Genomic DNA, 54,270 nt, shown 5'->3' with positions numbered 1-54,270 from the left:
TGGCCGCCCAGCGCGACGCCGCGCGCCGCGACCCGGTGGCGCTGCGCCCCTGGCTGGCCGCACTGGCCCGCGAGGCGGAGTTCGTCCGGGAGATGCAGGCCACCGCCGCGGCCCGCGCCCTCAGCGACGGGTGACCCGCACCGCCACCGGCAGCACCAGCACGAGCAGCCCGGCCAGCACGGCGTAGGACAGCTCCAGCCCCACCGCGGCCGCGACCACCCCGACCGCGAGCGCCCCGAGCCCGGTGCCGGCGTCGAAGGCGGCGTTCCAGACCGCGCTGGCCGTCGTCGTGCCCCGCTCCCCCGCCCGGGCCATCGCCACCACCAGCGTGGTGTTCTGCGACCCGCCGTAGGCGACCCCGAAGACCGCGGCCCCGGCGTACACCGCGGCGTCGGCGTCCAGCCCGACCGCGAGCAGCACCAGCCCCAGCACGCCGAGCAGCAGGGCGGCCGGCAGCAGCACCCGGGTGCCGTACCGGTCGGTGAGCACGCCGCCGGCCCAGCGGCACAGCGCCCCGGTGGCACCGAACACCAGCAGCGCGACGGTGGCCACGACGCCGTCCGGCCGGGCGATCGGCAGGAAGGTGACCACCCCGGCGCCGGCGAGGGTGACCACGAGCAGCACCGCCGACGGCGGGGCCGCCGCGCGCACCGCCGGCCCCGCCGGGTCCCCGGACGGGGCGGTCACGGCGCGGGGCACCGCCCGCACCAGCCGGGGCACCGCCAGCAGGCCCAGCAGCGGCAGCGTGGCCACGGCCACCACCAGCGGGAACCGGTCGGAGAGCACCAGCGCCACCCCGCCCGGCGTCGCGGCCAGCGTGGGCAGCCCCAGCGCCAGGCCGTAGAGGCCCAGGGACTCCCCGCGGCGGGACGGCGGCACCACCCGGGCGGCGATGGTGGCGCCCAGCACGGTCAGCACGCCGAAGCCGGTGCCGCGCACCGCCGACACCGCGCACAGCCACCCGACGCCGTCCCCGAGCAGGTACAGCGGCGCGGGCCCGCCGATGGCCAGCAGCCCGCCGGCCAGCACCGGACCCAGCCCGACCCGGCCGACCAGCCGGGGCACCGCGAGCTGGGTGAGCACCGTGGCGGCGAGGAAGACGGTGGTCACCAGGCCGGCGGCCGCCACGCCTGCTCCCCCGCGGACGGCGTAGGAGGGCAGCGCGGCCAGCGTCACCGCGTAGCTGGTGAACCCCAGCAGGGACGCCGCCAGCAGCGCCCGGACGGCGGGGACCCGCCACACCGGCCCCGTCCCCCGACCCGTCTGCTGCCCCGTCTCCTGCTCCGCCACCCCGTCCATCGCCCCCGCGATCCTGCCCTGCCGCCGATACGGTCGGGCCATGGCCGATCCCGATGCCCCGCCGACCACCGTCTCCGTCGTCGTGATGGGCGTGTCGGGCACCGGCAAGTCCACGGTGGGGGTGGGCATCGCGCGGGCGCTGGGCTGCGACTTCGTCGAGGGCGACGACCTGCACCCGCCGGCCAACGTCGAGAAGATGCGCTCGGGCACCCCGCTGGACGACGACGACCGCTGGCCCTGGCTGCGCGCGGTCGCCGCCCGGGTCGGCGAGCACGAGGCCGCCGGCACCGACCTGGTGATCACCTGCTCGGCGCTGAAGCGGTCCTACCGGGACCTGCTGGTCGAGGGCCACCCGTCGGTCTGGTTCGCCCACGTCGACACCCCGCACGAGGTGCTGGTCGAGCGGCTGCGCAGGCGGCGGGGCCACTACATGCCGGGCTCGCTGCTGGACAGCCAGCTCGCCACCCTCGAGCCGCTGGGCGACGACGAGCCCGGCCACGCGTACTCCGGCCAGGGCTCGGCGCAGCAGACGGTGGACGCCCTGCTGGCCGAGCTCCGGGCGGAGCGTCAGCCCATGTAGGGGTACTCGTGCGACCGAGGCGGGGCGAAGGTCTCCTTGATCACCCGCGTCGAGGTCCAGCGCTGCAGGTTCTGCGCGGCGCCGGCCTTGTCGTTGGTGCCCGAGGCCCGGGCCCCGCCGAAGGGCTGCTGGCCGACGACGGCGCCGGTGGGCTTGTCGTTGACGTAGAAGTTGCCCGCCGCGTTGCGCAGCGCCCGGGTGGCGTGCGCGATCGCCGTCCGGTCCTGGGCGATGACCGCACCGGTGAGGGCGTAGGGCGACACCGACTCCATCTGGGCCAGGACGGCGTCGTGGTCGGCGTCCTCGTAGACGTGCACCGCCAGCACCGGGCCGAAGAACTCGGTGCGGAACACGTCGTGCTCGGGGTCGGTGCCCTCGATGACCGTGGGCCGGACGAAGTAGCCCTCCGAGTCGTCGGCGGTGCCGCCGGCGACCACGGTGAGCGCGTCGTCGGTGCGGGCGCGGTCCAGGACGCCGGAGAGCTTGGAGAAGGACTTCGCGTCGATGACCGCGCCCATGAAGTTGGCGAAGTCGGTGACCGGTCCCACCGGTAGCGAGTCCACCAGCCCGGCGAGGTCGTCGCGCAGCGTGGTCCACAGCGAGCGGGGCACGTAGGCGCGCGAGGCCGCCGAGCACTTCTGGCCCTGGTACTCGAAGGCGCCGCGGACCAGCGCGGTGCGCAGCACCTCGAGGTCGGCCGACGGGTGGGCGAACACGAAGTCCTTGCCGCCGGTCTCGCCCACGATGCGCGGGTAGGTGCGGTAGTCGGCGATGTTCTGCCCGACCGTGCGCCACAGGTGCTGGAAGACCGCGGTCGAGCCGGTGAAGTGGATGCCGGCCAGGTCGCGGTCGGCGAGCACGACGTCGGAGACCGCGACGCCGTCACCGGGCAGCATGTTGATGACGCCCTCGGGCAGCCCGGCGGCCTCCAGCAGCCGCATCAGCTGGTGGGCGGCGAACTGCTGGGTGGGCGAGGGCTTCCAGACCACCGTGTTGCCCATCAGCGCGGGCGCGGTGGGCAGGTTGCCGGCGATGGCGGTGAAGTTGAACGGGGTGATCGCGTAGACCACGCCCTCCAGCGGGCGGTGGTCCACCCGGTTCCAGACACCGGGCGAGCTGACCGGCTGCTCGGTGTGGATCGCCTGCGCGAAGTGCACGTTGTAGCGCCAGAAGTCGGCCAGCTCGCAGGCGCTGTCGATCTCGGCCTGCTGCGCGGTCTTGGACTGGCCGAGCATCGTGGCGGCGTTGAGGGTCTGGCGCCACGGGCCGGCCAGCAGGTCGGCGGCCTTGAGGAACACCGCGGCGCGGTCGTCCTGGGACAGCTCGGCCCAGCCCGGGGCGGCGGCCTTCGCGGCGGCCAGCGCGTCCCGGGCGTCGTCGCCGGTCGAGTGCGCCGACGTCCCCAGCACCTGGGCGTGCGCGTGCGGGGCGACGACGTCGAAGCGCGCCCCGCCGGCCATCCGCTGCCGGCCGCCGATCGTGGCGGTGAGCTCCTCGGTGGAGCCGGCCAGGCGGGTGAGCTCGGCCTGCAGCTGCGCCCGCTCGGGCGAGCCGGGGGCGTAGTCGAGCACCGGCTCGTTGCGCGGGGCGGGGACCTGGGTGATGCCGTCCACGGGAGAGTCAGCCCTTTCAGGAGGTGGTGACGAGGGAGCGGAGGAAGAACTGCAGGTTGGCCGGGCGCTCGGCCAGGCGGCGCATGAAGTAGCCGTACCAGTCGGCGCCGTAGGGCACGTAGGCCCGCACGGTGTGCCCCTCGCGGGCCAGCCGCTGCTGCTCGCCGGTGCGGATGCCGTAGAGCAGCTGGAACTCGTAGCTGTCGGCCGACCGGCCGGTCTCGGCGACGAGCTCCAGCACCCGGGCGATCATCGCGGGGTCGTGCGTGCCGGCCATCGGGTAGCCGTCGCCCCGGAAGAGCACGTCCAGGCAGCGGCGGTAGGCGGCGTCCACCTCGGCCTTGTCGGTGAAGGCCACGGTGCGCGGCTCGGCGTAGGCGCCCTTGACCAGCCGCACCCGGGACCCGGCGACGGCCAGGGCAGCGGCGTCGGCCTCGGTGCGGTGCAGCGCCGACTGCAGCACGGCACCGGTGCCCGGGTGGTCGCGGCGCAGCTCGGCCAGCACCGCGAGGGTGGAGTCGACCGTGGTGTGGTCCTCCATGTCCAGGGTCACCGTGGTGCCCTGCGCGGTGGCGGCCTCGGCGACCGGGCGGACCAGTTCCAGGGCGGTGTCGTGCCCGCCGGGCAGGGCCTGCCCGAACGCCGACAGCTTGACCGACACCTCGGCGGCCGGGCCCAGCTGCAGCGGGGCCAGCCCCTCGAGCAGGGCCAGGTAGGCGTCGCGGGAGGCGACCGCCTCGGCCCGGGTGGTGATGTCCTCGCCCAAATGGTCCAGGGTGACGGCGATGCCGTCGGACTGCAGCGCCCGGACGGCGGCCAGCGCGTCGGGCAGCTGCTCGCCGGCGACGAACCGGTCGACCACCCGGCGGGTGACCGGGGTGCCGACGACGGCGCGGCGGAGGCCGGGACGGCGGGACGCGACGAGCAGGGCCTGACCGAGCACGGTGACCTCCAGGAGCAGTGGGTGCACCGACCGTAGGAGTGAGGCGGGAGCGGTCACCAGCGACAGCTGTCCGGAGTCGTTCGTACGATCGTCTGATGCGTGACGACCTGCAGGACATCGTGGACGAGGTGTCCCGGCTGCTCGGCGCGCCCGCGACCCTGGAGGACCCCGACTTCACCCTGCTGGCCTTCTGCGCCCAGGGCGAGGACGCGCTCACCGGCCTGGACGCCGTGCGCACCCGCTCGATCCTGACGCGGGGCTCGCCGGCGGCCACCCGGCGCTGGTTCACCGACTTCGGCATCGACCGCGCGACCGGGCCGCTGCGCACCCCGGCCGACCCGGCGGCCGGGATCCTGACCCGGCTGTGCCTGCCGGTGCGCCACCGCGGCCGGCTGCACGGCTGGCTCTGGCTGCTCGACGAGGGCCGCACCGACCTCGACGCCGCCGACGCCCCGGGCCTGGCCGAGGCCGTGGCGCTCGCCGACCGGGCGGGCGCGGTGCTGGCCACCCGGCCCGCCGCCGGCGACCCCGCGGGCGACCTGCGCGCCGCGCTCACCGGCGACGCCGCGGCGACCGACCGGCTGGCCGCGGCACTGGGCCCGGGCACCCCGGTGGCCGTCGTCGCGCTGCACCCCGCCGACCCCGGGCTGCCCGCCGGCTGGACCGCACCCGGCGCCGGTGCGGTGTCCGCCGTCCTGGGCACCGCGGTGGCCGTCCTCATCCCGCTGCCGCACCGCGGCGACGCCCGGCCGGCGGTCGCGCTGTCCGCGGCGGCCCTGCAGCGGCTGCCCGCCGGCAGCACCGCCGGGGTGGCCGCCGCGCGCACCGGCTGCGGGGAGCTGCGCCGCCAGTGGGCCGAGGCGACCGACGCCGCCCGGGTGGCCGCGGTCGACCCGGCGCTGGCCCCGGTGGCGTCCTGGGCCGAGCTCGGTGCCTGGCGCCAGGTGGTCCGGCTCGACGGCCCGGACCCGGCGTTCGCCCCGCTGCTGGCCGACCCGGTGCTCACCCGCACCGCCGAGGTGTGGCTGGACCGGGCGGCCTCTCCGCAGCGGGCCGCCGCCGAGCTCGTCGTGCACCGGCAGACGCTGTACTACCGGCTGGGCCGCATCGCCGAGCTCACCGGCCTGGACCTCGCCGACGGGGGCGACCGGCTGGCCCTGCACCTGGCCGTCCGCTCGGCCCGGCTGGCTGCCGCCCCCACCGGGGCTGCTCTAGGGTCGAGGGCCTCATGACGAGGGACGCGAGCACCGACGGGGAGTCCCCCACCGACGACGTGATGCGGCGCCTGCGCACCGCCACCGCGACCGAGCACCAGCAGCTCGAGGACACCCTCGACCTGATGGACGACGGGCTCACCGTGGCCCGCCTGACGACGGTGCTGCAGCGGATGCACGCCTTCTGGGTGGCCGCCGAGGCGGGCCTGGACAGCTGGGCCGCCGCCCACCCGGCCATCGCCGCGGGCCTGGACTGGGCCGACCGGCGGCGGGCGGGCCTGTTCGCCGCCGACCTGGCCGCCCTGGGCGCCGTCCCCGCGGCCGACCCGCTGCCCGAGGTGCCGGCACCGGCGTCCACCGACGAGGCGCTGGGCGCGATGTACGTGCTCGAGGGCTCCACCCTGGGCGGGGTGTTCATCGACCGGCACCTGGCGGCGCTGCCCGGGTTGGCCGGTGCCGGCCCGGTCCGCGCGTTCAGCCCGTACGGCGAGGCCACCGGCGCGCGGTGGGCGGCGTTCCGCCGGGCCACCCGCGAGCACGTGACCCGCGGGGGTGACGCCGACGTGGTCGTCGGCGCGGCACGCCGTACCTTCGTCCTGATGGCCCAGTGGTGCGCCGACGTCCAGCAGCGGGCGTCCCACCCGACCGACCCGCCGACTCGACGTCGAGGTGCTGCCGCGTGACCGACACCCAGCCCGTGCAGTGGCTGGCTCCCGGTACGCCGGTGGACCTGACCAACTGCGAGCGCGAGCCCATCCACATCCCGGGCAGCATCCAGCCCCGCGGCGTGCTCATCGCCGTCAGCGAGCCCGACCTGGTCGTCGAGCAGGTCTCGGAGAACCTCGCCGACGTCGTCGGCACGCCCTGGGAGCGGGCGCTGGGCCGGCCGCTGGCCGAGGTCATCGGCACCGTGCCCGCGCAGGCCGTGGCCCGCAGCGCGGCCGCCTTCGGTGACCTGCGCGAGCGCAACCCGGTCGAGCTCACCCTGGACCTGGACGGCACCCCGGTGCCGGTCGACGCGATCCTGCACCGCATCGTGCACGGCGGCGGCCGGCTGGACGACGCCCACCAGCGGGTCGACGAGCAGGGCCGCACGGTGGCCAGCACGCTCGTGGTCGAGCTGGAGCCCGCCTTCGGGCCCCGCCCGTTCAGCTTCCCGAACACCTACCAGGCCGTGCGCAGCAGCATCGCCGAGCTCAACCGGGCCTCGGACCTGCAGGAGCTCTACGACGTCACGGTCACCGCGGTGCGCAACCTGACCGGGTTCGACCGCGTGATGCTCTACCGCTACGACGACGAGTACAACGGCGAGGTCGTCGCCGAGGCCCAGCACGGCGGGCTGCCCAGCTTCCTGGGCCTGCACTACCCCGCCTCGGACATCCCCGCGCAGGCGCGGGCGCTGTACGAGAAGAACTGGATCCGGCTGATCTCCGAGGCGCCCTACACCCCCGCCCTGCTGCAGCCGGTCGACCACCCGGCCACCGGCCGGCCGCTGGACCTGACCTACTCCACGCTGCGCAGCGTCTCGCCCATCCACGTCGAGTACCTGGGCAACATGGGCGTGGCCGCCTCCATGTCGATCTCGCTGCTGCGCGAGGACAAGCTGTGGGGCCTCATCGCCTGCCACCACTACGCCGGGCCGCACGCCCCGCCCTACGCCACCCGCGCCGCGGCGGAGTTCCTGGGCTCCACGCTGTCGCTGCGGCTGGTCGACCGGGCCGCCGAGGAGGAGGTCCGCCGCGCGCTGCGGGCCCGCTCCACCCTGGCCTGGCTGACCGCGGCCACCCTCGACCAGGACCGGCCGCTGGCCGAGTCGCTGCTGGGCACGCCCGACCTGCTGGACCTGGTGCCCGCCGACAGCGTGGTGGTGCACCTGGAGGGCCACGCCGCCGTCCGCGGGGTCCCGGTGCCCGAGGCCGTGGCGGCCCAGGTCGCCGAGTGGGCGGCCGGCCGGCGCGTCGACGTGGTGTCCAGCGAGTCGCTGCCGACCGACGCCCCCGAGCTCGACGTGCCGGTGGAGCTGGCCTGCGGCGCCCTCGTCGTCCCGCTGCCCGAGGGCCAGTCGGTGGTCTGGCTGCGGCAGGAGAAGGTGCGCTCGATCGACTGGGGCGGCGACCCGCACCACAAGGCCACCGTCGTCCCCGAGGGCGACGACGTGCGGATCTCGCCGCGGCAGTCCTTCGAGCGCTGGTCGGAGACGGTGCACGGCCGGTCCGAGCCCTGGACCGCCGCGGAGGTCGCCGAGGCCACCGAGCTGCGCACCAACCTGCTCGAGGCCCTCTACGCCCGCACCCGCCGGGTGGCCCGGGCCGCGGAGACGCTGCAGCGCAGCATGCTGTCCGACCCGCCGCAGCCCGACCACGTGCAGATGGCGGTGCGCTACGTGCCCGCCGCCCGCGAGGCGCAGGTCGGCGGCGACTGGTACGACGCGTTCGTGCAGCCCGACGGCGCCACGGTGCTGGTCATCGGCGACGTGGTCGGCCACGACACCGAGGCCGCCGCGGTCATGGGCCAGCTGCGCGGCCTGCTGCGCGGCATCGCCTACGACAGCGGCCTCGGCCCGGCCGAGGTGCTGCGCCGGCTGGACGCCGCCGTGGCGGGGCTCCGCATGGAGGCCATCGCCTCGGTGCTGGTCGCCCGGCTGGAGCAGACGCCGACGGAGTTCGACGAGGGCGTCACCCGGCTGGTGTGGTCCAACGCCGGTCACCTGCCGCCGGTGCTGCTGACCGAGGACGGCGGCACCCGGCTGCTCGGCGACGGCGGCCGCGCCGACCTGCTGCTGGGCGTCGACCCGGGCGCGCCGCGGCGGGAGCACGAGGCCGTGCTGGACCGCGGCTCCACCGTGCTGCTCTACACCGACGGCCTCGTCGAGCGCCGCGACCAGGTGTTCGACGAGGGCATCGAGGCGCTGCAGCGGCTGCTGGGCGGGCTGGCCGGCCGGCCGGTCGAGCAGCTGGCCGACACGCTGCTGGCCGACCTGCTCCCCGAGCGGGCCGAGGACGACGTCGCGCTGGTCGCCGTCCGGCTGCACGAGCAGGACCGCCCCCGCCCGGACCGGTAGGTCACCCGCGCAGGGTGGTCAGCAGCTCGCGGACCGCCGACCGGCCGGCCCGGTTGGCGCCGATCGTGCTGGCCGAGGGCCCGTAGCCGACCAGGTGCAGCCGGGGCTCGGCGACGACCCGGGTGCCCTCGACGACGACCCCGCCGCCGGGGGCGCGCAGGTGCAGCGGGGCCAGGTGGTCCAGCGCCGCCCGGAACCCGGTGGCCCAGAGCACGACGTCCACGGCCAGCTCCTCGGCCGGGTCGTCCCAGGCCACCCCGGTCGGTGTCATCCGGTCGAAGGCCGGCCGGCGCTCCAGCACGCCGCGCGCACGGGCCCGGCGGACCTCCTCGGTGACCGGCAGCCCGGTCACGCTGACCACGCTGGCCGGCGGCAGGCCCGCCCGGACCCGCTGCTCGACCAGCGCGACGGCGGCCCGGCCGGCGTCGGCGTCGAAGTCGTCGGTCCGCCACACCGGGGGCCGGCGGGTGACCCAGGTGGTCCGGGTGACCTCGGCGAGCTCCACGAGCAGCTGCAGCGCGGAGATGCCGCCGCCGACGACCAGCACGTGCTGGCCGGCGAAGTCGGCGGCCTGGGTGAACTGCGCGGCGTGCAGCTGCCGGCCGAGGAAGGTGTCCCGGCCCGGGTAGGCCGGCCAGAACGGCCGCGACCAGGTACCGGTGGCGTTGACCAGGCCCCGGGCGGTCCAGGTGCCGCCGGTCGTCGCGAGGGCGAACCCGTCGTCGGTCCGGGTCACCCGGCGGACGGCGACCGGGCGGCGGACCGGGAGGTCGAAGGTGCGCTCGTAGTCGGCGAAGTACCGGGCCATCGCCACCGAGGCCCGCTCGGCCGGGTCCCCGGTCAGCGGCATCCCCGGCAGGTCGGCGATGCCGTTGGCGCGGTCCAGCCGCAGCGAGGCCCACCGGTGCTGCCACGCCCCGCCGGGGGCGGCGTCGGCGTCCAGCACGACGAAGTCGGTCCCCTCGCGGCGCAGCTGGTACGCCGCGGACAGCCCGGCCTGCCCGGCCCCGACGACGACCACCTCCGCGTGCACGCCCGCCCCAACGCGGGCGGCCCGGCGCTCATGCCCGGCGCACCGCCACGACCAGCTCCGGGCGCAGCGCCCCGGCCGACAGCAGTGCACCCATCCGCTGCGCCTGCTGCAACGAGTGCCGGTACCGCGGGTCCTCGCCGTGCCGGCGGGCCACCTCGGCGTCCACCGCGTCCGCGGCGTCCTCCCACCCGGGCGGGTTGTCGTGCAGGTCCGCCGTCGCGCGGTCGACGACGTCGAAGCCGGCGCCCCCGAGCAGGGCGTCGAGCTCGGCCGGCGTCGGGAAGGAGTTGCCGTCCGGCGGCGGTGCGGGCAGCTCGTCGACGACCTGGGCGAACACCAGCAGGCCGAGCCGGCCCCCGGGCCGCAGCACCCGGTGCAGCTCGGCCAGCGCCCCGGCCTTGTCCGCCGTCGTGCACAGCACCCCGAGGCTCCACGCGGCGCCGGCCACCCCGTCGCGCAGCGGCAGCGCCTGGGCGAGGGCGACGGCCGAGGGCAGGCCGAACATCCGCCGGGAGGCGTGCACCGCGCCGACCATCGGCTCCAGGCACACCGGGGCGACCAGGCGGTCACCGGCCACCCACCGGGCCGGGCCGCCCACCCCGGCCCCGCTGTCCACCAGCAGGTCGCCGGGCGCCAGGTCCAGCCGGTCGGCCAGCCAGCGCAGCGACCCCACGCTGCCCGATCCGCGGCACCCGGCCGGGACCGCGTGCCCCGGGCCGAGCGCGCGGGCGGCCTCCTCGGTCCACGCCGCGGCGACGCCGAACTCGTCCTCCATCGCCTCGCTGTCCAGCCCGCTCACCGCTCCCCCTCCACGACCCGCCGGGCCACCTCGGCCTTGACCCGGGCCCCGGCCAGCACGCCGCGGTCGGACGCCAGGCCGGACAGGTCCACCCCCACCACGCCGGGCACCGCCAGCAGTGCCCGCGCCTCGGCCACCGCGGCCGCGGTGCCCGCCTCCACCGGGTCGGGGGCGGCCAGCACCCGGGTCACCGCCGCGTCGTCCAGGTGCAGCCCCGGGAAGGCCTGCAGCACCCGGGCCGACCGCTCGTCGGTGTAGACCGCGACCCCGGCGACGAACGGCAGCGTCGCGCCGGCCGCGCGGGCGGCCGCCACGAACGCCGCCACGCCCGCCGGCGTCGAGACGTGGTTGAGCACGCACACCGCCGCCCCGGCCCGCTGCTTGAGCGCGACCCGGCCGGGGCGGTCGGCCACCGGGACCGCCTCCGGCGACTCCGGCACGGCCACCGACAGCCCGGTGCCGGCCGCCAGCGCGGTCAGCCGCACGCCGTCGAGGTCGAACACCTGGGTGACGCCCGGACGCACCCCCGGGCCGCGGCCGTCGCCGGTCACGCACAGCACGCCGTCCACCCCGACCCGGGCCAGCCCGACCAGCTCCTGCTCCAGCACCAGCCGGTTGCGGTCCCGGCAGGCCAGCGTCGTCCAGGGCAGCCCCCCGGCGGCGAGCACCTCCTGCGCGAGCAGCACCGGGGGCAGGTCGGGCCGGTTCTGGTGCTCCCCCACCAGCACCGCGTCCACGGCGCCCGCCAGCGCGCCGACGACCGCCCGCACCGATGCGGCGTCGAAGGGGGTGACGGTGAGGTCGGCCAGCACGACGGGTCCGCTCGCCGCGCGGTCCAGCAACCCACCGGGCCGGGGCGCCGGGGCCGGCACCGGGTCGGCCCACCGCGGCGCCGGTGCGGCCACGAACGGGCAGGGGTGGTCGGCGAGCTCGCAGCGGGCGTCGTCGCGCACCCCGCCGCAGGGGCCGAACACCATCCGCTTCGGGCACCCGGTGCGCTCCCCCGCGACGGCCGTCGTCATCCCCGACCGCTGCCCGGCGCCGGGGAGGCTGAACCGCGCACCGCCCCGCCGGTGTGCAATCGGACGCAGCATGTGTGCGACCAGGGATCCCGGGCACCCAGGGTGCCGTGTCGGAGCCAACGGACGTCGTCGGGTCGACGGCTGCCGTCCCTCCGGGCTACGTGCACGTCGCCCAGTTGGGCACCCCGGGCCCGGGCTCGGCCGAGCTGCTGGCGCCCCGGCTGCAGCAGGGTCTGGCCGACGGCGGCACCGTCGTGCTGGCCTGCGCCCCCGGCCTGCGCGGTCCGCTGCTGGACCGGCTCGGCGCCGACGGCGTGCACGTGGTGGACCCCGACGAACTCGGCGGCAGGGCCCCCGACGCGATCGCCGGGCACACGGCGCTGGTCGACCGGCTGACGGTCGGCGGCACCCGGCTGCACCTGGTCACCGACAGCGGCCGCACCTCCCTCGGCGTCCCGGCGTGGTTGCAGACCGAGGCGCTGCTCAACCACGTGCTGGACGGCCGGGCCGTGGCGCACTACTGCGTGATCGACCCCGGCGACCTCGGCCCCGAGACCGACCGCGCGCTGTCCTGCCACCCGTGGTCGCTGACCGCCGACGGCGTGGTGCCCAACCCCGGCCAGAAGGACCCCGCCGAGGTGCTGCGGTCGCTGTGGTCGGCGCCCGGGCCCGACCCGCTGGAGGCCACCCCGCCGACCCTGGAGGTCGAGGACGTGGGCAGCGTGCGCCAGCTGCGGCGCGAGCTGACCACGAGCCTGGCCGACGGTCCGCTGGACCCCGACGAGGCCGAGGACCTGGTGCTGGCCATCGACGAGGTGGTGGCCAACGCCGCCGAGCACGGCGTCCCCCCGGTCGACGTCCGGCTGTGGGTCACCGAGCAGCGGGTGCTGTGCGCGGTGGCCGACCGCGGCCACGGCTTCGACGAGCCGCTGGCCGGCTACGGCCCGGCGCACGGCGAGGACCTGTCGGTCGGCGGGATGGGCCTGTGGCTGGCCCGCCGGGCGGTGGACCGGATGACCACCGCGCCGCTGGCCGACGGCGACGGCTGCGTCGTCCGGTTGGTCATCGACCCCCGCCGCGAGGACTGAGCGACCTCAGGCGGCGGGCAGCAGGCCCGTCGCCTCGATGAGCCGCGCCTGCTCACGGCACCAGGGCGACCAGGCGTCGCCCTCGGTGTCCTGGCGGGTCCGGAAGGCGCCCCAGTCCAGCAGCGCCCACTCCTCGACCTCGGCCGCCGCCGGGGCGGGGTCGCCGCGGAAGACGCCGGTGTAGACCGGGCAGATCTCGTTCTCCACCACGCCCTGGAACTCCGCGCGGTACCGGTAGTCGGGCAGCACCGGGGCCAGCCGGTCGACCCGCAGGCCCAGCTCGTCCGACGCGCGGCGGGCGATCGCGCTGGCGTCGTCCTCGCCGGGGCCGGGGTGCCCGCACACGGTGTTGGTCCACATGCCGGGGAAGGTCTGCTTGGACAGCGCGCGCCGGGTGACCAGCAGCCGGCCGTCGTCGGCGAACAGGTAGGCCGAGAACGCGCGGTGCAGCGGGGTGTCCCCGTGGTGCACCAGCGGCTTGGGCATCGTCCCGATCTCGGTGCCGTCGTCGTCCAGCAGCACGATCAGCTCTTCGGGCACGGCTCCCAGGTTAGGCGGTCGTCACGCGTCGAAGTCGACGGTGACCTCCGCGGAGACCGGGACGGTCTGGCAGGTGAGCACGTAGCCCCTGGCCACTTCGTCGGGGTCCAGGGCGTAGTTGCGCCGCATCTCGACCTCGCCGGCGGTCACCCTGGCCCGGCAGGTGCCGCAGACCCCGCCCTTGCACGCGAAGGGCAGGTCCGAGCGCACCCGCTGCGCGCTGTCGAGCACCGGCACGCCCTGCTCCAGCGCCAGCGTGGTGGACCGGCCGTCGAGCACGACCGTCACCTGGCTGGACGGGCCGTCGACGGTCTGCTCGTCCCCGCGCACCGGCTCCGGCGGCGCGTCGTCGACGAAGAAGAGCTCCTGGTGCACCCGCTCGCGCGGCACGCCCAGCTCGGCGAGCAGGTCCCGGGCCTCGGTGACCATGCCGTGCGGCCCGCACAGCCACCAGTGGTCGACCTCGGGGACGTCGACCAGTGCGCCGACCAGGGTGCGCAGCCGGTCGCCGTCCAGCCGGCCGCTGGTGACCTCGGCGTCGCGCGGCTCCCGGGAGAGCACGTGCACCAGCTGCAGCCGCTGCCCGTAGCGGTCCTTGAGGTCGGCCAGCTCGTCGGCGAACATCACCGTGCTGGTCCGCCGGTTGCCGTAGAGCACCGTCACCGTGGACTCGCCGTCGCGCAGCACGGTGCCGGCCAGGCTGAGCGCCGGGGTCACCCCGGAGCCGGCGACGACGAACACGTGGTCGGCCGGGGTGGAGACGTCGGCGGTGAAGGTGCCCGAGGGCGGCAGGACGTCGATGACCTGGCCCGGGCGCACCTCGTTGACCAGCCACGAGGAGAAGTAGCCGCCGGGCACCTCGCGGACCCCGACCCGCGGGGCGTCGCCGACCGGTGCGCAGATGGAGTAGGAGCGGCGCTCGTCGCGGTCGCCGTCCACCCGGCGCAGGGTCAGCGCCTGGCCGGGGGCGAAGGCGTAGTCCTCGGCGAGGGCCTCGGGCACGTCGAAGGTGACCGCGACGGCGTCGTCGGTGAGCTGCTCGACCCGGGCCACCGTGAGCGGGTGGAAGGTCGGCCGGGTGCGCGCCACTAGATCTCCTTGACGTGCTCGAAGGGTTCGCGGCAGCTGCGGCAGCGGCGCAGCGCCTTGCAGGCGGTGCCGCTGAACTCGCTGAGCTCCTCGGTGTCGGCCGACCCGCACACCGGGCAGGTCGCCGTCCGGCGGGTCGGGCCCAGGGACAGCGGGATCGGGCCGGTGTGCCGCGGGGCGGGCCCGGGCGGGGCGATGCCGCCCGCGGCGAGCTTGCGGCGGCCCTCGTCGCTGATCCAGTCGGTGGACCACGGCGGGGACAGCACGGTGCGGACGTCGACGTCGGCGAATCCGGCGCGGTGCAGGGCGTGCACCAGGTCGGCGCGCATGGTGCCCATCGCCGGGCAGCCGGAGTAGGTGGGCGTGATCTCCACGACCACCTGGCCGTGCTCGGTGCGCACGTCGCGCAGCACCCCCAGGTCGGCCAGCGTGAGCATGGGCAGCTCGGGGTCGGTGACGGTCTGCGCCACCTCGAGCGCGGTGCTCACCAGGTGGCCGCCGGGTGCTCGCGGGCCAGCCCCTGCAGGGTGGCCAGCAGCGGGGCGAGCTCCTCGGTGTGCTCCCCCGCCCGGCCCGGCGACGGCCGGTCGGCCGGCCACTCCGGGACGGCGAGGGTGGCCCGCTCGAGCACCATGGTGAGGACGTCGCGCACCTCGTCGCGGGTGTCCGCCGGGTCGACGGCCACGCCCTGCTCGACCAGCCGGCGCTCCACGTCGGTGGCGGTGAACAGGTCGGCGGTCAGCGGCCACACCGCGTCGACGCCGGCCTGCGCGCGGCGGTGGGACTCCTCGGTGCCGTCGCCCAGCCGGAGCACCCAGCGGGCGGCGTGGTCGCGGTGGTAGGTCAGCTCGGGCACGCCCTTGGCCGCGATCGCGCCGACCACCGGGTCGCGCGACCCCCGCAGCCGGGCGAACAGCGCCAGCCGGGCGGTGCTGGCGACCAGCAGCCGCACCATGGTCCGCGCGAAGTCGCCGCCGTCGACCTCGACGAGGTGGTGGCAGCCGAACTCGCCCGCGTCGCGGAAGTAGGCCAGCGCGTCCTCGTCGGGGACGGAGTCGGTGGCGAGCTCCCGGCTGCGGCCGAGCACCCCGCAGCTGCCCGCGCGGGCCAGCAGCAGCCGGGCCTGGCCGAGCAGGTCCAGCCCGCAGTTGGCGAGGGCGACCTCCTCCTCCAGCTCGGGCGCCCGGGTGGCCCACTCGGTGAGCCGCTGGCACAGCACCAGGGCGTCGTCGCCCAGCACCAGGCAGTAGGCCCCCAGGTCGGCGGGGTCCACGCCGTCGGGGACGGTGGTGTCGACCCCGGCCAGCGGGTCGTCGAAGCCGGTGCCGAACGCCCACTGGCCCTCGCCGCCGTGGGCGTGGTCCAGCGCGTCGTAGACGGTCTCCTCGTGCGCCATCAGGGGGTCCTCACATGTGGGGGACGTTCTCGGGGATCTCGTAGAACGTGGGGTGGCGGTAGACCTTGTCGCCTGACGGCGCGAACATCGGGTCCTTCTCGTCCGGGCTGGACGCGGTGATGTGCGCCGCCCGCACCACCCAGATGCTCACGCCCTCGTTGCGGCGGGTGAACAGGTCGCGGGCGGCGTGCACCGCCATCTCGTCGTCGGGGGCGTGCAGCGAGCCGACGTGCACGTGGTTGAGCCCGCGCTTGCCGCGCACGAAGCACTCGTAGAGCGGCCAATCCTTCCGGGCGGCACCCGACGGCGAGGGGTGCGCACCGCTGGGGACGTCGGGGCTGGTCGGGACCGCGCCGTGGCCGCCCTCGGCGGTGGTCTCGCTCATGCCGAGTGCTTGGCCGCGTAGGCGGTGGCGGCCTCGGTCACCCAGGCGTTGTCGTCGCGCGCGGCGCGGCGGCGGGTGATCCGCTCCTCGTTGCACGGCCCGTTGCCGGAGATGACCTGCTTGAACTCGGTCCAGTCGATCTGGCCGAAGCGGTACCGGCCGGTGGTCTCGTCCAGCGCCAGCTCGGGGTCGGGCAGCGTGACGCCGAGCGCGGCCGCCTGCGGGACCGACATGTCGACGAAGCGCTGGCGCAGCTCGTCGTTGCTGTGCCGCTTGACGCCCCAGGCCATCGACTGCGCCGAGTTGGGGCTGTCGTCGTCCGGCGGGCCGAACATCATCAGCGAGGGCCACCACCAGCGGTCGACGGCGTCCTGCACCATCGCCCGCTGCTCGGGGGTGCCGCGCATCATCGTCATGAGCAGCTCGTAGCCCTGCCGCTGGTGGAAGGACTCCTCCTTGCAGACCCGGATCATCGCGCGGGCGTAGGGCCCGTAGCTGGACCGGCACAGCGGCACCTGGTTGCAGATGGCCGCGCCGTCGACCAGCCAGCCGATGACGCCGCAGTCGGCGTAGGTCAGCGTGGGGTAGTTGAAGATCGAGGAGTACTTCTGCTTGCCGGTGACCAGCTTGTCGGTCAGGTCGGCCCGGTCGGCGCCGAGGGTCTCGGCCGCGGAGTACAGGTACATGCCGTGCCCGGCCTCGTCCTGCACCTTGGCCAGCAGCACGGCCTTGCGGCGCAGCGACGGCGCCCGGAGCAGCCAGTCGCCCTCGGGCTGCATGCCGATGATCTCCGAGTGCGCGTGCTGGGCGATCTGGCGCACCAGGCCGGCGCGGTACTTCTCGGGCATCCAGTCGCGCGGCTCGATCCGGCGGTCGGCGGCGATGGTGGCGTCGAACTGCGCCTGCAGCTCGTCCTCGGTCGGGCGGACAGCGGTGGGAGCGGACATCCGGCGAACCTCCAGCGGCAATTACTGACCATCCGGTCGGTAATGAGTGTGCCCCGGAAGCCGGCCCGGCACAACCCCGATGAGTTCCGGCGCGGCGGCCGGTCCCCACCCCGACACCGCCGACACCCGGGAGCACGCCATGGGCCAGATCCACCTCGAGCTGTTCGCCACCCTCGACCTCGTGGGCCAGGCGCCCGGCGGTCCCGACGAGGACCCCGGCGGCGGCTTCGCCTTCGGCGGCTGGCAGGCCCCGCTGATGAGCGCGGAGGGCGGCGCGCAGGTGCAGGCCTCCTACGCGGGCACCGACGCGCTGCTGCTGGGCCGGCGGACCTACGACATCTTCGCCGCGCACTGGCCGCTGCAGTCCGGCCCGTTCGCCGAGCTGTTCAACGCCGTCCCCAAGTACGTGGCCTCGCGGCGGTCCCCGGAGCTGACCTGGGCCGGGTCGACCCTGCTCGGCCCGGACCTGCCCGCCGCCGTCCGGGAGGTCCGCGAGCGGCACGAGGTCGTCAAGGTGGTGGGCAGCCTGGACCTGGTGCAGACCCTGCTGCGGGAGAAGCTGTTCGACGAGCTGCACCTGTGGCTGCACCCCATCACGCTGGGGACCGGCAAGAAGGTGTTCGCCGACGGCACCGTGCCCTCGGTCCTGCGCCTGCTCGACCCGCCGGCCGCCACCCCCACCGGGAGCGTGCTGCTGCGGTACGGGCTGGCCGAGGGCACCCCCGGCACGGGCGACATGACCGCGGGTTGACAGCCGCCGTCCCCGGGGTCTTGCATGACTGACCGAACGGTCAGTAATCCGCGAGCCCGGGAGTCCACGTGCCGACGACGTCCGCAGCGCAGCGCCTCGGCGACGCCCCCGACCCGGCCCTGCTCGACGCGGCCGAGCGGATGGGCACCGACGAGCTGCGGGCCCTGCAGCTGGACCGGCTGCAGTGGACGCTGCGGCACGCCTACGAGAACGTGCCGCACTACCGGCGGGCCTTCGACGCCCACGGCGTGCACCCCGACGACTGCCGCGAGCTGGCCGACATCGCCAGGTTCCCCACCACGTCCAAGGCCGACCTGCGCGAGAACTACCCGTTCGGCATGTTCGCCGTCCCGCAGGACCAGGTCGCCCGGGTGCACGCCAGCTCCGGCACCACCGGCAAGCCCACCGTCGTCGGCTACACCCGGCACGACATCGACACCTGGGCCACCGTGATGGCCCGCTCCATCCGGGCCGCCGGCGGGCGCCGGGGCGACGTGCTGCACAACGCCTACGGCTACGGGCTGTTCACCGGTGGTCTCGGTGCGCACTACGGCGCCGAGGCGCTGGGCTGCACCGTCGTCCCCGTCTCGGGCGGCATGACGCCCCGTCAGGTGCAGCTGATCGGCGACTTCGGCCCGCGGATCATCATGGTGACGCCGTCCTACATGCTCGCCCTGGTCGACGAGTTCGAGCGGCAGGGACTGGACCCCCGCGCCTCGTCGCTGCGGATCGGCATCTTCGGTGCCGAGCCCTGGACCGAGCAGATGCGCCGGGAGATGGAGGACCGCCTCGACATCCACGCGGTCGACATCTACGGCCTCTCGGAGGTCATGGGCCCCGGCGTCAGCCAGGAGTGCGTGGAGACCAAGGACGGCCTGCACATCTGGGAGGACCACTTCCTGCCCGAGGTCGTCGACCCGACCACCGCCGAGCCGCTGCCCGACGGCGAGGAGGGCGAGCTGCTGTTCACCTCGCTGACCAAGGAGGCGCTGCCGATCATCCGGTACCGCACCCGCGACCTCACCCGGCTGCTGCCGGGCACCGCGCGGCCGGGGATGCGGCGGATGCAGAAGGTCACCGGCCGCACCGACGACATGATCATCCTGCGCGGGGTGAACCTGTTCCCGACCCAGATCGAGGAGGTCGTGCTGCGCACCCCGGGGCTGTCGCCGCACTTCGCGCTCGAGCTGTCGACCCGCGGCCGGCTGGACCACCTCGTGGTCTCGGTCGAGGCCCGCCCCGACTGCCCGCCCGACCGGCGCGCCCCGGCGGCGGCCGAGGTGCAGGTCGGGCTGAAGGAGACCGTCGGCACCAGCGTCGAGGTGGTCGTCGTCGACCCCGAGACACTGCCCCGCTCGATGGGCAAGCTGCAGCGGCTGACCGACGTGCGCAACCGGTGACCGCACCCGCCCGGCGCGGGCGCCCCGGCCACTCGCTGGACTCCCTGCTCGACACCGCCGTCGCGGTCTTCATCGAGCGCGGCTACGAGGCGACGTCGATGGACACCCTGGCCGAGCGGCTCGGGGTCACCAAGTCCGCGATCTACCACCACGTGCGCTCCAAGACCGAGCTGCTCGAGCTCGCCCTGGACCGCGCGCTGGACGGGCTGTTCGCGGTGCTCGACGACGCCGGCAGCGGCCCGGCGGTCGACCGCCTGGAGACCGTCGTCCGCGGGTCGGTGCGGGTGCTGACCAGCGAGCTGCCCTTCGTGACCCTGCTGCTGCGGGTGCGCGGCAACTCCGAGGTGGAGTCCCGCGCCCTGCAGCGGCGCCGCGAGTTCGACCGGGTGGTCACCGAGCTGGTCCGCGCCTGCGTCGCCGAGGGCTCGGTGCGCCCGGACGTCGACCCGGCACTGACCAGCCGGCTGCTGTTCGGCACCGTCAACTCCCTCACCGAGTGGTACCGCCCCGACGGCGGGCTGTCCGCCGACGACCTGGCCGACGGCCTGGTCACCACGCTGTTCTCCGGACTGAGAGGCACCCCGTGACCGCACCGCTGCTCGAGAGCTACGTCGCCGGCCGCTGGTGGGCCTCGGCCGAGGAGGGCACGCCGCTGCCCGACGCCGTCACCGGTGAGACCGTCGCCCGGATCGGCAGCCGCGGGCTGGACGTCGGCGCGATGGTCACCCACGCCCGCACCGTCGGCGGGCCGGCGCTGCGGGAGCTGACCTTCCACCAGCGGGCCGCGCTGCTCAAGGCGCTCGGCCTGCACCTGATGGGCCGCAAGGACGAGTTCGCCGCGCTGTCCCACCGCACCGGCGCCACCGACGCCGACAACCTCGTCGACATCGACGGCGGGTTCGGCACGGTGCTGTCCTACGCCTCCACCGGCCGCCGCGAGCTGCCCGACGACGTGCTGGTGCTCGACGGCCCGCCCACCCCGCTCGGCCGCGGGGGCACCTTCCTGGGCCAGCACGTGTACACCTCGCTGACCGGCGTCGCGGTGCAGATCAACGCCTTCAACTTCCCGGTCTGGGGCATGCTCGAGAAGCTGGCGCCGGCCTTCCTGGCGGGCATGCCGACGATCGTGAAGCCGGCCTCGCAGACCGCCTACCTGACCGAGGCGGTGTTCCGGGCGGTCGTCGAGAGCGGGTTGCTGCCGGAGGGGTCGGTGCAGCTGCTGGCCGGCTCGGCGTCCGGGCTGCTGGACGCCCTCGACGGCCAGGACCTGGTCGGCTTCACCGGGTCGGCGTCCACCGCTGCGCTGCTGCGCTCCCACCCCGCGGTGACCGAGCGGGCGGTGCGGTTCAACGCCGAGGCCGACTCGCTCAACTGCTCGGTGCTGGGCCCCGACGCCGGCCCGGGCACCCCCGAGTTCGACCTGTTCATCGACGGCGTGGTCACCGAGATGACGGTCAAGGCCGGGCAGAAGTGCACCGCGATCCGGCGGGCGATCGTGCCCCGCCAGCACGCCGACGCCGTCGTCGAGGCGCTGGGCGCGAAGCTGGCCGAGGTCGTCGTCGGCGCCCCGGGTGCCGACGGCGTGACCATGGGCGCGCTGGCGTCGCGGGACCAGCGCGAGGAGGTGCTGCGGGCCGTCGGGCGGCTGCGCACCCACGCGTCGCTGGTCGTCGGCGACCCGGACCGGTTCGAGGTCGTGGGCGCCGACCGCGAGCGGGGCGCCTTCCTGCCGCCGATGCTGCTGCGCTGCGACGACCCCGCCGCGCCCGAGCCGCACGACGTGGAGGCCTTCGGCCCGGTGTCGACCGTGCTGACCTACGACGGCGTGGCCGACGCGGTCGCCCTGGCCCGCCGCGGGCAGGGGTCGCTGGTGGCCTCGCTGGTCACCCACGACCCGGCCGTGGCCCGGGAGTTCGTGCTGGGCGCGGGGTCGGCGCACGGCCGGGTGCACGTGCTGGACCGGGACGACGCCCGCGAGTCCACCGGCCACGGCTCGCCGTTGCCCGTGCTGGTGCACGGCGGCCCGGGGCGGGCCGGCGGCGGCGAGGAGCTCGGCGGCGTCCGCGGCGTGCTGCACCACATGCAGCGCACCGCCGTCCAGGGCTCCCCCGACGTGCTCACCGGCGTCGGCCGGCGCTGGGTGACCGGCGCGGCGCGGGTCGACGACGGCGTGCACCCGTTCCGCAAGTCGCTGGCGCAGCTGCGCATCGGGGACTCGGTGACGGCGGGGCCGCGGGAGATCACGCTGGCCGACATCGAGCACTTCGCCGAGTTCACGGGCGACACGTTCTACGCGCACACGGACGAGGCGGCCGCGGCCGCGAACCCGCTGTTCGGCGGCCGGGTCGCGCACGGCTACCTGATCCTGAGCTGGGCCGCGGGCCTGTTCGTCGACCCCGAGCCCGGCCCGGTGCTCGCGAACTACGGCGTGGACGCCCTGCGGTTCCTCACCCCGGTCAAGCCGGGCGAGCAGGTCACCGTGACGCTGACGGCCAAGCAGATCACCCCGCGCGGCGGCGCCGACCACGGCGAGGTGCGCTGGGACGCCGTCGTCGTGGACTCGCAGGGCCGCCCGGTGGCGACCTACGACGTGCTGACGATGGTGGCCAAGGAGTGGCCGCCGGCGGGCTAGGCCGCGGGCAGCTCGTCGAGCGGGGGCAGGGTCCAGTCGACCGGCTCCCCGCCCCGCTCGACCAGCAGGGCGTTCACCCGGCTGAACGGCTTCGACCCGAAGAAGCCGCGGGACGCCGACAGCGGCGACGGGTGCGGCGAGGCCACGAAGGGCACCGACCCGAGGTGGGGCTCCAGGCCCTGCGCGTCCTTGCCCCACAGGATCGCCGCCAGCGGCTGCCCCGCGGCGGCCCGCTCGACCAGCACCGCGATGGCGTGCGCGGTGACGTGCTCCCAGCCCTGACCGCGGTGCGAGGCAGGGGCACCGGGACGGACGGTGAGCGCGCGGTTGAGCAGCATCACGCCGCGGTCGCGCCACGGGGTGAGGTCACCGTGCTGCGCGGGCTCGACCCCGAGGTCGTCGCGCAGCTCCTTGTAGATGTTGACCAGCGACTTGGGCAGCGGCCGCACGTGCCGGTCGACGGCGAAGCTGAGCCCGATCGGGTGCCCCGGCGTCGGGTAGGGGTCCTGGCCGACGACCAGCACCCGGACGTCGGCCAGCGGCGCCTGGAACGCCCGGAACACGTGGTCGCCGTGCGGCAGGTAGGGCCGGCCGGCGGCCACCTCGTCGCGCAGGAACTGCCCGAGCGCGGTGATCCGGTCCTCGACGGGGGCCATCGCCTCCGCCCAGTCCGGCGCCATCAGCCCCCGGTCGACCAGCCCGCTGAGTGCACCCACCCCCGGGACCCTACGAGGGGTCCCGGGGCCGGGCAGCGCGACTACTTGGGGGCGGAGAGCTCCAGGGCGACGCCGTCGGGGTCCTTGAACTCCAGGATGTACATGATCCCGATGTCCTTGATCTCCTCGTGCGGGATGCCGAGGGAGTCCAGGTGCCGGGCGGCGTCCTCGAGGGCGGCGTGCGACTCCACCCAGACCGACAGGTGGTCCAGGCCCGTGCGGTCGGGGTCGAACCCGTCGTCGCCCACCGGGCGCAGACCCCACAGCGTCTTGTCGTCGATCTGGTAGACGACGCCGCCGAAGGCCCACTCCGGGTCGCCGTCGCGGCCGTCCACGGCGACGTCGAGGCCGAAGACCTGGTCGTAGAACTGCTTGGAGCGCGCGATGTCGGTGACGGTCAGGCGGACGTGGGCGAACCCCGTGGGTGTGATCGGCATGGCCGGGGTGGTGCCCGATCCGGCCGCCCTCAACCGGATGCGTGCAGACGCATCCGTTCCGGCCGCCCGGCATGCTGGGCGGGTGGACTCCTTCACCCGATCCGGCCTGACCTTCGACGTGCGCGACGCCGGCCCGGCCGACGGCGAGCCCGTGGTGCTGCTGCACGGCTTCCCGCAGCACGCCGGCAGCTGGGACCGCGTCGTCCCCGGCCTGCACGGCGCCGGGCTGCGCACCCTGGCCCCCGACCAGCGCGGGTACTCCCCCGCCGCCCGGCCCCCCGGCCGCCGCGCCTACGTCGTCCGCGACCTGGTGGACGACGTCCGCGCGCTGCTGGACGCCGCGGGCCTGGAGCGTGCGCACGTCGTCGGCCACGACTGGGGCGCGATGGTGGCCTGGGCGCTGGCCGCCTGGCACCCCGAGCGGGTGTCCAGCCTGACCGCGGTCTCCGTGCCGCACCCGGCGGCGTTCACGAAGTCCTTCCTGACCAGCTCGCAGGGGCTGAAGTCGGCCTACATGGCGTTCTTCCAGCTGCCCGGGGTCCCGGAGGCGCTGCTCACCCGCGGCAACGGTGCGTTCCTCCGCGACACCCTGGTGCGGGCCGGCCTGCCCCGGGCCGACGCCGAGGACACCGTCGCCCGGCTGCGCCCGGCGGGCGCGCTCACCGCGGCGCTGAACTGGTACCGGGCGCTCCCGCTGGGGGCGAGCGACCCGGTGGGCCGGGTGCGGGTGCGGGTGCGCACGCTGCACGTCTGGAGCGACCGCGACGGGTTCCTGGGCCGGGCGGGCACCGAGGCCACGGCGCAGTACGTCACCGGCCCCTACCGCCTGGAGGTGCTGCCCGGGGTCACGCACTGGGTGCCCGAGACCGCCGGTGACCGGCTCGCCGAACTGGTCACCGCGCACGTCCGGGGCGGCGGGGCCGCGTGAGGCAGGCCCGACCGGGTAGGGCGACCTGGTGACTCCTCCAGCCGACCCCGGCCACCTCGACGGGCAGACGGTCGCCGTCACCGGCGCGACCGGCAACCTGGGGACGGCGCTGCTGCGCCAGCTGTCCCTCACCGGCGTGCACCAGGTCCGCGGCCTGTCCCGCCGCGAGCCCCCGGACACCGCCCCCTACAGCTCGGTCTTCTGGACCCACGCCGACCTGGGCGACCCCGCGTCGGCCGGGCCGCTGCGCGGGTTCCTCGACCGGGCCACCACCCTGGTGCACCTGGCCTGGGCGCTGCAGCCCGGTCGCGAGCCCGACCGGCTGGCCCAGGTCAACGTCGACGGCACCCGCCGGGTGCTGTCCGCCGCGGCCGACGCCGGGGTCGGCCACGTGGTGGTGATGTCCTCCCTCGGCAGCTACGCGCCCGGCAACCCGGCCGACCGGATCGACGAGGACTGGCCGACCAGCGGGGTGCCCAGCTCCCAGTACAGCCGCGACAAGGTCGCCGTCGAGCAGGTCACCCGCGAGTTCGCAGCCAGGCACCCCGACGTCGCCGTCACCGTCGTCCGGCCCACCCTGGTGCTGCAGCCCGACGCGGCCAGCGAGATCGGCCGCTACTTCCTCGGCCCGCTGCTGCTGCGCGGCGCCCGCGCGCTGCCCGGCGCGGTGGCCTCGAAGGTGCCGCTGCCGCTGCCCGACGACCTGCACCTGGGCTTCGTGCACGCCGACGACGTCGCCGACGCGCTGCTGCGCATCGTCGACCGCCGGGCCGGGGGTGCGTTCAACCTCTCCGCCGAGCCGGTGCTCGACCCCGACGGGTTCGCCGCCGCCCTGGGCAGCACGCGGGTGCCCGTGCCGCGGGCGGTGCTGCGGGCCGCGCTGTCCGCGGCGTTCCGTGCCCGGCTGGTGCCCACCGAGCCCGGCTGGCTGGACCTCGGCCTCGCGGTGCCCGCGCTGGACACGACCCGCGCCCGCGAGGTGCTCGAGTGGTCGCCCCGCCACCCCGGCGACCGGCTGCTGGCCGACTTCGTCGCCGCGCTCGGCCGGGGGGACGGCGGGCAGGGCCCGCTGCTGGAACCCTAGGGCCGGGCGGTCCAGGCCTCGGGGGCGTGGTCGACACCGGCGAAGGTGTGGGCCGCGGCCTCCGGGCGCAGCGCCACGAACAGGCCCTCGCCCTCGGCCAGCACGGTGTCCGGGTCGTCGGCGGTCACGATGCGCGCCCGCGCCGTGGACCGCCGTCCCTCCGTGGTGGCCACCTCGGCGTGCAGCACGTGCTCGACACCCAGCCGCACCGGCCGGCGGTAGGTGACCGTCAGGGTGGCGGTCAGCCCGCCGCGGCCGGCCGAGCGGAGCGCCCGGGCCAGCACGTGGTCCAGCAGCGTGGCGATCGTGCCGCCGTGCGCCAGCCCGGGCGGGCCCTCCAGCGCCTTGGGCACCGTCACCCGGGCGGTCACCCGCCCCCCGCCCTCGCTGTCCACGAGCAGCGGCGGGGCGACCGGGCTGCCGGGGCCGTAGACCGGGGAGTACCAGCGCTCGCCGGCCACCGGGTCGTCGACCGAGGCCACCTCGAGCAGGCCGCGCTGCCCGGCCCGCAGCTGGGCGGCCAGGTCACGGGCGGCGGCCGCGGCCGCGGCGAGGCCGGGGGCCCCGACCTCGGTGCGCACCGCGGCGTCGACCAGCTCGCGCAGCGCGGCGCCCAGGTCGGCGACGGCGGCGCGGCGCTGCTCCCGGGCCTCCCCGGTGAGCAGCTCAGCCACGCGCCATGCCCGCCGCTCGCAGCAGCCCCGACCCCACGATGACCCGCTGCACCTCGCTGGTGCCCTCGTAGAGCCGGTAGAGCCGGGCGTCGCGGTAGAACCGCTCGACCGGGGTGGTGCGCAGGTAGCCCAGCCCGCCGTGCACCTGCACCGCGCGGTCGGTGGCCCGGCCGACCATCTCCGAGCAGAACAGCTTGGCCGCCGACGGGCCGACCGAGGTGTCCTCGCCGGAGTCGTAGCGGGCGGCGACGTCGGCGACCATGGCCCGGCCGGCCAGCAGCTCGGTGTGCATGTCGGCGATCAGCGCCTGCACCAGCTGGAACCGCCCGATCGGTGCACCGCCCTGCTTCGCGGTGGCCGCGTAGGCGACCGACTCGTCCAGCACCCGCTGCGCCATCCCCACGCACAGCGCCGCGACGTGCAGCCGGCCGCGGGACAGCACGGTCAGCGCCTTGCTGTAGCCCCGGCCCTGCTCGCCCACCAGCGCGTCGGCGGGCACCCGGACGTCGTCGAGGAACACCTCGGCCGTCCAGGCGCCCGACTGCCCGGTCTTGCGGTCGTGCGGGCCGACGGTCACCCCGGGCGTGCCGGCCGGCACCAGGAAGGTGGAGATGCCGCGCCCGCCGGTCTGCTCGGGCTCGGAGCGGGCGAACACGACGAACAGGTCGGCGATGGGGGCGTTGGTGATGTAGCGCTTGCCGCCGGTGATCACCCAGTCCTCGCCGTCGCGGCGGGCGGTGGTGCGCAGCCCGGCCGGGTCGGAGCCGGCCTCGGCCTCGGTGAGGGCGAAGGAGCCGATCAGGTCACCGGCGGCCAGGCCGGGCAGCCACGCCTTCTTCTGCTCGTCGCTGCCGAAGCGGGCGATGACCTGGCCGGCGATGCCGTTGTTGGTGCCGAACAGCGACCGGAAGGCCGGCGACGTGTAGCCGAACTCCATGGCCAGCTGCACGTCCTCGGCCATCGTCACGCCGAGGCCACCGAACTCCTCGGGCAGCGCATAGCCGAACAGCCCCATCTCGGCGGCCGCGCGGCGCAGCTCGTCCGGGACGGCGTCGGTCTCCTCGATGCGTTCCTCGAGGGGGACCACGCGCTCCCGGACGAGCTCGCGGACGGCGCTGCGGACCTGGGCGAAGACGTCGGCGTCCATGCCCGCAGGTGTACCAGCCCCGCTCAGGCCAGGGCGTCCAGGCGTGCGACGTCCTCGGCGGAGAGGGTCAGCGACGCCGCACCGAGGTTCTCGGTCAGGTGGTCGACGCTCTTGGTGCCGGGGATGGGCAGCACCACCGGGGAGGTCTGCAGCAGCCAGGCCAGCGCCACCTGGGACGGCGTGGCGTCCAGCTCCCGGGCGATGTCGGCCACCGGGCTGTCGGGCTTGGCCAGGTCGCCGGTGGCGATCGGGAACCACGGGATGAACGCGATGCCCTCGGCGGTGGCGTGGTCGAGCACGTCCTGCGACTGCCGGTTGGTCAGGTTGTAGAGGTTCTGCACGCTGGCGATCTCGGTGATCCCCTGCGCCTCCTTCAGCTCCTCGAGGGACACCTCGCTGACGCCGATGTGCCGCACCTTGCCCTGCTCCTTGAGCTCGACGAAGGCGCCGAGGGAGTCGGCCAGGGGCACCTGCGGGTCGATGCGGTGCAGCTGGATCAGGTCGATCCGCTCGACGCCGAGGTTGCGCAGCGACAGCTCGACCTGCTGCTTGAGGTACTCCGGGCGGCCCACCGGCGGCCAGACGCCCGGGCCGGTGCGGGTCAGCCCGGCCTTGGTGGCGATGACCAGGCCGTCGGCGTAGGGGTGCAGCGCGTCGTGGATGAGCTGCTCGGAGACCTGCGGGCCGTAGGAGTCGGCGGTGTCGATGAAGTCCACGCCCTGCTCGACGGCGGCCCGCAGCACCGCGAGCGCGCCCTCGCGGTCGGCCGGCGGACCCCAGACGCCGTCACCGGTGATCTGCATGGCGCCGTAGCCGAGGCGGTGGACGGTGAGGTCGCCGCCGAGGGCGAACGTGTCGGGGTGGGTGGTGGGAGAGGTCATGCCCCCTGCAGCACCGCCCCGGGGGGCCGGTGTTCCCGGGCAGGAGGAAGCTGTCGGCGATGACGACGGGGGTGCGGGCACGCGCGGTGGTGCCGGGGCTGTTGCTGGCCGGGGTGCTGCTGGTGGCGCTGAACCTGCGCGGGCCGCTGGTGGCGGTGGCCCCGGTGGCCGGGGAGCTGCGCAGCGACCTGGGCGTGGGCGCCGGCACCGTCGGCCTGCTGACGTCGATCCCGGTGCTGCTGTTCGGGCTGGCCGCCCCGCTCGCGTCGTGGGTGATCGCCCGGGCGGGCACGCACCGGGCCGTGCTGCTGGCGATGCTCGGCGTGCTGGCCGGCACCGTGCTCCGGTCGGTCGGCGACGTGCGCACCGCGCTGGCGGGCACGGTGGTGCTTGGCCTGGCGATCACGGTGGGCAACGTGGTGGTGCCGGTGGTCATCGGCCGCGACTTCCCCGGCGTGACCAACGTGGTCACCGCGGCCTACACCGCGGCCCTCAACATCGGCGCGACCCTGACCACCACGCTCACCGCGCCGGTCGCCGACGTCGTGGGGTGGCGGTGGGCGCTGGCGGCCTGGGGGCTGCTGGTCGGGCTGGCGTGCCTGGTCTGGACGGCGGGGCTGCGCCGGCAGGCCGCCCGGGCCGACGGCGCCCCGCCCCCTCCCCCGCCGGCCGGGCCGGTGCGGCCGGTGTGGCGGCAGCCGGCGGTGTGGGGGCTGACGGTCGCCTTCGCCGCGCAGGCGTTCAGCTACTACGGGGTGACCGCGTGGCTGCCCACGCTGCTGGCCGACGAGCAGGGCCTGTCCCGCAGCACCGCCGGGGTGAGCAGCGCGCTGTTCCAGGTGTTCGCCGTGGCCGGCGCCTTCGCCGTCCCGGCGCTGGTGCGCTGGTGGCGGCGGCCCGCCGCGGTGCTGCTGGCGGTGACGGCCGCCTGGGCGTTCCTGCCGGTCGGGCTGCTCGCCGCCCCCGGCCTGTGGCCGGTGTGGTGCTCGATCGCCGGGGTCGCGCAGGGCGGCGGCATCACCGTCGTGTTCATCGCCATCGTGGCCCGCTCGCGGGACCTGGTGGAGAACCGCCGCACCTCGGCGATGGTGCAGGGCGGTGGCTACGCGGTCGCCGCCACCGGCCCGCTGGTCGTCGGGTCGCTGCACGACCTGACCGGCAGCTGGACGGCGCCGATGGTGCTGGTGCTGGGTGCGATCGTGGTCATGGCCGTGGCCGGCGGGCTCTCCGCCGGCGGGCGCCCGAGGGAAGGGACCTGAGGTGGGGGAGATCGTCGTCGTCCGGCACGGGCAGACGGAGTGGAGCCTCTCGGGGCAGCACACCGGCGTCACCGACCTGCCGCTGCTGCCCGAGGGCGAGCAGCAGGCCCGGGCCCTGCGCGGCCCGCTGGCCGGCCGGTCCTTCGTCGAGGTGCGGGTGAGCCCGCGCGAGCGGGCCCGGCGCACCGCCGAACTGGCCGGGCTGGCGACCGACACCATCGACGAGGACCTGGTCGAGGTCGACTACGGCCGGTGGGAGGGCCGCACCACCCCCGACATCTCCGCCGAGCTCGGCCGCACCTGGTCGCTGTGGACCGACGGCACCGAGCCCGGCGACACCCCCGGCGAGACGCTCGCGCAGGTCGCCGTCCGCTGCGACCGGCTGCTGGACCGGGTGCGGCCCCGGCTGGCCGACGGCGACGTCGCCCTGGTCGCCCACGGTCACGTGCTGCGCATCCTCACCGCCCGCTGGCTGGGGCTGGAGCCGGCGGCGGGGGCGCTGTTCGCGCTGCACGCGGGGTCCTTCGGGGCGCTGGGCCACGAGCACGACCGCCCGGTGCTGTCGGGCTGGAACCAGGCGGGCTAGCCGGCCAGCAGCTCGTCGGCCACCCGCGCCGGGCGGCCGAACAGCCAGCCCTGGCCGAGGTCGACGCCGAGCTCACGGGCCCGGTCGGCGCGCGCCTGGGTCTCCACGCCCTCGGCGACGACCACCGCGCCGAGGGAGTGCGCCACCTCGACCAGCCCGCCCACGACCGCGCGGGCCGCACCGGTGTCCAGCCGGGCGACCAGCGCCTTGTCCAGCTTGACGACGTCCGGCCGCAGCGCGGAGACCAGCGCCAGGCTCGACCAGCCCACGCCGACGTCGTCCAGCGCCACCCGCCAGCCCTGCGCGCGGTGGTGCTCCAGCACGGCGAGCAGGTGGCCCCGGTCGCGGGTGGCGTGCGCCTCCACGACCTCGAACACCAGCTGCCCGGGTGCGATGCCGGCTTCGCGGACCGCCTGCTCGGTGCCGGCCAGGCACACCTCGGGGCGGAACACCGCCTCCGGGCTGGAGTTGACGTACAGGTCGGCCCCGCCCAGCCACGGTCCGGCCCCGGCGACGGCGGCCTCCCGGGCCCAGCGGTCCAGCCGGTCGCCCCAGCCGGCCGCCTCGGCGAGGAAGAACAGGTCGCCGCCGCCGACCTCGCGCCCGTCCACCCGGCCGCGCAGCAGCGCCTCGTACCCGGTGGTCCGGCCGTCGGCCAGGTCGACGACGGGCTGGTAGACCGGGTAGAGCTCGGCCTCGGCCAGCAGCCCGACCTCGACGGTGATCCCGCGCCGGGCCAGCTCGACGGCCAGGGTCGGGGCGGCCATCAGCTGCGCGGCGACCGCGACGCCGTCGTCGTCCCCGGGGTCGCAGGCCACCCGCACCACGGCTGCCTCGGCGGTCGTCAGCTCGCGCGCCAGCCGGGCCAGCAGCCGGTCGAAGCGGGTGGCGTCCAGCGGGCTGCTGTCGTCGACGACGTCGACCAGGCCCGGGGCGGTCTCGGCGTTCAGGCCCAGCTCGGTGGCGGCGCGGACGGCGATCGGCAGCACGTGCGGCAGCGGGCTGGCCAGCAGCAGGCGGCCCACCCGGCCGGGCAGCGGGAAGCGCGGCTGCTCCCCCCGTCGTGCCCCGGCCACGCCCGGGAGCATCGCCCAGGAGGGCCCCCGGCCGTCCCAGGCGCGCGGGGACCGGACCCGATCGGACCCCGGGGTACCCGAACTCACACGTTGTGCACCCCCAGGTATGGAGCAACTACATCACTGAACGGTCTAAAGTCTCGGAGCATGTCGTCGTCGACCCTCCAGGAGACCGCCCTGCCCAACCGGGGTGGTCGTCCGCGTGATCCCTCCCGGGACTGCGCCATCCGCGCCGCGATCCTGCGGCTGCTGGGCGAGGTGGGCTACAACGCCCTGACGATGGACGCGGTCGCCGCCGAGGCCGGGGTGGGCAAGGCGACCATCTACCGGCGCTGGCGCACCAAGTCCGACCTGGTCGTGGACACCATCACCGGGATGGACGGGTCGACCGAGGTGCCCGACACCGGCGACCTGGCCGGGGACCTGCGGGCCCTGCTGCGCTCGCTGGTCGACCGGCTCAACGGCCCGACCGGCTCGGCGTCGCTGTCGCTGCTGTCCACCCTGCCGCACCAGCCCGAGCTGGCCGAGGCCTTCCGCACCGGCCCGCTGGCCGGCTGGCGCCGGGCGCTGACCACCGTCTGGGAGCGCGCCGAGGCCCGCGGCGAGGTCCGCGAGGGCACCGGCCGGACCGCCGTCGCGCAGGCCGCCTCGGCGCTGCTGGTGCAGCGGTGGCTGATCACCCGCGAACCGCTGGACGACGACTACGTGGACACCGTGCTGGAGACCGTCGTGCTCCCGCTGGCGCGGTCGACCGCCCCCGCCTGACCGGCGGGGTTCGAGACCAACGGCCCGTCCTCTCCCCCCGGAGGGCGGGCCGTTGTCGTGCCCGGGGTCAGCCGGCGGCGAAGCGGCGCAGCCGGAGGCTGTTGGTCACCACCAGCACGGAGGACACCGCCATGGCCAGACCGGCCAGCAGCGGGTTGAGGAAGCCCAGCGCGGCCAGCGGGATCAGCGCGACGTTGTAGCCGAACGCCCAGACCAGGTTGGTCTTGATGGTGGCCAGCGTGCGCCGGGACAGCCGCACCGCGTCGGCCGCGGCGGCCAGGTCGGCGCGCACCAGGGTGATGTCGCCGGCCTCGATCGCGACGTCGGTGCCGGTGCCCATCGCCAGGCCCAGGTCGGCGCGGGCCAGCGCCGCGGCGTCGTTGACGCCGTCGCCCACCATCGCGACCACCCGCCCGCGCTCCTGCAGGTCGCGGACGACGTCCACCTTGCCCTCGGGGAGCACCCCGGCGACCACCTCGGTGGCCGGGTCCAGCCCCACCTCGCGGGCGACCGCGGCCGCGGCGCCGGCGCCGTCGCCGGTGAGCAGCACCGGGGACAGCCCGAGCTCCCGCAGCGCCCGCACCGCCGCGCGGCTGGTGGGCCGGACGGTGTCGGCCACGACCAGCAGGCCGCGCACCTCCCCGTCCACGGACACCAGGACGGCGGTCCGGCCGGCAGCCGAGGCCTGGTCCGCCGCGGCGGCCAACTCGGCCGGCACCGCGCCGTCGACGTCCCGGCCCACCTGCACGCGGTGGCCCTCGACGGTGCCGCTGACGCCCAGACCCGGGCGGGCGGCGAAGTCGTCGACCTCGGGCAGCGGGCCGGGCACCCCGGCCACCACGGCCCGGGCGACCGGGTGCTCCGAGGCCGCCTCGACCGCGGCGGCCAGCCGCAGCGCACCGGCGTCGCCGACCTGCTCCACCAGGGCCATCTCGCCGGTGGTGACGGTGCCGGTCTTGTCCAGCACCACGGTGTCGACGGTGCGGGTGGACTCCAGCACCTCGGGCCCCTTGATCACGATGCCGAGCTGGGCGCCGCGGCCGGTGCCCACCAGCAGGGCGGTGGGGGTGGCCAGGCCCAGCGCGCACGGGCAGGCGATGACCAGGACGGCGACCGCGGAGGTGAAGGCGGCCGACACGTCGCCGGTGACCAGCAGCCAGGTGGCCAGGGTGGCGAGGGCGACCACGAGGACGACGGGTACGAAGACCGCCGACACCCGGTCGGCCAGCCGCTGCACCGGCGCCTTGCCGCTCTGCGCGGCGGTGACCAGCCGGCCCAGCGCGGCCAGCGTGGTCTGCCCGCCGACCCGGTCGGCCTGCACGACCAGCCGCCCGCCCGCGACCACGGAGGCCCCGGTGACCCGGTCGCCCGGGCCGACCTCGACCGGCACCGACTCCCCGGTCAGCATCGACACGTCCACCGCCGAGGAGCCGGAGACGACCACGCCGTCGGTGGCGACCTTCTCCCCCGGCCGGACGACGAACCGGTCGCCGACGGCGAGCGCGTCGACCGGGACCCGCACCTCGACCCCGTCGCGCAGCACCGCGGCGTCCTTGGCGCCCAGGGCCAGCAGCGCCCGGAGCGCGGCGCCCGAGCGGCGCTTGGCGCGGGACTCGGCGTACCGGCCGGCCAGCAGGAACACGGTGACCGCGCTGGCCACCTCGAGGTAGACCTCGCTGCTGCCGGCGCCCTGCTCGGCGAGCAGGTGGAACTGCATCCGCATGCCCGGTTCGCCGGCCCCGCCCAGGAACAGCGCGTACAGCGACCAGAGGTAGGCCGCGACGATGCCGAGGGACACCAGGGTGTCCATGGTGCTGGCGCCGTGCCGGGCGTTGACGGCGGCGGCGCGGTGGAAGGGCCAGGCGCCCCAGACCGCGACCGGGCTGGCCAGGGTCAGCGCCAGCCACTGCCAGTTGTCGAACTGCAGCGGCGGCACCATGGACAGCACGAGCACCGGCAGCGCGAGGGCGGCGGAGACGACGAGCCGCTGGCGGAGGTCGCGGTCCTCGGCGGGCTCGTCGTCCGCGGCGGGGGGCTCCTCGCTGGGCGGTGCCGGCAGGGACGCGGCGTACCCGGCGGCGGACACGGTGGCCAGCAGGGTGTCGGTGTCCACGGCCGCCGGGTCGTAGACGACGGTGGCGGCCTCGGTGGCGTAGTTGACGCTGGCCTGCACGCCGGCGACCTTGTTGAGCTTGCGCTCGATCCGGTTCGCGCAGCTCGCGCAGGTCATGCCGGTGATGTCGAGCCGGACCTCCTCGCGGGGCCCGGCGGTGGCGGTCACGCCGGGGTGGCGGAGTAGCCGGCCTCCGCCACGGCCGCGCGCACCTGCTCGCCGTCGACGTCCTCGCCGGTCACCCGCAGCGCGCCGCTGGCCAGGTCGACGTCGACGCCGGAGACGCCGGCGACCTCGGAGACCTCCTCGGTGACCGAGGCGACGCAGTGCTGACAGGTCATGCCGGTGACGGTGAAGTCGAGCGTGCTCATGGGGGTTCCTCCCGTCTCAGGACCGGACCAGCCGCGCGATGGCGGCGGAGGCCTCGGCGATCTTGGCGTCGGCGGCCGCGCCGTCGTCGTCGGCGCTGCTGGCGACCGCGTCGCGGACGCAGTGCCCGAGGTGGTCGTCGAGCAGCCCGAGGGCCACGGCCTGCAGCGCCTTGGTCGCGGCCGACACCTGGGTCAGCACGTCGATGCAGTAGGTGTCCTGCTCGACCATCCGGGAGATGCCCCGGACCTGGCCCTCGACGCGCTTGAGCCGCGCGAGCACCTGCTCCTTGTTGCCCTCGTAGCCGGCCATGCGGTCGAGGGTACCCCTAGGGGGTAGGGGTTACCAGCCGCGGGTGCCGGGCTCGCCCTTGAACGGGCCGACCACCTCGTCGGTGATCCAGCCGCCGTAGAAGTCGCCGGCCTGGGCGCGCACGGCCTCGCCGTCGACCGTCGCCCGGTCGAGCTTGGAGGGGTAGAAGGCGACCGCGCCGCGCAGGTGCCGGTACCCGGGGGTCGGGTCCTCGTAGGACCAGCCGACGGCCGGGTACCGGGTGCCGTCGACGACGGCGTCCCAGTAGGTGGCCACACCCTTCCACTCGCACCAGCTGGCGCCCTCGCCGCGCTGCAGCACGCCGGCGGCGACGTCCTCGCGCGGGACGTAGTAGACCGGCGGGTGGCTGGTCTCGCAGACCCGCACCGCCCGGTCGGTGCTGGCGATCTCCGCACCGCCCAGCTCGACCTGGACGCGGCGGGGGGTGACCTCGGCCGACGGGGGACGCGGGTAGTCCCAGACGGACTCCTGACCGGGGCCGACGGGGTCGGGGCGCGGGTGCATCACACCCGCCAGTGTGCGCGGTCAGCGCCGGGCGTGCCGGACCTTCTGCACCGCGACGAAGGTGACGAACAGGCCGGCCGCGGCCAGCGTCGCCTGCCCGGCCGGGGTGGTCAGCCAGTGCTTGACGCGCTCCTGCGCCTGGGCGGACAGCCGCTGGGGGCTGCCCCGGTAGACCAGCTGGTCCAGGGTGGCCGCCAGGGACTCGCGGGCGGCGTCGATCTCCTGCTGGATCTGCTCGGGGCTGCGGGGCACGCGCACAGCCTGCCACGTCCCGGCCCCCCGCACCGCTCCTAGACTCCGGGCAGCGCGGGAGTGGTGTAACGGCAGCCACGCCAGGTTTAGGTCCTGGTGCCTTCGGGCGTAGGGGTTCGACTCCCCTCTCCCGCACGGTGCGGTCCGGGCGGTCCACCCGGACGGGTGAACGCACTGGGGTCGGGCCGGCCGGGTGCCGAATCCCCGAGGGTGACCACTGCGCTCCGGGCCGACGCCGCCGTGCCGCGGCCGGCGGCCGAGCGGCGGCTGGGCGACGTGCTGGTCGGCGACGGGTCGATCAGCCCGGAGCAGCTGGCCGAGGCGCTGGTGGCCTCGCGCGAGGTGGGCGAACCGCTGGGGTCGGTGCTGCTGGCCCGCGGCTGGGTCACCCGCCGCCGGCTCTACGTCGCCCTCGCGGAGGTGTGGGGCACCGAGATGACCTTCGTCGACCCGGTCGAGGTGGACGCCGACCTCGCCCAGCTCTTCCCGTACCCCCAGCTGGCCCGCGAGATGTGGGTGCCGCTGCGCACGGAGACCGGACCGGACGGCGAGCGCCAGGTCGTCGTCGCCTCCTCCTCCCGGCCCAGCGAGCACGTCCGGCGCTCGGTGGCCGAGCACACCGGCATCGACCGGGTGCAGCAGCTGGTCACCACCGACTGGGACGTGCAGCGGGCGCTGCGCACCGTGTGGCGCGAGGAGGTCGTGCACGAGGCGGTGTCCGCGCTGGCCGAGCGCCGGCCCGACGAGTCGGCGTCCACGGTCTTCACCTGGCCGCAGGTGGCCAGCGCCGTGGTCGCCGCGCTCGCCGTCGTGGTCGGCCTGGTGCTCGACGCACCCACCACCGTCGTCGTCCTGCTGGCCGTGGTCAACGTCGTCATCGGGCTCTCGGTCGGCGCGAAGGCGCTGATCAGCACGGTGGGGACGGCGTCGGAGACCGTCGAGCAGGTGACGGCGGCCGACGCCGCCGCGCTCGCCGACGCGGAGCTGCCGCGCTACACGATCCTCGTCCCGGTCTACCGGGAGGCGGGCATCGTCGGGCTGCTCATGCAGAACCTGGCCGGCCTGGACTACCCGCGGGAGAAGCTGGAGATCCTGCTCCTGCTGGAGGAGGACGACCCGGAGACGCTGCAGGCCGCGCTGGCCGCCGCGCCGCCCGACGTCGTCCGGATCCTGGTCGTGCCGCACTCGATGCCCAAGACCAAGCCGCGGGCGTGCAACGTGGGGCTGGCCTTCGCCCGCGGCGACCTGGTGGTCATCTACGACGCGGAGGACCGGCCCGACCCCGACCAGCTGAAGAAGGCCGTGGTCGCCTTCGCGCAGGGCGGGGAGGACCTGGTCTGCGTGCAGGCGGCGCTGAACTACTTCAACGCCGAGGAGAACCTGCTCACCCGCATGTTCACGCTCGAGTACAGCTCGTGGTTCGACTACACGCTGCCGGGGCTGGACGCGCTGCGGCTGCCCATCCCGCTGGGCGGCACCAGCAACCACTTCCGCGCGACGATGCTGCGCGAGCTGGGCGGCTGGGATCCCTTCAACGTCACCGAGGACGCCGACCTCGGCGTGCGCGCCTCGGCCCGGGGCGGGCGCGTGGCGGTGGTCAACTCGACCACCTACGAAGAGGCCAACATGGCCGTCGGCAACTGGGTCCGCCAGCGCAGCCGGTGGATCAAGGGCTACATGCAGACCTTCCTGGTGCACAGCCGGCACCCGGTGCGGCTGGTCCGGGCGATCGGGCCGCGGCAGGCCGTCGGGTTCCTGCTCACCATCGGCGGCACCCCCGCCACGTTCCTGCTGACCCCGCCGCTGTGGGGGGTGTTCGGCCTGTGGCTGGCCTTCCCGCACCTGTTCGCCCCGCTGCCGCCGTGGCTGCAGCTGGTCAGCCTCGGCAACCTGCTGCTGGGCAACGGGCTGATCGTCTACCTGAGCCTGCTCGCCGGGTTCAAGCGCCGCAGCTACCGGCTGGTGGCCTACGCGCTGCTGTCGCCCCTCTACTGGCTGCTCCACTCGGTCGCCTCCTACAAGGCGGCCTGGCAGCTGGTCACCAAGCCCTTCTACTGGGAGAAGACCCAGCACGGGCTCACCAGCCACTCCCCTGCGTCCCCGCCCCCCGCCCCTCCGGAGGAACCGATGGCCCCGCTGCACCTCGACGACCTGACCGCCCTCCAGGAGGCGCTGGAGGCGCTCGACGAACACGACCTGATCACGGAGGTGATGCCCGCGGCCGTCGCGGTGCCCGCCCTGCGGCCCACTGGCGGCGCACTGCCGCCGGTGCCGCCGCCGGCCGAGCGGGTGGTGCGCCGCACCGGCCCGCTGCCCTCGCTGGCCGCCACCCGGGTGGTCGAGGAGCCGGTCCCGGCGCTACCCCCGGTGCCCACGCCGGTGGAGTCGACGGTGCCGCCGGCGCAGGTGCTGCCGGCGCCGCGTCGGGCCCGGCACGCCGCCCAGCCCCCGGCCGCCGCGCCGGGCCTGCTCGGGTGGGCCCTGGAACCGGCATGAGCACGCTCGCGCCCCGCGAGCCGGTGCGGCTGCCGATGGCGGTCGTGCTGGTGCTGCTGCTCGCCGGGCTCGCCGTCGCCGCGGGGGCCGGACTGCTCGCCGACGTCCCGACCCGGCTGCTCTGGCCGGGGCTGTGCGTGCTCGCGGCGCTGGCCCTCGGCGCCGTCTTCGTGCTCGGGGCGATCACCGTCGCCGGCTTCGCCGCGGGTGCGGCGACCGCCGGCGCGGTCGCGCTGGAGCCGGGTTCCCTGCCAGTGGCGCTGGCCGGGACGGCCGTGGCGGCCCTGCTGTGCGGGGTGGCGCCCGCCTGGGCCCGGGTCGAGGCCTGGCAGGCCACCCGCTCCTCCGCTCCCCCGGCGGCGGGCCCGCGCTGGCGGACCGACCGGGTGGTCGCGGCGTTCCTGGTGCTGGCCTTCCCGCCGGTCTTCGTGACCGGCGCGATCGCCTTCGTCAGCTGGACGGCGACCCGCTGAGCAGCTCGGCCAGCACCGGCACCAGCGCGGCGAAGGCCTGGCCGCGGTGGCTGACCGCGTCCTTCTCCGCCGGCTCGAGCTCGGCCGAGGTCCGGTCCAGCCCCTCGGGCAGGAACACCGGGTCGTAGCCGAACCCGTTGCTGCCCCGCGGCTCGCGCAGCACGCTGCCGCGCCAGGTCGCCTCGAGCACCCGCTCGGTGCCGTCGGGCAGGACGACGGCCGCGGCGCAGACGAACCCGGCGCCGCGCCGCTCGTCGGGGACGTCGGCCAGCTGCCCCAGCAGCAGGGCGGTGTTGGCCGGGTCGTCGCCGTGCCGGCCCGACCAGCGCGCCGAGAGGATCCCCGGCATGCCGTTGAGCGCGTCGACGGTGATGCCGGAGTCGTCGGCGACCGCCGGCAGGCCCGTGTACCGGACCGCCTCGCGCGCCTTGAGCAGCGCGTTGTCGGCGAAGGTCGCCCCGGTCTCCGGCGCCTCGGGGTACTCCTCGACGTCCTTGAGCCCCAGGACCTCGACCCCGGGGACCGCGGTGGTCAGCAGCCGCTGCAGCTCCGCGAGCTTGCCGGCGTTGCGGGTGGCGAGGACGAGCCGGGTCATCGGGCCCCGCCCCCGGACGCCAGCGCCTCGGCCTGGATGCGGGTGAGCTCGGCACACCCGGCGACCGCGAGGTCGAGCAGCTGGTCGAGGGTGGCCCGGTCGAACACCGCGCCCTCCGCCGTCCCCTGCACCTCGACGAACCCGCCGTCCCCGGTGCACACGACGTTCATGTCGGTGCCGGCCGTGACGTCCTCCTCGTAGGCGAGGTCCAGCCGCGGCTCGCCGTCGATCACCCCCACGCTGACGGCGGCCACCGACTGCACCAGCGGCTCCTTCTTCGCGAGCTTGCCGCGCGCGCCGAGGTGGGCGACGGCGTCGGCGAGGGCCACGTAGGCACCGGTGATGGCGGCGGTGCGGGTGCCGCCGTCGGCCTGCAGCACGTCGCAGTCCAGGGCGATGGAGTTCTCGCCGAGGGCGCCCAGGTCGATCGAGGCGCGCAGCGAGCGGCCGATCAGCCGGCTGATCTCATGCGTGCGGCCGCCGACCTTGCCCTTCACCGACTCGCGGTCGCTGCGGGTGTGGGTGGCCCGCGGCAGCATCGCGTACTCGGCGGTGACCCAGCCCAGGCCCGAGCCGCGGCGCCAGCGGGGCACGCCCTCGGTGACGCTGGCCGCGCAGAGCACGCGGGTGCGCCCGAACTCGACGAGCACCGAGCCCTCGGCGTGGTCGAGCCAGTTGCGGGTGATGGTCACCGGGCGGAGCTGGTCGGCGCTGCGGCCGTCGGGGCGGGTCACGTGGGTCGAGGGTAGTGGGCGGGGAAGACTGGTCCCATGCGATCGGAACTGCGCCAGGTGCGCACCGGCCGGGCACCGGCCGTCGTCGACCTGACCGACGAGTGCGCCGCGTTCGTCCGCGGCGAGGCCGACGGGCTGCTGCAGGTCTTCGTGCCGCACGCGACCGCCGGGGTGGCCATCATCGAGACCGGGGCCGGCAGCGACGACGACCTGCTCGCCCAGCTCGACCAGCTGCTGCCCACCGACGACCGGTGGCGGCACCGGCACGGCTCCCCCGGGCACGGACGGGACCACGTGCTGCCGGCGTTCGTGCCGCCGCACGCCACGGTGCCGGTGCTGGAGGGCCGCCTGGCGCTGGGCACCTGGCAGCGGATCTGCTTCGTGGACACCAACGGCGACAACCCCACCCGGCAGGTACGGCTGAGCTTCCTGGCCGGCTGACCCCGGACCGGTGTCGTCGGTGGGGTCTGCCACCATGCCCGCATGACCGACAGCCCCACCGCCACGCGTCTGTCCCCCGGCGACCAGGCGCCGGACTTCACGCTGCCCGACGCCGAGGGCAACCCGGTCTCGTTGGCCGACCACCGGGGGCACCGGGTCGTCGTCTACTGCTACCCGGCCGCGCTCACGCCGGGCTGCACGACCCAGGCCGTGGACTTCACCGCCGCCGCGGGCGAGTTCGCCGAGGCGGGGCTGGACATCATCGGCATCTCCCCCGACGCCCCCGAGAAGCTGATGCGCTTCCGGGAGAAGGAGGGGCTGTCGATCACCCTCGTCTCCGACGAGGACAAGTCGGTGCTGGCCGCCTACGGGGCGTACGGGCCGAAGAAGCTGTACGGCAAGGAGGTCGTCGGCGTGATCCGGTCGACGTTCGTGCTCGACGCCGACGGCAAGGTCGAGCGGGCCGCCTACAACGTCAAGGCCACCGGGCACGTGGCCAAGCTGCGCCGAGACCTCGGTCTCGGTTAGCCGCGCGTTCGGTCGGGCACGACCGAACGCATGAGCGGACAGATCGGGGTCACCGGCCTCGCGACGATGGGGGCCAACCTGGCCCGCAACCTGGCACGGCACGGCCACCAGGTGGTGGTGCACAACCGCACGGCGGCGAAGACCGACGCGCTGCTGGAGGCGCACGGCGACGAGGGCGACCTCGTGCGCGCGGACTCCCCGCAGGAGCTGGTCGACAAGCTGGAGCAGCCGCGCACGGTGATCATTATGGTCGCCGCGGGCGACCCGACGGACGCCGTCATCTCCGAGATCGCCCCGCTGCTGGCCGAGGGCGACGTGCTGGTGGACGGCGGCAACGCGCGCTACACCGACACGATCCGGCGGACCGAGGAGCTGGAGGGCCGGGGCATCCACTTCGTCGGCTGCGGGATCAGCGGCGGCGAGGAGGGCGCGCTGAACGGGCCGAGCATCATGCCCGGCGGGTCGGACGAGGCCTACGCGATCGTCGGTCCGGTGCTGGAGGACATCTCCGCGCACGTCGACGGGGAGCCGTGCTGCACGCACGTGGGCACCGACGGCGCGGGCCACTTCGTCAAGATGGTGCACAACGGCATCGAGTACGCCGACATGCAGCTCATCGCCGAGGCCTACGACCTGCTGCGCCAGGGGCTCGGGCTCTCGCCCGCCGAGATCGGGGACGTGTTCGCCACCTGGAACGAGGGCGACCTGCAGTCCTACCTGATCGAGATCACCGCGCAGGTGCTGCGGCACACCGACGAGCGGACCGGCAAGCCCTTCGTCGACGTCGTGCTGGACGAGGCGGAGCAGAAGGGCACCGGCCGGTGGACGGTGCAGTCGGCACTGGACCTGGGGACGCCGGTGTCGGGGATCGCCGAGGCGGTCTTCGCCCGGGCGCTGTCCGGCCACGTCGACCAGCGCAAGGCCGCCCAGCAGGTGCTGCCCGGGCCGGGCCGCGACTGGGACGACCAGGTCGCCGACCGGGACGGGTTCATCGAGAGCGTCCGCCAGGCGCTGTACGCCGCGAAGGTGGTCGCCTACTCGCAGGGCTTCGACCAGATCGCCAAGGGTGCGGAGGACCACGGCTGGGACGTCGACCGCGCTGCGCTGGCCGCGATCTGGCGGGACGGCTGCATCATCCGGGCGGCGTTCCTGGACCGGGTGCGTCAGGTGTTCACCGACGAGCCGGACCTGACCACGCTGCTGACCAACGACTACTTCCGGGACGCGGTGGCCGACGCCCAGGAGGGCTGGCGCCAGGTGGTGGCCGGCGCGGCTCGGCACGGGGTGCCCGCCCCGGGGTTCGCCAGCGCCCTGGCTTACTACGACGGCCTGCGCGCCGAGCGCTCCCCCGCCGCGCTGATCCAGGGCCTGCGCGACCGGTTCGGCTCGCACACCTACCGCCGGGTGGACGCCGAGGGCTCCTTCCACACCATGTGGTCCGAGGACGCCCGCGAGGTCGAGGCCTGATGCCCCGCCGGCCCGGCGCCCGTCAGAACGGCGCCGGGTCGGCCACGGGGTCGTGCGGCGGTGGCGCCGGCGCAGCCGGGTCGAGGACCTGGTCCAGCCCCGGGGGCCGGGTCGTGAGGGCGGTGCCGCCGGGCGTGACGACGTGCAGGGTGCCGTCGGGGTCGAGGTGGAACCGCCAGCCGGGGGCGTGGGTCTTGAGCCGGTGGTGGTGTCGGCAGAGCAGGGCGAGGTTGCGGACGCAGGTCGGTCCGCCCCGGCTGTGCGGGGTGACGTGGTCGGCGTCGCAGGCCCGTGCGGTGCGGCGGCAGCCGGGGAAGCGGCAGTGCCGGTCGCGGGCGCGCAGATAGCGGTACTGCGCGGCGGTCGGCGTGTAGCGGTCGGTCGGTGCTGGTGGGCCCAGGCCGGTGTCGGTGCGGGCGGCGGCGTGCAGCTCGGACGGTGAGGCCACGGCCAGGGTGCGGCCGCGGTCGGTGATGGTGATGGCCAGGTCACCGGCGACCGGGTCGACGAGGCCGAGGGCGTCGATGCGGCGCAGCAGCTCCCGCACCGCCGCCGGGGTCACCGGCATCCCCGCGACGTCACCCACCCCGCCACCACCGGCCGCCTCGTCAGCGACCGTGTCGTCGACAGCCCTGTCCGAGGCAGACCGGTCCTGGGCAGACAGGTCCTGGGCAGAGCAGTTCTGTGCGGACGTGTCCGCGGCAGACGTGTTCGGGGCAGGTCGGTCCCGGTCGGGTTGCTCGGCCGCCGGGGCCGCGGGGTTGACGCCATCGGCTGGCTCGTCCGTCTCGGCGGCCTGGAGGTCGTCGTCGGCCGGGTCCTCAGCGGACGGGCTGCCGGAAGCCGGGTGGCCGGCGGCCGGTTCACCGCCGGCGGTGATGAGGTCGCGCAGGGTGCGGAGCTGGTCGGGGTCGAAGAGGTCGCGCAGCTCGGCGGTGATGGTCACGTGCGCCACGGCGGGGTCGGGGGCGTCCCAGGGGCGGGTGACGAGGGCGTCCATGACCGCGATCCGCAGCGCACCCAGCGGACGGGTGTCACCGTCGGCCTTCAGCTTGCGGGCGTAGGCGGTCAGCTGGGCCCGCATCAGCGCCGCCCGGCCGGCCTCGATGCCGGTGGCGCGCAGCTCCGCGGTTCCGTCACCGGTCGGCGCACTGGACACGTCCCCGGCACGCACCCGCTGCTCCTGCCGCTGCTGGGCGGCGTCGGGGTCCAGGGCGATGAGCCCGGCCTCCAGCCGCTCCCGCAGCGTGGTGGGCGGGCAGCCCCGCTCGGCCCAGCCGATGCCCCGCTCGGCCAGGGCGGTGATGTCCTCGTCGGCGAACGGGCCACCGACCGAGGTGGCCTGCCAGCGCAGCACCTCGACCATGACCCTGGCGCGGGCCTCGTCGATGCGGCCATCGGCCAGGGCGTGCCACACCCCCGGCAGCTGCCGCACCAGCACCAGCGCGTGCTCCACCAGGTGCCGCGCCGAGGTGACGCTGCACCGCAGCAGCACCGCTAGCTCATCGGGCAGGAAGTCATCGGCGGCCTGAACCGCCGCCGGGTCCTCGCCGCCGCCGATGTCGGTGCGGGCCCCAGGCAGCAGCGGCAGCACGTGCTCAGCCCCCTGGGTGGCCTTGCGCTCGATCAGCCCGGCCTCGTAGGCGGCCAGCTCCGACCGCTTGGCCCGCACCGAGGCGATCTCGGCATCCAGCGCAGCGCCGGTGACCCCGAACGCCGCCGCCGTCTCGGTCAGCCGCGGCAACGCCGGCATCGGCGGCAGGTCAGGTCCGACCCAACCGGCAGGGGTGAACCGGGTGCTCACCTCGACCCCGAACCGCCCCCTGAGTGCCATACCTGCACTTCACCACAGGGGTACGACAGTTCTCGGAGGCTTCGACCCGGACTCCGCTGCGCTGTGGACAAACCCCGCCGGGCACCGGGACGGTGGACGGGTGACGTCGCTGCCGCCGTGGCCCGCCGAGCCGCCCAGCTGCGGTGCGGTGGTGCTCCGGCCCTTCCGGGACGACGACCTGGGCGCCGTCCGGGATCTGGCCACCGACCCCTACGTCCCCCTGATCGGCAGCCTTCCGGCGCACGCCGACGACGAGCAGGCCAGGGCGTGGATCGGCCGGCAGCACGACCGCTGGACCACCGCTGCCGGGTTCTCGTTCGCCGTCGCCGGCCCCGACGACGGGATGGTCGGTACGGCCGGCCTGCACCTCGCGGAGCTCGCGCAGGGCCGGGCCACTGCCGGCTACGCCGTCCTGCCGTCGCAGCGCGGCCACGGGTACGCCGCCGCCGCGCTCACCGCGCTGACCGCCTTCGCCTGGACGGTCGAGGGCCTGCACCGGGTCGCGCTGCTCATCGAGCCGTGGAACACCGCGTCCGTCCGCACCGCCGAACGGGCCGGTCACCGGCAGGAGGGCCTGCTGCGCGAGCACACGCAGATCGGCGGGACGGAGCGGGACATGCTGGTGTTCTCGGCCTCGCGGTCAACGGCGCAACGCTGACGCCAGCACCCAGCACAGACCCCCGCCGACCGCGGTGCCCGCGGCTACCAGGAGCGCACCTACCGGCCAGAGCCCGTCGCCGTCGGGCGCGGTGGCCGCCGTCACCGACCACGCCACCGTGAAGGCCACGGGCACCACGAGCACGAGCCACCCCGGCCCCCGCCATGCCGCGGCGAGCCCGAGTCCCAGCAGCAGGACACCAACCGTCAGTACCTGCCACGCCTCGTACGGCCCGGTGGACATCCCGGTGACCGGGTCGACGTCCCGCTGGGTGTCCCACGCGAGCAGACCGACCTGCACAGCCGCGGTCGACACCGCCAGCAGCAGGACAGCGACCGGCAGCGGGACACGGCGCAGCACCTCAGCCGCCCGCGGCCTTCTTGCGGCGCTTGCCCTCGTGCATGGCGGCGACCCGGGCGACCGGGATGGTGTGGCCCTCCGCGACCAGGTCGGCGGGCAGCTCCTGCGGCGCCGGCAGCGACTCCGCCCACGGGTCGCCGGTGATCCGCTGCGCCGCGTCGGCGACCGTCGTCCCCCGGGGGTCGGCCGAGTCCAGGTCGTCCCAGGCCACCGGTGCCGAGACGGGCAGCCCGGGGCGGGCGCGCGGCGAGTAGGCCACCGCGATCGTCCCCCGCCCGGACCGGGTGGAGTCGACGAACACCCGCCCGCCGCGGTCGGCCACCACGTACTCCGTCGTCGCGATCCCGGGGTCCAGCGCGGCCGTGCGGGCAGCCAGCGCGCGGGTCGCGGCGGCGACGTCCTCGTGCGAGGAACCGCGCACCGGCACCACCACGTGCAGACCGGTCGACCCGCTGGTCTTCACCGCACCCGACAGGCCCAGGCCGGCCAGCGCCTCGCGGGCGAGGCGGGCCACGGCCACGACCTGGCCGACGTGGCCGTCCTCGGGCGGGTCGAGGTCCAGCACCAGCCCGGTCGGCTCGGCGAACGCGCCGTCGACCACCGGGGAGAACGGCACGTGCAGCTCGACGGCGCGCTGGTTGGCCAGCCACAGCAGCGTGCGGCGGTCCTGGACCAGCACCTGGTGCACCTCGCGCCGGGTGCGGTCGGACCAGGTGGCCACCGTCGGCACCCAGTCGGGGGCGCCCTTGGGGATGTCCCGCTGCACGAACGCCGCCGCGCCCGGCCGGATCCGCACCATCGTCAGCGGGCGACCGGACAACAGTGGCACCAAACGGTCGGCGAAGGCGTCGTAGTGCTCCACGAGCGCCCGCTTCGTCACCCCCAGCCCGTCGCCGAGCTCGTCGTCCAGGGAGGAGAAGCGGACCTCGTCCATCAGACCTCGTACACCCCGAGCGGGCGGACCAGCTCCGCGGCGCCGAACACCGAGCGGGCCGCGGACAGCTGCACGGCCGGGTCCACCCACGCCGGCACGTGGGTGACCAGCAGGCGGCCCACCCCGGCGTCCCGCGCGTGCTCGCCGGCCTCCCGGCCGGTCAGGTGCAGGTCCGGCGGCAGACCGGGGACGTCGGGGTGGGCGGCCTCGGCCAGCAGGACGTCGGCGCCGCGGGCCAGCTCGACCACGGCGGGGCAGGCGCCGGTGTCGCCGGTGTAGACCAGCGACCGGCCGCCGGCGGTGAGCCGGTAGGCGTAGCACTCCACGGGGTGGGCGGTGCGGGCGGTCTCGACGCGGAAGGGACCCAGGTCGAAGGCGCCAGCGCCGATGCCGAACACCTCGAACACGTCGTCGATCGGCCCGTCGGAGAGGTCGTAGGCCAGCCGCAGCCGCCGGTCGGCGCCGACCGGGGCGTAGAGCGGCAGCGGGTTGCGGGTGGCCAGGCCGGAGTAGCGCCGCCAGACGACGAACGGCGCCACGTCCAGGCAGTGGTCGGCGTGCAGGTGCGACAGCAGGACGGCGTCCACCTCGTCGGGCGGCAGCACCTTCTGCAGGGCGCCGAACGCACCGCTGCCGAGGTCGAGCACGATCCGGTAGCCGTCGTGCTCGACCAGGTAGCTCGAGGCCGGTGAGTCCGGGCCGGGGCCGGACCCCGAGCAGCCCACCACGGTCAGCTTCATGCCGGCACCACCGTCTCCACCTCGGGGCCGAGGAACCGGCGGCCGAGCCGGGCGAAGGGCTCCGGGTCGCCGGTGGCCAGGAAGGCGTGCCGGGGCGGGGGTGCGTCGTCCGGGCGCAGCAGGTCCGCCCCGGTGAGCACCCGGTAGACGTCCTGCGCGGTCTCCTCGGCGCTGGACACCAGCGTCACCCCGGGCCCCAGGACCAGCGAGAGCACACCGGTGAGCAGCGGGTAGTGCGTGCAGCCGAGCACCACGGTGTCGACGCCGGCGGCCAGCAGCGGGTCCAGGTAGGACTGCGCCAGGCCCAGCAGCTGCCGGCCGCTGGTCACCCCGCGCTCGACGAAGTCCACGAAGCTCGGGCACGCCGCGCTGGTGACGGTGATCTGCGGGGCGGCGGCGAACGCGTCGGCGTAGGCACCCGACGTGATGGTGGCCTGGGTGCCGATGACGCCGACCCGGCCGTTGCGGGTGGCGGCGGTGGCCCGGCGGACGGCGGGCAGCACGACCTCGACCACCGGGACGTCGTACCGCTCGCGGGCGTCGCGCAGGCAGGCCGCACTGGCCGAGTTGCACGCCACCACCAGCATCTTCACGCCGGCCTCGACGAGGTCGTCCATGACGGCCAGGGAGTGCGCGCGCACCTGCGCGATGGGCAGCGGGCCGTAGGGGCCGTTGCGGGTGTCGCCGACGTAGCGCACCGCCTCGTGCGGCAGCTGGTCCAGGATCGACCGGACGACGGTCAACCCGCCCACGCCGGAGTCGAACACCCCGATCGGTGCGTCGGCGCTCGCTGCGGTCCCCATCGAGGGGAAGGCTAGTGCCGGGTGGGCCCGCGCAGCACGGTGGCGGCCGGCAGCAGCAGCCCGTCGCCGGCCCAGCGCGAGCCGGCCAGGTCGCGCACGACGACGCCCGCGTCGCTGCCGAGGGCCTCCTCGCCGACGCCGAGCACGGCGCAGCCGGCGGCCAGACCAGCGGCGATGCCGCTGCGGCTGTCCTCCACCACGAGCGCGTCGGCGGGCGCCAGACCCAGCCCGGCCGCCGCGGCGAGGTAGCCCGCGGGGTCCGGCTTGCCGGCGGCGACGTCGTCGGCCGTGACGAAGACCTCGGGGACCGGGATGCCGGCCGCCCGCAGGCGGGCCGTCGCCAGCCGGCGGGTGCCGGAGGTGACCACGGCCCAGGACCCCGGCGGGAGCTGGGCGAGCAGCGCGGGGACGCCGGCCATCGCGGCGCACACCTCGGCGTCGCGCACCTCGATGTCCTCGATCAGGTCGACGGCCGCGGCCCGCTCATCCTCGGCCACCAGCAGCGCCACCGTGTCGGCCGCCCGGCGGCCGTGCACGATGTCGAGCACCTGCTGGGCCTCGATGCCGTGCACCTGCGCCCAGCGCGTCCAGGCACCCTCGACCGAGGCGAGGGAGTCCACCAGCACGCCGTCGTTGTCGAACAGGATCCCGCGGGCGGGGACGTGCAGGTCGGGGGCGAGCTCGGCGTCGGGCGTCAGGCCCACAGCTGGCCCTCCAGGGCGGCGGTCGCCTCGTCGAGGGTGCCGGCGTAGGCGCCGGTGGACAGGTACTTCCAGCCGCCGTCGCAGACGATGAAGCAGATGTCGGCCTTCCGGCCGGCTGCCACCTCCTTGTCGGCGATGCCCAGCGCGGCGTGCAGGATCGCGCCGGTGGAGATGCCGGCGAAGATGCCCTCGCGCTCCACCAGCTGGCGGGTGCGGTGCACGGCGTCGTCGGGGCCGACGGAGAACCGGCCGTCGAGCAGCTCGGGGTCGTAGAGCTCGGGGATGAACCCCTCGTCGATGTTGCGCAGGCCGTAGACCAGCTCGCCGTAGCGCGGCTCGGCCGCGATCACCTGGACGCCGGGCTTGCGCTCGCGCAGGAACCGGCCCACGCCCATCAGCGTGCCGGTGGTGCCCAGGCCCGCGACGAAGTGCGTGATGGAGGGCAGGTCGGCCAGGATCTCCGGGCCGGTGCCGGTGTAGTGCGCCTCGGCGTTGGCCGGGTTGCCGTACTGGTAGAGCATCACCCACTCGGGGTTCTCCCCCGCCAGCCGCTTGGCCACCGCCACGGCCTGGTTGCTGCCGCCGGCGGCCGGTGAGCTGATGATCTGCGCGCCGTACATCTCCAGCAGCTGCCGGCGCTCGATCGACGTGTTCTCCGGCATCACGCAGATCAGCCGGTAGCCGCGCTGGCGGGCCACCATGGCCAGGGAGATGCCGGTGTTGCCGCTGGTCGGCTCGAGGATGGTGGAACCGGGCTGCAGCCGGCCCTCCTTCTCGGCCGCCTCGACCATCGCGATGGCCGCCCGGTCCTTGATCGACCCGGTCGGGTTGTGGTCCTCGAGCTTGGCCCACAGCCGGACGTCGGGGGTCGGCGACAGCGACGGCAGCCCCACCAGGGGCGTGCCGCCGAGGGAGTCGACGAGGGAGGCGAACCGGGCCATCGCGATCAGCCGCCGGCGACGGCGGGCAGGATGGTGACCGAGTCGCCGTCCTTGAGCTCGGTGTCCAGGGCGCCGGTGAAGCGGACGTCCTCGTCGTTGACGTAGACGTTGACGAAGCGGTGCAGCTTGCCCTCGTCGGTGACCAGGCGGCCCTTGATGCCGGGGTGCTGGCTGTCGATGTCGTCGACCAGGGCGCCCAGGGTGGCACCGGAGCCGGAGACGGTCTTGTTGCCGCCGGTGTGGGTGCGCAGGATGGTCGGGATCCGGACCTCGATGGCCATGGGGGTCGTCCTCTTCCGGTGGTGGTGGGTCACCTCGCGCAGCACGCAGCGAGGGTGGTCTCGTGCTGGGGGAACGCCGCGGGCGCGGCGCGGATTCCGTCGCTCAGTCGTAGACGACGGTGGTGGGCGAGTGCCCGAACAGGTAGGACTCGACGACGTCGACGTCCTCCTCGGTGACCACGCCGTCGACGATCCGGAAGCTCCGGAGCTCGACGTCGTCGCCGACCAGGCCGGTCTGGTCGCCGTGCTCGCGGGTGGAGACCAGCACGTAGTGCGCGAACGGCTCGGACGCGTAGCTGATGTCGGTGCGCGAGGGGTAGGCCTCGGTGGCGGTGTGCGAGTGGTAGACGACCACGGGCACCTCGTCCCGGTCGTCCATCTCGCGGTAGAGCTTGAGCAGGTCGGCGCTGTCGAACTCGTAGAACGTCGGCGAGCGGGCCGCGTTGAGCATCGGGATGAACCGCTCGGGCCGGTCGCTGCCCTCGGGCCCGGCGACCACGCCGCAGGCCTCGTCGGGGTGGTCACGACGGGCGTGCGCGACGATCGCGTCGTAGGACGCCCGGTCGATGCGCAGCACGGCCCCACTCTACGGGGGCCCGAGCGACCGCACGCAGTGCACCGACGGGGGGCCCGGACGGTAGCGTCCCGGATCGTGGTGTGCACGTGCTGATCCAGGTCCTGATGGCCGCCGGTGTCGTCGTCCTCGCCCTGCCCGCCCTGGTCGTGGGCAGCCGCCGGCTGACCAAGCGGGGGCCGCGCAGCCTGCGCAGCCCGGGCGGCAGCCGGTCGGAGTTCGTCGTCGTGCTGGTCGGCCGGCTGCTGGGTCTGCTGCTGATCCTGCTGCTGTCGGCCCTGGTGCTGGTGGCCACGGTCGGGGCGCTGGTCCGCGACCTGGACGACCTGCCGAGCCTGGTCTACGTGGCCTTCGTGCTGGACCTGCTGCTCGCGGCGCTGGTGGTGCTCACCTCCGCCGCCCCCCGCCCGCCACGAGCGCGTCGACGAGCGAGCCCTGCACCGCGGTGAGCCACGAGTAGACGGTCATCTCCTGCGACGCCGGGGCGTCGTGGTCGGTGTCGGCGGTGATGCCCAGCCGGGTGCCCAGCGCCAGCCGCAGGTCGTTGGTGGTGCGCAGCCATGCCCGGGCCTGGTCGTCGGCCAGCGACACGTCCCCGCCGTCGGCCGGCAGGGTCGCCCGCACGGTGGCCAGGTCCTCGACCTTGCCCTGCCGCAACGCCGCCCCGGTCAGCTCGCGGTAGTCGCGGGCGAGCTCGGCGTCGGTGGCGTGGCCGGCGGGGAACAGCCGGCCCACCACGGGGTCGTCGGCCGGCGCGTCCTCGGCCAGCAGCTGCTCGAGCTGGTCCAGCAGCAGGCCGACGACGGCGGACTCGGCGTCGGTCAGCCCGGCGACCACCTGGTCGCCGCGGCGGCGGAAGGGCTTCACGAGTCGCGCTGGTAGCTGGCCCACAGGCCGTAGGCGTGCAGCCGGCTGGTGTCGTGCTCCATCCGCTCGCGCGGGCCCGAGCTCACGATCGCCTTCCCCTCGTGGTGCACCTGCAGCATGAGCTTGGTGGCAGTGGCCTCGTCGTAGCCGAACAGCTCCTGCAGCACGAAGGTCACGTAGGTCATCAGGTTGACCGGGTCGTCCCAGACGACGGTCACCCACGGCCGGTCCAGCTCGGACTCCTCGCGCACGACGGTGCCCGGGGTCATCTCCGGCGCGAGCGGTGCGGCCACCGGGCCACTCTAGGCTCCGGGGTCGTGCGCCCCTCGCTGCTGACCGACCGGTACGAGCTGACCATGCTCGCCGCCGCCCTCGCCGACGGCACCGCCGACCGCGACTGCGTGTTCGAGGTGTTCGCCCGGCGCCTCCCGCACGGCCGCCGCTACGGCGTCCTGGCCGGGACCGGACGGCTGCTGGAGCAGCTGGCCGACTTCCGGTTCGGCGACGCCGAGCTGGCCGCGCTGCGCGAGCAGGGCCTCACCGACCCGGCGCTGCTGGAGCACCTGGCCGCGTTCGAGTTCACCGGGGACGTCGACGGCTACGCCGAGGGCGAGGTCTTCTTCCCCGGCTCCCCGGTGCTCACCGTCCGCGCCCCCTTCGGCCAGGCGGTGCTGCTGGAGACGCTGGTCCTGTCGATCCTCAACCACGACAGCGCCATCGCCTCGGCGGCCGCCCGGATGGTCGGGGCGGCCGGTGGACGGCCGTGCATCGAGATGGGGTCCCGGCGCACGCACGAGGAGGCCGCGGTCGCCGCCGCCCGCGCCGCCCACCTGGTCGGCTTCGGGTCGACGTCCAACCTGGCCGCCGGGGCGCGCTACGGGGTGCCGACGGCGGGCACCAGCGCGCACGCCTTCACCCTGCTGCACGACGACGAGGCGGCGGCCTTCCGCGCGCAGGTCGCGGCCCTGGGCACCGGCACGACGCTGCTCGTCGACACCTACGACACCCTGCAGGGCATCCGGACGGCGGTCGAGGTGGCCGGCCCCGGGCTCGGCGCGGTGCGGCTGGACTCCGGTGACCTGGCCGACCTCGCCCGGCAGGCCCGCGCGCTGCTGGACTCCCTCGGTGCGCACCGCACCCGGGTGACGGTGACCAGCGACCTGGACGAGTACGCCATCGCCGCGCTCGCGGCGGCCCCGGTCGACGGCTACGGCGTGGGCACCTCGCTGGTCACCGGCTCGGGCGCCCCCACCGCCGGGATGGTCTACAAGCTGGTCGAGCGCGACGGCGTGCCGGTGGCCAAGAACGCCGAGGGCAAGCGGTCGGTGGGCGGCCGCAAGTCCGCCGTCCGGCGGCACGACGCCGCGGGGACGGCGACCGCGGAGGTCGTCGTCCCGGGGCCGATCACCCCGCAGGACGGCGACCGCGACCTGGTCGTGCCGCTGGTGCGCGGGGGCGCCCCGGTGCAGGACCTGGACGCCGCGGCGTGGCTGCGCGCGGCCAGGGAGCACCACGAGCGGGTGCGCACCGCCCTGCCCGCCGAGGCGTGGGCGCTGTCCCGCGGGGAGCCGGCCCTGGACACGCTCTCCGCCTGAGCGCGGCAGGATGGGGCCATGACCAAGGCGCTGATCGTGGTGGACGTGCAGGTCGACTTCTGCGAGGGCGGCAGCCTGGCCGTCGCGGGCGGGGCCGCGGTGGCCCGCGCGGTGACCCAGCACGCCGGGCAGGGCCTGGAGCGCGGCGAGTACGCCCACGTGGTCGCCACCCGCGACCACCACGTCGACCCGGGCGGCCACTTCTCCGACTCCCCCGACTTCCTGGAGACCTGGCCGCGGCACTGCGTGGTGGGCACCGGCGGCGTGGAGCTGCACCCGGACCTGGACCGCGGGCTGTTGCGCGCGGTGTTCGACAAGGGCGAGCACGCGGCGGCCTACTCCGGGTTCGAGGGCGCCGCCGACGGCGTGGGGCTGGCCGACTGGCTGCGCCAGCACGGCGTGGACGAGGTCGACGTGGTCGGCATCGCCACCGACCACTGCGTGCGGGCCACGGCCCTGGACGCCGTCGGCGCCGGGTTCACCACCCACGTGCTGCTGCCGCTCACCGCCGGCGTCGCCGAGGGCAGCACCGAGGCCGCCCTCGACCAGCTGCGGACGGCGGGCGTGCGCCTGGACGGCGAACCGCAGCGGTTCTAGACCGCGTCCAGGACCTCGTCGCGGGTGAACCCGAGCACCTGCAGGACGGCGTCCAGGTAGGGCTGGTTGAGCGCGGTGTGCGCCTGCTCGCGGACGAAGGGCTTGGCGTTGAACGCGATGCCCAGCCCGGCGGTGGTCAGCATGTCCAGGTCGTTGGCGCCGTCGCCGACCGCGACGGTCTGCTCCAGCGGGATGCCGTGCTCGCCGGCGAACCGGGCCAGCGCCCGCGCCTTGCCGGGGCGGTCGACGATCTCCCCCACCAGGCCCCCGGTCAGCACGCCGTCGGCGACCTCCAGGGTGTTCGCGGCGGCGAAGTCCAGGCCCAGGTCCTCGGCCAGCCGGTCGGTGATCTGGCTGAACCCGCCCGACACGATGCCGCAGCGGAAACCCAGCCGCTGCAGCGTGCGGATCAGCGTGCGGGCGCCCGGGGTGAGCACCAGGTGCTCCCGCACCTCGTCCAGCACGCCGACCGGCAGCCCCGCCAGCGCCGCCACCCGCGCGCGCAGGGACTGCTCGAAGTCCAGCTCGCCGTTCATCGCGGCCGCGGTGATCCGGGCGACCTCCGCGGCCCGGCCGGCGCGGGCGGCCAGCTCGTCGATGACCTCGCCGCGGACCAGCGTGGAGTCGACGTCCAGCACGATCAGCCGCTTGCTGCGCCGGGCCAGCCCGACCTGCTCGACGGCGACGTCGGCCCCGGTGGCGGCGGCGACCGCACCGAGGGCGGCGCGCAGCGGCCCGGCCTCGGCGCCGGAGACGGTGAGCTCGAAGCTGGTCACCGGGTAGTCCGACAGCCGGCGGATGGCGTCGATGTTGCCGCCCACGTCGGCGATGGCCCGCGCCGCACCGCCGACGGCGTCGGGGGGCACCGGCCGCCCCAGCACGATCACGTGGTGCCGCCGGACACCGTCGGCCGCCAGCCCGCTGGCCCCCGACGCGGCCTCGACCGCAACCTGCACCCCTGTGGCGCTGCCGACCTCCGACGTCAGCGGCCGCAGCCGGGCGACCAGGTCGGCGTCGTCGGTGCCGCCGTGCTCGTGGACCACGACACCGAGCACCAGCTGGCCGTGCACGACCACCTGCTCGACGTCCACGACCTCCAGGCCGGGCAGCCCGGCCAGCGCGGCGAACAGCCGGGCGGTGACCCCGGGCCGGTCGGCGCCGGTGACGGTCAGCAGTGCGCCGGCGTGCGGGACGGCGGTCTCCAGATCAGGGCCGGTCACGGGTGCCCATGGTGCCGCAACGCCAGGACGCCCCCTCGGCCGGGCCGAGGGGGCGTCCTGGGTGCTGCGGTCTAGAACGGGTCGGGGTCGTTGGCCCCGGCCCGGGTGCCGGTGCCGTCCAGCAGCTCGCTGGCGTAGGGCCCGTGCTTCTTCCCCGCGTGGGCCTCAGCCTCGAGACGGTCCCGCAGGTGGGGGTAGTGGAGCTCGAAGGCGGGGCGTTCGGAGCGGATGCGGGGGATCTCGACGAAGTTGTGCCGCGGCGGGGGGCTGGAGGTGGCCCACTCCAGGGAGTTGCCGTGGCCCCAGGGGTCATCGCGCAGGGCCAGCTGCCCGTACTTCCAGGACTTCACCACGTTGTACAGGAACGGGATGGTGGAGGCCCCGAGCACGAAGGACCCGATGGTGGAGATCGTGTTCAGGGTGGTGAACCCGTCGGTGGGCAGGTAGTCGGCGTAGCGGCGCGGCATGCCTTCGGCACCCAGCCAGTGCTGCACCAGGAACGTGGCGTGGAA

General features: G+C 75.5%; 61 protein-coding genes, 1 tRNA gene and 1 pseudogene (1 of these 63 only partly in view). 25 read left to right on the top strand and 38 right to left on the bottom strand.

The window, feature by feature from the left end; translation table 11 throughout:
• On the top strand, positions 1-134 hold the 3' end of the coding sequence (locus BLT39_RS12100) for a hypothetical protein (RefSeq protein WP_091063313.1). It extends 214 nt beyond the left edge of the window; only the last 134 of its 348 coding nucleotides appear in the window; its start codon lies off the left edge, out of view; the stop codon is at positions 132-134.
• On the opposite strand, the gene BLT39_RS12095 is transcribed toward BLT39_RS12100, so the two are convergent.
• Entirely contained in the window at positions 121-1,299 is a 1,179-nt protein-coding gene (locus BLT39_RS12095; RefSeq protein ID WP_091063310.1) for an MFS transporter, read from the bottom strand. The two genes, BLT39_RS12100 and BLT39_RS12095, sit on opposite strands and share 14 nt — an antisense overlap.
• 40 nt (positions 1,300-1,339) lie before the next feature.
• On the opposite strand from BLT39_RS12095, the gene BLT39_RS12090 reads away from it, so the two are divergent.
• Positions 1,340-1,879, top strand: a complete 540-nt coding sequence (locus BLT39_RS12090) for a gluconokinase (RefSeq protein WP_091063307.1) — start codon at positions 1,340-1,342, stop codon at positions 1,877-1,879.
• On the opposite strand, the gene pruA is transcribed toward BLT39_RS12090, so the two are convergent.
• Positions 1,867-3,492 (bottom strand): L-glutamate gamma-semialdehyde dehydrogenase, encoded by a 1,626-nt coding sequence (pruA, locus tag BLT39_RS12085; RefSeq protein ID WP_091063303.1) that lies wholly within the window; start codon positions 3,490-3,492, stop codon positions 1,867-1,869. The genes BLT39_RS12090 and pruA overlap by 13 nt on opposite strands.
• A 16-nt stretch (positions 3,493-3,508) precedes the next feature.
• On the bottom strand, positions 3,509-4,462 hold the full coding sequence (locus tag BLT39_RS12080) for a proline dehydrogenase family protein (RefSeq protein ID WP_242658349.1): 954 nt from the start codon (positions 4,460-4,462) through the stop codon (positions 3,509-3,511).
• 68 nt (positions 4,463-4,530) lie between these two features.
• Here BLT39_RS12080 and BLT39_RS12075 point away from each other — a divergent pair, with 68 nt between their 5' ends.
• From BLT39_RS12075 to BLT39_RS12065, 3 genes are read left to right on the top strand one after another with little or no spacing between them, the layout of a single operon-like run.
• The gene (locus BLT39_RS12075; RefSeq protein WP_091063300.1) at positions 4,531-5,667 is read left to right on the top strand and encodes a PucR family transcriptional regulator; all 1,137 of its coding nucleotides are present in this window, start codon (positions 4,531-4,533) and stop codon (positions 5,665-5,667) included.
• Complete coding sequence (locus tag BLT39_RS12070; RefSeq protein WP_091063296.1) at positions 5,664-6,332, top strand: biliverdin-producing heme oxygenase; 669 nt, start codon at positions 5,664-5,666, stop codon at positions 6,330-6,332. The genes BLT39_RS12075 and BLT39_RS12070 overlap by 4 nt, the downstream gene beginning before the upstream one ends.
• Positions 6,329-8,710, top strand: a complete 2,382-nt coding sequence (locus BLT39_RS12065; protein ID WP_091063293.1) for a SpoIIE family protein phosphatase — start codon at positions 6,329-6,331, stop codon at positions 8,708-8,710. The genes BLT39_RS12070 and BLT39_RS12065 overlap by 4 nt, the downstream gene beginning before the upstream one ends.
• Before the next feature lies 1 nt (position 8,711).
• Here BLT39_RS12065 and BLT39_RS12060 read toward each other — a convergent pair whose 3' ends face one another.
• The 3 genes from BLT39_RS12060 to BLT39_RS12050 are packed head-to-tail and all read right to left on the bottom strand — an operon-like array spanning position 8,712 to position 11,564.
• Positions 8,712-9,743, bottom strand: coding sequence for an FAD-dependent oxidoreductase (locus BLT39_RS12060; RefSeq protein WP_091063290.1), 1,032 nt, complete (start codon positions 9,741-9,743; stop codon positions 8,712-8,714).
• 28 nt (positions 9,744-9,771) lie between these two features.
• Positions 9,772-10,542, bottom strand: coding sequence for a class I SAM-dependent methyltransferase (locus BLT39_RS12055; RefSeq protein WP_242658348.1), 771 nt, complete (start codon positions 10,540-10,542; stop codon positions 9,772-9,774).
• Entirely contained in the window at positions 10,539-11,564 is a 1,026-nt protein-coding gene (locus tag BLT39_RS12050) for a methylenetetrahydrofolate reductase C-terminal domain-containing protein (RefSeq protein WP_091063287.1), read from the bottom strand. Before BLT39_RS12050 ends, BLT39_RS12055 begins: the two co-directional genes overlap by 4 nt.
• A gap of 107 nt (positions 11,565-11,671) precedes the next feature.
• Here BLT39_RS12050 and BLT39_RS12045 point away from each other — a divergent pair, with 107 nt between their 5' ends.
• A complete protein-coding gene (locus BLT39_RS12045; protein WP_131801485.1) occupies positions 11,672-12,652 on the top strand; it encodes an ATP-binding protein in 981 nt (326 codons plus the stop codon).
• 6 nt (positions 12,653-12,658) lie between these two features.
• Here BLT39_RS12045 and idi read toward each other — a convergent pair whose 3' ends face one another.
• From idi to paaA, 6 genes are read right to left on the bottom strand one after another with little or no spacing between them, the layout of a single operon-like run.
• The gene (gene idi, locus BLT39_RS12040) at positions 12,659-13,192 is read right to left on the bottom strand and encodes an isopentenyl-diphosphate Delta-isomerase (RefSeq protein ID WP_091063279.1); all 534 of its coding nucleotides are present in this window, start codon (positions 13,190-13,192) and stop codon (positions 12,659-12,661) included.
• Positions 13,193-13,213: 21 nt separating this feature from the next.
• On the bottom strand, positions 13,214-14,281 hold the full coding sequence (gene paaE, locus BLT39_RS12035; protein ID WP_091063276.1) for a 1,2-phenylacetyl-CoA epoxidase subunit PaaE: 1,068 nt from the start codon (positions 14,279-14,281) through the stop codon (positions 13,214-13,216).
• Positions 14,281-14,769: a 1,2-phenylacetyl-CoA epoxidase subunit PaaD gene (gene paaD, locus BLT39_RS12030; RefSeq protein ID WP_242658347.1), complete on the bottom strand. Its 489-nt coding sequence runs from the start codon at positions 14,767-14,769 to the stop codon at positions 14,281-14,283. Before paaD ends, paaE begins: the two co-directional genes overlap by 1 nt.
• Entirely contained in the window at positions 14,766-15,677 is a 912-nt protein-coding gene (gene paaC, locus BLT39_RS12025) for a 1,2-phenylacetyl-CoA epoxidase subunit PaaC (RefSeq protein WP_091063273.1), read from the bottom strand. Before paaC ends, paaD begins: the two co-directional genes overlap by 4 nt.
• A 10-nt stretch (positions 15,678-15,687) precedes the next feature.
• Positions 15,688-16,062, bottom strand: a complete 375-nt coding sequence (gene paaB / locus BLT39_RS12020; RefSeq protein ID WP_091063270.1) for a 1,2-phenylacetyl-CoA epoxidase subunit PaaB — start codon at positions 16,060-16,062, stop codon at positions 15,688-15,690.
• Positions 16,059-17,009, bottom strand: a complete 951-nt coding sequence (paaA, locus tag BLT39_RS12015; protein WP_091063267.1) for a 1,2-phenylacetyl-CoA epoxidase subunit PaaA — start codon at positions 17,007-17,009, stop codon at positions 16,059-16,061. Before paaA ends, paaB begins: the two co-directional genes overlap by 4 nt.
• Before the next feature lie 79 nt (positions 17,010-17,088).
• Between paaA and BLT39_RS12010 the strand changes: the two genes are divergently transcribed.
• The 4 genes from BLT39_RS12010 to paaZ all read left to right on the top strand — a co-directional run bounded on the left by BLT39_RS12010 (position 17,089) and on the right by paaZ (position 21,792).
• Positions 17,089-17,760: a dihydrofolate reductase family protein gene (locus BLT39_RS12010; RefSeq protein ID WP_242658346.1), complete on the top strand. Its 672-nt coding sequence runs from the start codon at positions 17,089-17,091 to the stop codon at positions 17,758-17,760.
• 68 nt (positions 17,761-17,828) lie between these two features.
• On the top strand, positions 17,829-19,160 hold the full coding sequence (gene paaK, locus BLT39_RS12005; protein ID WP_242658345.1) for a phenylacetate--CoA ligase PaaK: 1,332 nt from the start codon (positions 17,829-17,831) through the stop codon (positions 19,158-19,160).
• The gene (locus tag BLT39_RS12000) at positions 19,157-19,747 is read left to right on the top strand and encodes a TetR/AcrR family transcriptional regulator (RefSeq protein WP_091063264.1); all 591 of its coding nucleotides are present in this window, start codon (positions 19,157-19,159) and stop codon (positions 19,745-19,747) included. Before paaK ends, BLT39_RS12000 begins: the two co-directional genes overlap by 4 nt.
• On the top strand, positions 19,744-21,792 hold the full coding sequence (gene paaZ, locus BLT39_RS11995; RefSeq protein ID WP_091063260.1) for a phenylacetic acid degradation bifunctional protein PaaZ: 2,049 nt from the start codon (positions 19,744-19,746) through the stop codon (positions 21,790-21,792). The genes BLT39_RS12000 and paaZ overlap by 4 nt, the downstream gene beginning before the upstream one ends.
• Here paaZ and BLT39_RS11990 read toward each other — a convergent pair.
• Together BLT39_RS11990 and BLT39_RS11985 are read right to left on the bottom strand one after the other, a co-directional pair.
• On the bottom strand, positions 21,789-22,508 hold the full coding sequence (locus BLT39_RS11990) for a uracil-DNA glycosylase (protein ID WP_242658344.1): 720 nt from the start codon (positions 22,506-22,508) through the stop codon (positions 21,789-21,791). The two genes, paaZ and BLT39_RS11990, sit on opposite strands and share 4 nt — an antisense overlap.
• Before the next feature lie 41 nt (positions 22,509-22,549).
• Positions 22,550-22,945 (bottom strand): VOC family protein, encoded by a 396-nt coding sequence (locus BLT39_RS11985; RefSeq protein WP_091063256.1) that lies wholly within the window; start codon positions 22,943-22,945, stop codon positions 22,550-22,552.
• A gap of 82 nt (positions 22,946-23,027) precedes the next feature.
• On the opposite strand from BLT39_RS11985, the gene BLT39_RS11980 reads away from it, so the two are divergent.
• Positions 23,028-23,873: an alpha/beta fold hydrolase gene (locus BLT39_RS11980; RefSeq protein ID WP_207507917.1), complete on the top strand. Its 846-nt coding sequence runs from the start codon at positions 23,028-23,030 to the stop codon at positions 23,871-23,873.
• A 28-nt stretch (positions 23,874-23,901) separates the two neighbouring features.
• Positions 23,902-24,957: an NAD-dependent epimerase/dehydratase family protein gene (locus tag BLT39_RS11975; RefSeq protein ID WP_091063253.1), complete on the top strand. Its 1,056-nt coding sequence runs from the start codon at positions 23,902-23,904 to the stop codon at positions 24,955-24,957.
• Here BLT39_RS11975 and BLT39_RS11970 read toward each other — a convergent pair.
• From BLT39_RS11970 to BLT39_RS11960, 3 genes are read right to left on the bottom strand one after another with little or no spacing between them, the layout of a single operon-like run.
• Positions 24,954-25,631, bottom strand: a complete 678-nt coding sequence (locus BLT39_RS11970) for a PaaI family thioesterase (RefSeq protein ID WP_091063250.1) — start codon at positions 25,629-25,631, stop codon at positions 24,954-24,956. The two genes, BLT39_RS11975 and BLT39_RS11970, sit on opposite strands and share 4 nt — an antisense overlap.
• Positions 25,624-26,778: an acyl-CoA dehydrogenase family protein gene (locus BLT39_RS11965; protein WP_091063246.1), complete on the bottom strand. Its 1,155-nt coding sequence runs from the start codon at positions 26,776-26,778 to the stop codon at positions 25,624-25,626. Before BLT39_RS11965 ends, BLT39_RS11970 begins: the two co-directional genes overlap by 8 nt.
• 23 nt (positions 26,779-26,801) lie before the next feature.
• Positions 26,802-27,659 (bottom strand): aldo/keto reductase, encoded by an 858-nt coding sequence (locus BLT39_RS11960; protein ID WP_091063241.1) that lies wholly within the window; start codon positions 27,657-27,659, stop codon positions 26,802-26,804.
• A gap of 59 nt (positions 27,660-27,718) precedes the next feature.
• On the opposite strand from BLT39_RS11960, the gene BLT39_RS11955 reads away from it, so the two are divergent.
• Positions 27,719-28,918 carry an MFS transporter gene (locus tag BLT39_RS11955; protein ID WP_091063238.1) on the top strand — a complete coding sequence of 400 codons (1,200 nt, stop codon included), beginning with the start codon at positions 27,719-27,721 and terminating at the stop codon, positions 28,916-28,918.
• Between the two features lies 1 nt (position 28,919).
• On the top strand, positions 28,920-29,504 hold the full coding sequence (locus tag BLT39_RS11950) for a histidine phosphatase family protein (RefSeq protein ID WP_091063234.1): 585 nt from the start codon (positions 28,920-28,922) through the stop codon (positions 29,502-29,504).
• Here BLT39_RS11950 and BLT39_RS11945 read toward each other — a convergent pair.
• Positions 29,501-30,580, bottom strand: coding sequence for an EAL domain-containing protein (locus BLT39_RS11945; RefSeq protein WP_242658343.1), 1,080 nt, complete (start codon positions 30,578-30,580; stop codon positions 29,501-29,503). The genes BLT39_RS11950 and BLT39_RS11945 overlap by 4 nt on opposite strands.
• 147 nt (positions 30,581-30,727) lie before the next feature.
• Here BLT39_RS11945 and BLT39_RS11940 point away from each other — a divergent pair, with 147 nt between their 5' ends.
• Positions 30,728-31,345: a TetR/AcrR family transcriptional regulator gene (locus tag BLT39_RS11940; RefSeq protein ID WP_091063225.1), complete on the top strand. Its 618-nt coding sequence runs from the start codon at positions 30,728-30,730 to the stop codon at positions 31,343-31,345.
• Positions 31,346-31,412: 67 nt separating this feature from the next.
• Here BLT39_RS11940 and BLT39_RS11935 read toward each other — a convergent pair whose 3' ends face one another.
• From BLT39_RS11935 to BLT39_RS11915, 5 genes are read right to left on the bottom strand one after another with little or no spacing between them, the layout of a single operon-like run.
• Complete coding sequence (locus tag BLT39_RS11935; protein ID WP_278246981.1) at positions 31,413-33,626, bottom strand: heavy metal translocating P-type ATPase; 2,214 nt, start codon at positions 33,624-33,626, stop codon at positions 31,413-31,415.
• The gene (locus BLT39_RS11930) at positions 33,623-33,829 is read right to left on the bottom strand and encodes a heavy-metal-associated domain-containing protein (protein ID WP_091063221.1); all 207 of its coding nucleotides are present in this window, start codon (positions 33,827-33,829) and stop codon (positions 33,623-33,625) included. The genes BLT39_RS11935 and BLT39_RS11930 overlap by 4 nt, the downstream gene beginning before the upstream one ends.
• A 16-nt stretch (positions 33,830-33,845) precedes the next feature.
• The gene (locus BLT39_RS11925; protein ID WP_091063218.1) at positions 33,846-34,139 is read right to left on the bottom strand and encodes a metal-sensitive transcriptional regulator; all 294 of its coding nucleotides are present in this window, start codon (positions 34,137-34,139) and stop codon (positions 33,846-33,848) included.
• Between the two features lie 30 nt (positions 34,140-34,169).
• A complete protein-coding gene (locus BLT39_RS11920; RefSeq protein ID WP_091064902.1) occupies positions 34,170-34,664 on the bottom strand; it encodes a DUF427 domain-containing protein in 495 nt (164 codons plus the stop codon).
• 21 nt (positions 34,665-34,685) lie between these two features.
• A complete protein-coding gene (locus tag BLT39_RS11915) occupies positions 34,686-34,916 on the bottom strand; it encodes a DUF3618 domain-containing protein (RefSeq protein ID WP_091064899.1) in 231 nt (76 codons plus the stop codon).
• Positions 34,917-34,970: 54 nt separating this feature from the next.
• Here BLT39_RS11915 and BLT39_RS11910 point away from each other — a divergent pair.
• From BLT39_RS11910 to BLT39_RS11900, 3 genes are all read left to right on the top strand, one after another.
• A tRNA-Leu gene (locus BLT39_RS11910) sits at positions 34,971-35,051 on the top strand.
• Between the two features lie 75 nt (positions 35,052-35,126).
• Complete coding sequence (locus BLT39_RS11905; protein ID WP_207507915.1) at positions 35,127-37,412, top strand: glycosyltransferase; 2,286 nt, start codon at positions 35,127-35,129, stop codon at positions 37,410-37,412.
• Entirely contained in the window at positions 37,409-37,885 is a 477-nt protein-coding gene (locus tag BLT39_RS11900; protein ID WP_091063215.1) for a hypothetical protein, read from the top strand. Before BLT39_RS11905 ends, BLT39_RS11900 begins: the two co-directional genes overlap by 4 nt.
• On the opposite strand, the gene rdgB is transcribed toward BLT39_RS11900, so the two are convergent.
• Both rdgB and rph read right to left on the bottom strand, forming a co-directional pair.
• Positions 37,863-38,480: an RdgB/HAM1 family non-canonical purine NTP pyrophosphatase gene (gene rdgB, locus BLT39_RS11895; protein ID WP_091063213.1), complete on the bottom strand. Its 618-nt coding sequence runs from the start codon at positions 38,478-38,480 to the stop codon at positions 37,863-37,865. The two genes, BLT39_RS11900 and rdgB, sit on opposite strands and share 23 nt — an antisense overlap.
• Positions 38,477-39,214, bottom strand: coding sequence for a ribonuclease PH (gene rph, locus BLT39_RS11890; RefSeq protein ID WP_091063210.1), 738 nt, complete (start codon positions 39,212-39,214; stop codon positions 38,477-38,479). The genes rdgB and rph overlap by 4 nt, the downstream gene beginning before the upstream one ends.
• A gap of 36 nt (positions 39,215-39,250) precedes the next feature.
• Here rph and BLT39_RS11885 point away from each other — a divergent pair, with 36 nt between their 5' ends.
• Genes BLT39_RS11885 through gndA form a run of 3 tightly spaced genes read left to right on the top strand, consistent with a single transcriptional unit; the run spans position 39,251 to position 41,650 of the window.
• On the top strand, positions 39,251-39,655 hold the full coding sequence (locus BLT39_RS11885; RefSeq protein ID WP_091063207.1) for a secondary thiamine-phosphate synthase enzyme YjbQ: 405 nt from the start codon (positions 39,251-39,253) through the stop codon (positions 39,653-39,655).
• 42 nt (positions 39,656-39,697) lie between these two features.
• Positions 39,698-40,183: a thioredoxin-dependent thiol peroxidase gene (gene bcp / locus BLT39_RS11880; protein WP_091063203.1), complete on the top strand. Its 486-nt coding sequence runs from the start codon at positions 39,698-39,700 to the stop codon at positions 40,181-40,183.
• A 30-nt stretch (positions 40,184-40,213) separates the two neighbouring features.
• Complete coding sequence (gndA, locus tag BLT39_RS11875; protein ID WP_091063200.1) at positions 40,214-41,650, top strand: NADP-dependent phosphogluconate dehydrogenase; 1,437 nt, start codon at positions 40,214-40,216, stop codon at positions 41,648-41,650.
• A gap of 22 nt (positions 41,651-41,672) precedes the next feature.
• On the opposite strand, the gene BLT39_RS11870 is transcribed toward gndA, so the two are convergent.
• Complete coding sequence (locus BLT39_RS11870) at positions 41,673-43,403, bottom strand: HNH endonuclease (protein WP_165640258.1); 1,731 nt, start codon at positions 43,401-43,403, stop codon at positions 41,673-41,675.
• Between the two features lie 181 nt (positions 43,404-43,584).
• Between BLT39_RS11870 and BLT39_RS11865 the strand changes: the two genes are divergently transcribed.
• On the top strand, positions 43,585-44,142 hold the full coding sequence (locus BLT39_RS11865) for a GNAT family N-acetyltransferase (protein ID WP_091063193.1): 558 nt from the start codon (positions 43,585-43,587) through the stop codon (positions 44,140-44,142).
• Here the strand turns inward: BLT39_RS11865 and BLT39_RS11860 are convergent.
• The 8 genes from BLT39_RS11860 to BLT39_RS11825 all read right to left on the bottom strand — a co-directional run bounded on the left by BLT39_RS11860 (position 44,125) and on the right by BLT39_RS11825 (position 49,482).
• Positions 44,125-44,442, bottom strand: a complete 318-nt coding sequence (locus BLT39_RS11860; RefSeq protein WP_207507914.1) for a hypothetical protein — start codon at positions 44,440-44,442, stop codon at positions 44,125-44,127. The genes BLT39_RS11865 and BLT39_RS11860 overlap by 18 nt on opposite strands.
• A gap of 61 nt (positions 44,443-44,503) precedes the next feature.
• Complete coding sequence (locus BLT39_RS11855; RefSeq protein ID WP_091063186.1) at positions 44,504-45,436, bottom strand: DNA polymerase domain-containing protein; 933 nt, start codon at positions 45,434-45,436, stop codon at positions 44,504-44,506.
• Positions 45,436-46,176: an MBL fold metallo-hydrolase gene (locus BLT39_RS11850; RefSeq protein WP_091063183.1), complete on the bottom strand. Its 741-nt coding sequence runs from the start codon at positions 46,174-46,176 to the stop codon at positions 45,436-45,438. The genes BLT39_RS11855 and BLT39_RS11850 overlap by 1 nt, the downstream gene beginning before the upstream one ends.
• On the bottom strand, positions 46,173-46,979 hold the full coding sequence (murI, locus tag BLT39_RS11845; protein WP_091063180.1) for a glutamate racemase: 807 nt from the start codon (positions 46,977-46,979) through the stop codon (positions 46,173-46,175). Before murI ends, BLT39_RS11850 begins: the two co-directional genes overlap by 4 nt.
• 11 nt (positions 46,980-46,990) lie before the next feature.
• Positions 46,991-47,683 (bottom strand): HAD-IA family hydrolase, encoded by a 693-nt coding sequence (locus BLT39_RS11840; RefSeq protein WP_207507913.1) that lies wholly within the window; start codon positions 47,681-47,683, stop codon positions 46,991-46,993.
• Positions 47,674-48,624, bottom strand: a complete 951-nt coding sequence (locus tag BLT39_RS11835; protein WP_091063176.1) for a PLP-dependent cysteine synthase family protein — start codon at positions 48,622-48,624, stop codon at positions 47,674-47,676. The genes BLT39_RS11840 and BLT39_RS11835 overlap by 10 nt, the downstream gene beginning before the upstream one ends.
• Positions 48,625-48,629: 5 nt before the next feature.
• Positions 48,630-48,905, bottom strand: a complete 276-nt coding sequence (locus BLT39_RS11830; protein ID WP_091063172.1) for a MoaD/ThiS family protein — start codon at positions 48,903-48,905, stop codon at positions 48,630-48,632.
• Between the two features lie 103 nt (positions 48,906-49,008).
• Entirely contained in the window at positions 49,009-49,482 is a 474-nt protein-coding gene (locus tag BLT39_RS11825; RefSeq protein WP_091063169.1) for a M67 family metallopeptidase, read from the bottom strand.
• 86 nt (positions 49,483-49,568) lie between these two features.
• Here BLT39_RS11825 and BLT39_RS11820 point away from each other — a divergent pair, with 86 nt between their 5' ends.
• Positions 49,569-49,928: a hypothetical protein gene (locus tag BLT39_RS11820; RefSeq protein WP_131801484.1), complete on the top strand. Its 360-nt coding sequence runs from the start codon at positions 49,569-49,571 to the stop codon at positions 49,926-49,928.
• Here the strand turns inward: BLT39_RS11820 and BLT39_RS11815 are convergent.
• On the bottom strand, positions 49,867-50,346 hold the full coding sequence (locus BLT39_RS11815; RefSeq protein ID WP_091063159.1) for a DUF2017 family protein: 480 nt from the start codon (positions 50,344-50,346) through the stop codon (positions 49,867-49,869). The two genes, BLT39_RS11820 and BLT39_RS11815, sit on opposite strands and share 62 nt — an antisense overlap.
• On the bottom strand, positions 50,343-50,639 hold the full coding sequence (gene clpS / locus BLT39_RS11810) for an ATP-dependent Clp protease adapter ClpS (protein WP_091063156.1): 297 nt from the start codon (positions 50,637-50,639) through the stop codon (positions 50,343-50,345). Before clpS ends, BLT39_RS11815 begins: the two co-directional genes overlap by 4 nt.
• A gap of 24 nt (positions 50,640-50,663) precedes the next feature.
• Here clpS and BLT39_RS11805 point away from each other — a divergent pair, with 24 nt between their 5' ends.
• Both BLT39_RS11805 and BLT39_RS11800 read left to right on the top strand, forming a co-directional pair.
• Positions 50,664-51,941 (top strand): nicotinate phosphoribosyltransferase, encoded by a 1,278-nt coding sequence (locus BLT39_RS11805; protein WP_242658342.1) that lies wholly within the window; start codon positions 50,664-50,666, stop codon positions 51,939-51,941.
• 18 nt (positions 51,942-51,959) lie between these two features.
• Positions 51,960-52,538, top strand: coding sequence for an isochorismatase family protein (locus BLT39_RS11800; RefSeq protein WP_091063150.1), 579 nt, complete (start codon positions 51,960-51,962; stop codon positions 52,536-52,538).
• On the opposite strand, the gene serB is transcribed toward BLT39_RS11800, so the two are convergent.
• Together serB and BLT39_RS11790 are read right to left on the bottom strand one after the other, a co-directional pair.
• Positions 52,535-53,758 (bottom strand): phosphoserine phosphatase SerB, encoded by a 1,224-nt coding sequence (serB, locus tag BLT39_RS11795; RefSeq protein ID WP_091063146.1) that lies wholly within the window; start codon positions 53,756-53,758, stop codon positions 52,535-52,537. The two genes, BLT39_RS11800 and serB, sit on opposite strands and share 4 nt — an antisense overlap.
• 71 nt (positions 53,759-53,829) lie before the next feature.
• Positions 53,830-54,270, bottom strand: a pseudogene (locus BLT39_RS11790) (cytochrome ubiquinol oxidase subunit I); the annotation flags it as partial.

The organism is Klenkia brasiliensis (genome assembly GCF_900100695.1).
GTDB lineage: Bacteria > Actinomycetota > Actinomycetes > Mycobacteriales > Geodermatophilaceae > Klenkia > Klenkia brasiliensis.
This window is presented reverse-complemented; position numbering and strand designations above follow the sequence as displayed.

What these genes read in the sequence shown, in the direction of transcription:
- BLT39_RS11930 (WP_091063221.1), bottom strand. Translation starts at nt 33,829, where the DNA reads ATGAGCACGCTCGACTTCACCGTCACCGGCATGACCTGTCAGCACTGC.
- BLT39_RS12090 (WP_091063307.1), top strand. Translation starts at nt 1,340, where the DNA reads ATGGCCGATCCCGATGCCCCGCCGACCACCGTCTCCGTCGTCGTGATG.
- BLT39_RS12075 (WP_091063300.1), top strand. Translation starts at nt 4,531, where the DNA reads ATGCGTGACGACCTGCAGGACATCGTGGACGAGGTGTCCCGGCTGCTC.
- BLT39_RS11870 (WP_165640258.1), bottom strand. Translation starts at nt 43,403, where the DNA reads ATGCCGGCGTTGCCGCGGCTGACCGAGACGGCGGCGGCGTTCGGGGTC.
- BLT39_RS11985 (WP_091063256.1), bottom strand. Translation starts at nt 22,945, where the DNA reads ATGCCGATCACACCCACGGGGTTCGCCCACGTCCGCCTGACCGTCACC.
- BLT39_RS11960 (WP_091063241.1), bottom strand. Translation starts at nt 27,659, where the DNA reads ATGACCTCTCCCACCACCCACCCCGACACGTTCGCCCTCGGCGGCGAC.
- bcp (WP_091063203.1), top strand. Translation starts at nt 39,698, where the DNA reads ATGACCGACAGCCCCACCGCCACGCGTCTGTCCCCCGGCGACCAGGCG.
- BLT39_RS11800 (WP_091063150.1), top strand. Translation starts at nt 51,960, where the DNA reads ATGACCAAGGCGCTGATCGTGGTGGACGTGCAGGTCGACTTCTGCGAG.
- murI (WP_091063180.1), bottom strand. Translation starts at nt 46,979, where the DNA reads ATGGGGACCGCAGCGAGCGCCGACGCACCGATCGGGGTGTTCGACTCC.
- paaB (WP_091063270.1), bottom strand. Translation starts at nt 16,062, where the DNA reads ATGAGCGAGACCACCGCCGAGGGCGGCCACGGCGCGGTCCCGACCAGC.
- BLT39_RS11900 (WP_091063215.1), top strand. Translation starts at nt 37,409, where the DNA reads ATGAGCACGCTCGCGCCCCGCGAGCCGGTGCGGCTGCCGATGGCGGTC.
- rdgB (WP_091063213.1), bottom strand. Translation starts at nt 38,480, where the DNA reads ATGACCCGGCTCGTCCTCGCCACCCGCAACGCCGGCAAGCTCGCGGAG.
- BLT39_RS11830 (WP_091063172.1), bottom strand. Translation starts at nt 48,905, where the DNA reads ATGGCCATCGAGGTCCGGATCCCGACCATCCTGCGCACCCACACCGGC.
- BLT39_RS11955 (WP_091063238.1), top strand. Translation starts at nt 27,719, where the DNA reads ATGACGACGGGGGTGCGGGCACGCGCGGTGGTGCCGGGGCTGTTGCTG.
- BLT39_RS12010 (WP_242658346.1), top strand. Translation starts at nt 17,089, where the DNA reads ATGAGTTCCGGCGCGGCGGCCGGTCCCCACCCCGACACCGCCGACACC.
- BLT39_RS11920 (WP_091064902.1), bottom strand. Translation starts at nt 34,664, where the DNA reads ATGCACCCGCGCCCCGACCCCGTCGGCCCCGGTCAGGAGTCCGTCTGG.
- gndA (WP_091063200.1), top strand. Translation starts at nt 40,214, where the DNA reads ATGAGCGGACAGATCGGGGTCACCGGCCTCGCGACGATGGGGGCCAAC.
- paaA (WP_091063267.1), bottom strand. Translation starts at nt 17,009, where the DNA reads ATGTCCGCTCCCACCGCTGTCCGCCCGACCGAGGACGAGCTGCAGGCG.
- BLT39_RS11925 (WP_091063218.1), bottom strand. Translation starts at nt 34,139, where the DNA reads ATGGCCGGCTACGAGGGCAACAAGGAGCAGGTGCTCGCGCGGCTCAAG.
- BLT39_RS12050 (WP_091063287.1), bottom strand. Translation starts at nt 11,564, where the DNA reads ATGACGACGGCCGTCGCGGGGGAGCGCACCGGGTGCCCGAAGCGGATG.
- paaC (WP_091063273.1), bottom strand. Translation starts at nt 15,677, where the DNA reads ATGGCGCACGAGGAGACCGTCTACGACGCGCTGGACCACGCCCACGGC.
- BLT39_RS11885 (WP_091063207.1), top strand. Translation starts at nt 39,251, where the DNA reads ATGCGATCGGAACTGCGCCAGGTGCGCACCGGCCGGGCACCGGCCGTC.
- BLT39_RS11940 (WP_091063225.1), top strand. Translation starts at nt 30,728, where the DNA reads ATGTCGTCGTCGACCCTCCAGGAGACCGCCCTGCCCAACCGGGGTGGT.
- BLT39_RS11835 (WP_091063176.1), bottom strand. Translation starts at nt 48,624, where the DNA reads ATGGCCCGGTTCGCCTCCCTCGTCGACTCCCTCGGCGGCACGCCCCTG.
- BLT39_RS11965 (WP_091063246.1), bottom strand. Translation starts at nt 26,778, where the DNA reads ATGGACGCCGACGTCTTCGCCCAGGTCCGCAGCGCCGTCCGCGAGCTC.
- BLT39_RS11850 (WP_091063183.1), bottom strand. Translation starts at nt 46,176, where the DNA reads ATGAAGCTGACCGTGGTGGGCTGCTCGGGGTCCGGCCCCGGCCCGGAC.
- BLT39_RS11855 (WP_091063186.1), bottom strand. Translation starts at nt 45,436, where the DNA reads ATGGACGAGGTCCGCTTCTCCTCCCTGGACGACGAGCTCGGCGACGGG.
- BLT39_RS12070 (WP_091063296.1), top strand. Translation starts at nt 5,664, where the DNA reads ATGACGAGGGACGCGAGCACCGACGGGGAGTCCCCCACCGACGACGTG.
- BLT39_RS12095 (WP_091063310.1), bottom strand. Translation starts at nt 1,299, where the DNA reads ATGGACGGGGTGGCGGAGCAGGAGACGGGGCAGCAGACGGGTCGGGGG.